Here is a 57671-nt window from a genome sequence, read left to right as displayed (position 1 = left end):
CTGGTTGGCCGCCTGGTTGAGCGCCGGGCCGACCGTCGCCGCGTCACCACTGGCCGGGACTTGCGCCTCGAACCGCCGGGTTTCCACCCGCGCTCCGCCGCCGGTGGTGAGCGCGCCGTCGAAGCGAACGATCACCGCCTGCGCCGCCGCGTCATAGCCAAACTGGAACAATTGCCCGGATACCACCACGCCAGGGTCGAGGGTCGCCTGCTTGGGGTCGAGTACGACTCGCCCAGTGGTCCGCCGAACGGTCTCCGCGAGCAGATCCTGGAACAGGCGGTCGGGCGTATCGACCCATTGCAGATCCTTGACATAGGCGACCTCGGTCGCGCTGACCCGCGCCGGAACGCGGATCGTGCGAATTTCCTTGGCGACGATCGGCAGCGCGATGGTTACCGCCTCGCCAGCGCTGGAGGAGCGGCTGGAGTCGCTTGGCATCGGCGCTTCGGCGGTCAGCGTCAGCAAGGTTGCCGGCGCCTTGCCGCCGCCCATCAGGCCGCCCAGGCAGGCGTTCAGCGCCGCCGCCAAGGCGATTGGCAAGGCAAGTCGCAGCGGCAGCTTCATCAGCGTTTCCTTGGCTTGTAGTCGGGCAGTTTCTGGGGTCCGAGCGATCCGCCGATCCCGCTTTGCTCGAGCCGCTCGGTGAAGCCGCGCAGCGACGTCGTCAGCTCGCGGAGGTCGCGGACCATGCGATTGGCTTCAGGCAGCGTCGACTTGGTCAAATTCTGCACGCCGGGCCGGGCGTCGGTGACCATCGCGTCGAGGTTTTCGGCGGCATGCTGGACCGCGGCGATCGCCTTGCGCATATCCTCGGCGGCGGGTTTGCCTTGCTCGTTGACCAGGCGATTGGTGCTGTCGGCGAGCAGGCCGACATTGTGGGCGGCGATGCCGGCTTCCCGCGCCGCCGTGCGGGCATCCTTCATCGCGTCGGCAAGGTCGGGTGCGCGCTCGGCCAGGACCTTGGTCGTCTTGTCGATATTCTCGAGAATGTCGGCGATCGAATTCTGGTTCTTGTCGCTGAGCATTTCGGTCAGCCGCTCGGTCAGCCGCTGGATGCGGTCGATCAGCTCCGGTGCGCTATTTAGCAACGCACCAAGTCCACCCGAGCTCGACGGGACGACCGGGCAGCCCTGCGGTCCCGGCGTATTGATCGGGCGGCCGCCCTTGACCGCGCCGGTCAGCTGGATTTCGCTTACCCCGGTGAAGCCGACGCCCTTGATTTCGGCCGTCGTGCCTTGCAGCACCGGCGTTTCGTCATCGACGTTGATCCGCACCCAGACGAATTCGGGGCGGTCGGGAAGCAGCGAGATTTTCTCAATCTGGCCCACTGGAACGCCGGAGAAGGTCACGGCGGAGCCTTTGTTCAAGCCGCTTACCGCTTGGGCAAAATAGATGTCGAAACAGCGAGTCTTGTTGTTCGACAGCCCGGCCAGCCAGACGGCGAACAGCAAAAGCCCCGCGAGCATCGCGAGGACCACTGCACCTACGAGGACATGATTGGATCGCGTTTCCATCAGGCTTCGACTGGTTCCTTGTGGCTGATTGCCGCGGAGCGGCCGCGTGGCCCGTTAAAATATTCTTGAATCCAAGGGTGGTCCAAAGCCATTAGTTCCGGAATCGTCCCAACTGCTATTACTTTCTTGTCGGCCAGCACCGCAACCCGGTCGCAGATCGTATAGAGTGTGTCGAGATCGTGGGTGATCAAAAACACGGTCAGGTCGAGGCGTTGCTGCAGCGAATGGATCAGCTCGTCGAACGCGGCGGCGGCGATCGGGTCGAGCCCGGCGGTCGGCTCGTCGAGGAACAACAGCTCCGGATCCAGCGCCAGCGCTCGCGCCAGTCCGGCGCGCTTGCGCATCCCGCCCGACAGCTCGGACGGATATTTTGGCCCGGCGTCGGGCTCGAGCCCGCTCATTGCGATCTTGAACGACGCGATTTCGTCGAGCAGCGGGGGCTTGAGGAAAGGGAAATATTCGCGAATCGGGACTTCGACATTCTCGGCGACGCTGAGGGTCGAGAACAGGGCGCCGTTCTGGAACAAGATGCCCCAGCGGCGGCGGATGTTCTTCGCTTCGTCTTCGCTGCGGTCGATCATATTCTCGCCGAGGACGGTGATTTTCCCGGCGTCGGGCCGCTGGAGGCCGATGATCGATCGCATCAGCACCGATTTGCCGGTACCCGAGCCACCGACCACACCGAGAATCTCGCCGCGAAAAACGTCGAGATCGACCCCATCATGAATGACCTGATCGCCGAAGCTGTTGTGCAGCCCGCGCACGGAGATGATCGGCTTGCCCGTCATTTCCACCCGATCGAACTGAAAAACACCGCGAACACCGCGTCGAGCACGATTACCAGGAAGATCGACTGGACCACGGCGGTGGTCGTGCGCATCCCGACTTCTTCGCTATTGCCTTGCACCAGCATGCCCTGGAAGCAGCCGGCCAGCGCGATGATGAAGCCGAACACCGGCGCCTTGATGATGCCGATGTAGAAATCGGTCATCGGAATCACTTCCTGCAGCCGCTGGATATAGGTCAGCGGCGGGATATCGAGCACCAGCCAGACGAAGATGCCGCCGCCCAAAAGCGACATGATCATGGCGAAAAAGGCCAGCAGCGGCATCATCACGACGCTGGCGATCAGGCGCGGAATGACCAACGCTTCGATCGGCGACACGCCAATAGTCCGCATGGCGACGATTTCCTCGGTAATCTTCATCGTCCCGATCTGCGCGGCGAACGCCGAGCCCGACCGACCGGCGACCATGATCGCGGTCATCAGCGTGGCCAGCTCGCGCACCGAAATGCGGCCGATGAGGTTGATGGTGTAGACCTCGGCGCCGAACTGGGCGAGCTGGACCGCGCCTTGCTGGCCGATGACCACGCCGATGAGGAAGGTCATCAGGCCGATGATCCCCAGCGCGCGCACGCCGACGACATCGAACCGCTGGATGATGGCGTTGACGCGAAAGCGCTTCGGTCGCCGGATGAGGTTGGCGAACGCCATCACGGTCGCGCCAAGAAAACCGAGCAGGCCGACCAGCGTCTGCCCGATTTCGGACATCCACGTCCCCAGCTCGTCGAGCATGGGGAAGAAACCGCGTTCTTCCTCGGGGTGGACCTGGACTGGCTTGTCGGCCTCCGCGACTTGCTCGAGCAGGCTCATTTCGCTCGCGCTGGCGCCGACGATCCTGGCCTTGCGATCACGGATCGCGCGGTGGATGATCCACGCCCCGACCGTGTCCATCCGCTCGATTTTGGACAAGTCGATGGTTAGCGGGTCGGATAGCGCGTCGATTTCGCGGGCAGTGGTGGCGGCGCGGGTGATCGTCAGCGCGCCGGCGACGCGATAGGTGTCGCCTGCGCCGTCCCTCGTTTGCCGAGACTCCGCGGGGATTTCTTCCTGACCGGCCATTGGCGCAATTTAGTGCGCGAAATCCCAAGCTTGGGCAAGTCCGGGGCCGAGGTTAGGGCCGGCCAATGGCGTGGCTTCCCTGCCGCCGATCTCCCCTTTATGCGCGTTGGCCTATGCCGACCGAGCCGCCAATGCTGTTTGTCCCCGTCGGGTCCAACTCCGCGCGATTGTTCGGGATGGGCGCCCAAGCACGCGCGTGCCGGCTGGCATCGAACGCCGGGTTTGACTGTGCGGACTTGGTCGAGTCCGGTCGGGCTATGCTGATCGCCAGCCTCGATTACGCGTGGGACCCGGCGTGGCTGAACGCGATGGCAGCGCGGCCGGCGAGCGTGCTGATCCTCGCTGGAAAGCCCGTGCTTGCCCACGTCCCGGTCGGTGGCCCGGCGCCTGCCATGATTGCCGAGGCGATGGTGCGAGGCGACCTGGCGGCTCTGGACCGGCTCGAACCCATCGCCGCTGAAACCTTCGAACTTAGTTATGCCGCATTGCGCAAGCGCGAACGGCCGTTCGTGATGGTGCTCGACGCCGCCAATCCCGAAGTCGTCGAACAGGCTGCTTATGATGCGGCGTACCAGGGCGTGACCGATGCGCTGACCCTATACCTGTGGCGCAATCCCGCGTTCCATTTGACTCGTTGGGCGGCCGAAGCCGGCCTGTCCCCGAACATGGTCACGGCCGTGGGCGCCATGCTTTGCTTGCTCGCTTTCTGGCTGTTCTGGGGCGGGCATTACTGGCTCGGCGTGGCGTCGGGCTTCGCTTTCATGTTGCTCGATACGATCGCCGGGAAGCTCGCGCGCTGCACCGGCACGTCGTCGAAATGGGGCAATGTGTTCGACCACGGCATCGACCTCATTCACCCGCCCTTCTGGTGGTGGGCGTGGATTCACGGGCTCGCCACCTACGGCCGGCCGTTGGAGCCGATCTACGCGACCATGCTGCTGTGGGCGATTGTCGGCGGCTACGTCGCCCAACGTCTGATCGAAGGCATTTTCATGCGCCGTTTCGGCGGCATGCACATCCATGTGTGGGAGCGGATCGACAGCCGCTTCCGGCTGATCACCGCGCGGCGTAACCCCAACATGGCAATTCTCGTTGCCGCTATGCTGTTCGGCCGCCCCGACGTCGGTATCAAGCTCGTCGGCCTGTGGACGATTGTCTCGGTGATCTTTCACGCGGTCCGGCTGGCGCAAGCGAGCGTCAAGGCGGAGCGGGGCGAACCAATCGTCTCTTGGCTGGCATGAGCGGCTGGACGGCCGTCCTGCTCGCCGGTTCGCGGCCCGGCACGGATGCCTTCGCGCAATCCTACGGCACCGATTTGAAAGCCCTGATCCCGGTTTCGGGCGAACCAATGGTGCGCCGCCCGGTCATGGCCTTGCTGGCGGACGAGCGGTTCACCGCGATCCGCGTACTCACCCAGCAGCCCGAGCGCATCGCCGCCGTACTGCCGGCCAATCCGCGGCTGACGGTCGAGCTTTCGGGCGACACGATCGCGGCGACGCTCGACGCCATCTGCAATGATCCCGCGACTGTCTGGCCCTTGCTGGTCACCACCGCCGACCACGCCCTGCTCGACCAGGGCATGATCGAAGATTTCTGCGACCGCACGGGGCAAGCCGACATCGCCATTGCTGTCGTCGAGCGCACCGCCTTGCTCAAGCGGTTGCCGGCCACGCGGCGGACCTGGATCCGCTTTCGGGGCGGGGCCTACAGCGGCGCCAACTTGTTTATGCTCAAGTCCTCAAAGGTCGCCCCGGCGATCGCGCTGTGGCGTGGTGTCGAACAGGATCGCAAGATAGGGTGGCGGCTGCTGATGGCGATGGGTCCGACGCTGTTCCTCGGCGCAGCCTTGCGCCTGCTGACGCTTGACCAGGTGCTGCAGCGCATCGGGCGCAAGCTCGACCTCGACGTCCGCGCCATTGCAATGACGGACCCGCTCGCCGCGGTCGACGTTGACAAGCCCGACGACCACCGCCTGGTCGAAGCGATATTGGCAGGCAGCGCATGAGCGATCTGGCGATCTACGACCTCGACCGCACCGTTACGCGCATCGGCACCTACACGCCGTTCCTGATCCATAGCGCGTTGCGACGCGCACCGTGGCGGCTATTGCTCCTGCCGATCACGGCGGCGTCGATGCTCGGCTATGCGGCCAAGCTGATCGACCGTGGCAAGCTCAAGGAAATCAACCACTGGCTCCTGCTCGGGCGGTCGATCCACCCCAAGGATTTGAAGCCGCTGGTCGACAGCTTCGCCGACGCCACCCTCGCCCGCAACATTCGCCCCGGCGCGCTGAAAGCGATCGCCCGCGACAAGAAGGAAGGCCGGCGGCTGGTCCTCGCCACGGCATCGTACCGGCTCTACGCCGACGCGATCGCTAAGCGTTTGGGCTTCGATGACGTCATTGGAACGGGCTCCGTAATTGGCCTCGACGAGCGCCTGCGGTCGCGGATCGAAGGCGAGAATGCATACGGCGAGGCGAAATTGCGGATGATCGCCGCCTGGGTCGAGAAATCGGGTCTCAAAGGCAAGCACGGCCACGTCCGCTTCTATTCCGACCACGCCTCGGACGCGCCGACCTTTGAGTGGGCGGACGAACCTGTGGCGGTCAATCCCCATGGCCCGCTGCAGCGCCTCGCCAAATCCCGCGGCTGGGCGATCGAAGACTGGGGCTAAACAGCCCTTAGCGCATTCTCGAAATCGGCGATCAGATCGTCGGCGTCCTCGACGCCGATCGAGATGCGCACCAGATTGTCGGTGATGCCGAGCGCCTGCTTGCGCTCATCGGGCACGGATAAATGGGTCATCGCGGCGGGCGCGCTGGCCAGCGTCTCGGTGCCGCCGAGGCTGACCGCCAGATTGGCGATGACGAGGGCGTCGAGGAACGCGAATGCCTCTTTCTCGCCGCCCTTAAGGTAGAGAGAAAACGTCGATCCGGCGCCGGTGCAGTGGCGGTTGTAAATGTCCGCCTGGCGCGAACCTTCCTCGAGAAAGCCCAGATAGACGACGCTATCGACCTTGGGATGATCGCGCAAGAACGCGCAGATTTTCGCCGCGCTTTCCCCCGCGCGGTCCATGCGCAGCTCGAGCGTCTCCAGGCTCCGGAGCAGCATCCAGGCGGTGTTGGGATCGCAGATCGTGCCGATGGTGTTGCGCATCATCCGCACCTGGTCGATCAGCTTTTGCTTACCGACCAGGCCGCCGGCGACGAGGTCGCTGTGCCCGCCGGCATATTTGGTCAGGCTGTAGATGCTAAGGTCGGCGCCTTGGGCGAGCGGCTTGGCCCACAACGGCCCGAGGAACGTATTGTCGATAGCGATTGGCGGCAGGTCATTGGCGCCGAACGCAGCGTTGCGGGAGGCCGCGACGGCTTCGACATCGACCAGGACGTTGGTCGGGTTGGCCGGGCTTTCCAGATAGATCAGCGATACCCGCCCTTTGGCCTTGGCGGCGGCGATGACCGCATCGATCTCCTCGCGCGTCGCGCCAGCCGGGAAGTCCAGCCACGACACCCCGAACCGGCCGAGGATCTTGGCGATCAGTGTTTCGGTCGCCGCATAAAGCGGCCCCGAATGCACCACGACGTCGCCCGGTTGGACGAACGTCAGCAGCAGCGTCGCAATCGCCGACATCCCGCTCGAAAACGCCAGCGCATCGTCGGCGTCTTCCCAGATCGCCAGCCGGTCCTCGAGGATTTCCTGGTTGGGCCCGTTGAAGCGCGAATAAACCAGGCCCTCGGGGCCGCCGGCACGCTTGCCAGTGACGCCTTCGAAGAAGCGTTTTCCGGCGGCCGCATTTTCGAACACGAAGGTCGACGTCAGGAACACCGGCGGCTTCAACGAGCCTTCGCTCAAGGCCGGGTCGAAACCGTATCCCATCATCAGCGTCGAGGCGCTCAATTTGTGATTGCCGATGCTGGTCGGGGTGGGCTTGGGCGTCCGTCGCGTGGTCGCGCCGCTGGTGTCGTCTTTGGTGGGCAAGGTTTGTCTCCTGTACGAGATACCCCTTAGACCCAGTCCCACCGGCGCGGCTAGGACGGGCTTGGAGCGCGGTCAACTATTGCGGCACGGCGATGCTGCTCAGCTGCCGGCCATAGTCGGCTTCGCCGCGGTGGGTTGAGCGACGGTAGCTGTAGAAGCGGTCGGCATCGACGTAGGTATCGAGACTAAGTGTTTCGACGCTGGTGATACCGGCCGCCGTCAGTCGGGAGGCGACATAAGCCTCGAGGTCGAAGTGCGGCCTGTCTGCCGGGCCGCTGGCGAAGAATTTCTCATTGGCGGAATCCACCTCAAGAAATCGCGCGCGGAACGACTCATCCACTTCATAGGACGCTTGCCTGATGCACGGACCGACTGCGGCGGCGATCCGCTGGCGTTTTGCGCCCAGCTTTTCCATCGCCACGATCGCCGAATCGGTCACACCGGCGAGCGCGCCGCGCCATCCGGCATGGGCCGCGCCCACCACGCCGGCTTGCGCATCGGCCAGCAGCACCGGCGCGCAATCGGCGGTCAGGATGCCAAGCAACAGGCCCGGCCGATCGGTGACCATGGCGTCGGCACGGGGCCGTTGGTCCTGCGTCCACAATTGCTCGACCTCGACGACCTCGGCCGAATGAATTTGGTGCACGGTCGCCAACCTTGCACCAAGCAGCACGGCGGCAACCGCCCGCTTGCGGTTCTCGGCGATTGCTGCGCGGTTATCATCGCTGCCGTAACCGACGTTGAGGCCCGCCAGATCGCCCGTCGACACGCCGCCGCGACGGCCGAGGAAGCCGTGCGGAAAGCCGCCCAGATTGGCTGCCTGGATCACCTCGACGGTCATTCGTCAAAACCCGCGGGTGACGGCCAATTTGCCGAGTGGATCGCCATCACTTTGAACAATTCGCCCATCGCATCGGCGTCGCACAGGCGCGCCCGTTCCGACGCAATTTCCTGCCCCCGTTCCGGATGGGCTTCAGCAAGGGCGGCGGCGCGGGCGCCGATCCCAAGTCGTTCGAGCCATTTGCCTTGGCACACGACCCGGGTCACCTTGATGCTGCCGATGGATGCCGCCTTGGCCAGCGCCTCGAAATCGACATGCGCGGTGAGGTCCTGTTCGCCCGGGTTGGCCAGCACGTCGGAGTAGCGATGGCTGCGGACCGCCTGGAGTGTCTCGCCGAGGCCCGTCTTCACATGGCCGTAATCGATGATCAGGGCAACACCGCCGCGGACATCGAGTTGCGCGCCGATTTCCCAGGCGACGGCGTCCCGAGCCGGCGAATCTTCGCGGATTGCGCCATTTACGTCGAATTCCAGCCGATCGCCTTCAAACAGGATTCGGCGCTCTTTTGCGCCAACCCACTGCCGGATTGACAGCGCGTCGAAGAATTCGTTGGCGACCAGCAGCAGCGGCTGGCCCGCGGGGATGGTGACCAGGCTGTCATGCCAATCGGCTTGGGGATGCCGCCGCCGTTGGGCGTCGCGCAATAGCGGACTAGTTTCGACAAAGTGCACGGCGCCCGCGAATCCGGCATGTCGCAGCACCCGAAGCGCATCGGCGGCGAGTGTGCCGCGACCGGGGCCTAGCTCGACGTAGGCCGCGTTCGGCGGCGCGCCCGCCCGCAACCAGCAATCAGCCAGCACGCCGCCGACGATTTCGCCGAACATCTGGCTGATCTCCGGCGCCGTGGTGAAATCACCCGCCGCGCCCAGCGGATCGCGAGTCGCATAATAAAGCGCGTTGCACAGGCCCATATACTGCTCGACGCTGATCAGGCCCTGGTCGCGAATCATCGCCACCAAACTGTCGCGAAAGGCGCTCAGGCGACGCTCGCCGTGCCCACCGTCGGCTCGACCCGCACCCGCCGCTTGGCCGCCGTCAGCATCAGGAAAAGGCCGCCGAAGATCATCGGCAGCGACAGCCACTGTCCCATGTGCAGGCCGGTCGCCGCGGCAAAACCGACGAGCTGCGAATCTGGCTCGCGCACATATTCGAGGCCGAAGCGGAAACAGCCGTAAAGGAAGATGAAAGCGCCAACGAGCTTGCCCGGCTGATAACGCGCGTCGGTCTTCCAGAACATCCACCACAGGATGGCGAACAGGACGATGCCTTCAAGCCCGGCTTCGTACAGCTGGCTGGGATGGCGCGGCGGGCCCAATATCGAGTCGCCGGTAATCGCCACTTCGGGGAAGCGGACCGCCCATGAGACGTTGGTCGGCGCCCCCCACAGCTCGTGGTTTACGAAGTTCGCCAGGCGGCCGAAAAACAGGCCGAACGGGACGCAGCAAGCGACATAGTCGTGCAGCCTCAGCCACGGCAATTTCTCCTTGCGGGCCAAGTAGATAATGCCAAGCGAGGTACCGATCACGCCGCCATGGAATGACATGCCACCGTCCCACAGCTTTAAGATGTCGATCGGATGCTGGAGGTAATATGCGAGGTTATAGAACAGGACATAGCCGATGCGACCACCCAGGATGATACCCAGCGCGGCGTAGAACACGAGGTCATCGCCATGGCGGCGGGCCATTGGCGCGCCCGGCTGCTTGAGGAGTTTCAACAAATACCAATAGCCGATGAAAATGCCGGCGAGGTAGGCGAGGCTGTACCATCGCAACTCGAAGAAGCCGAGGTTGAGGGCAACCGGCGACAGGTGAAGGTCGGTCCAGGCGATGGCCTGGTCGGAACTGGCAGCTTGCAAGGACTTCCCCCTTGAGGTTCAGCGCCTCATAAGATGCACTGCCGCAAAGGGCAAAGGAGCGCTTGTAAGCCAATGCCAAGCGAACTCGATAGCAAGTTCGATGCAATGCTGGGCAGCATCATCGGCCCCGGCGGGCGGCTGGTAATCGAGTACGATGCCAAAGGTCGGGCGATCGCCGGCAACTTCCCGGGAACCGTGCCCGGGCTGCTGCGGACTTTCTGCGCGCTATATCCTGATCGGGAAGCCGTGATCGCGGGTGACGAGCGGCTGACCTTCGCCGATCTCGACCATTGGTCGGATGCAGTCGCAATGGGTTTGGCGGCGCGCGGAATCGTCAAAGGCGACCGAATCGGCATCGCTATGCGCAACTGCCCGAGCTGGATCGTCGCCTACATGGCGATCATGAAAGCCGGCGGAGTCGCGGTGCTGCTTAACGGCTGGTGGCAAACCCACGAGCTCGATCATGCGATGCGCCTGGTCGAGCCGAGGATGGTCATCGCCGACGGACCGCGCGCCAAGCGAATCGAGAGTGTCTGCGGCGCGTGCGAAATTCAGTGCCTTGAGGTCCAGCTGCCGCTGGCCGAAGCGCTTGAGCCCTTGCTGCCGGTCCCAGGCGTGGAACCGGTGCTTCCGGGCGTCGCCCCGGAAGACGATGCGACAATTCTCTTCACCTCCGGTTCGACCGGCGACTCGAAGGGCGCATTGTCGACCCACCGGGCGGTGACCAGTGCCACTTACACTTACGCCAGCGGCCTGATGACCCTGCTCGGCTTGCTGACCGACGAGGGGCGGCCGCCGCCGGTCCCGCGGACCCTGCTCAGCGTGCCCTTGTTCCACGTCACCGGCGAAGTGCCGGTGATGCTCAACAGTTTCGTTGTCGGGCGCTGTATGGTGGTGATGCCCAAGTGGGACGCGGTCGAAGCGCTGCGGCTGATCGAGCAAGAGAAGATTACCTACTTCGTCGGTGTGCCGACTATGAGCCTCGAGCTGATGAACCACCCCGACCGCCACAAATATGATTTGTCGTCGATGACCGACATCACCGCCGGGGGTGCGCCGCGGCCCGTTTCGCACGTCGAGCGGCTGCAGGATGAGTTTCCGCACGCCCGCCCGGCGCTCGGTTATGGCCTCACCGAAACCAATGCCGTCGGCTGCAGTAATTTCTGGGGCGGCTATGCGGCCAAGCCCGCGTCGACTGGCCGGCCGCAGAAACCGATGGTGGAGGTCGCCATTCTTGGCGCTAATGACATCCATCTGCCGGCGGGGGAACGCGGCGAGGTTGCGATCCGCGCCGCCGCCAACATCAAGGGCTATTGGCGCAATCCCGCTGCGACCGAAGCGCTGTTCACCGCTGACGGCTACGTGCGTACCGGCGACATCGGCTATCTCGATGAGGACGAATATCTGTTCATCGTCGACCGAAAAAAAGACATCATTATCCGCGGCGGCGAAAACATCTCCGCGGCCGAGGTCGAAGCCGCGTGCTACGCCTGCCCCGATGTTGCCGAAGCCTCGGTATTCGGCATTGCCGACGATCGGCTGGGTGAAGTCCCCCTGGCCATCATCCACGTCAAGGCGGGCAGTGCGCTCGACGAGCCTGGCTTGCGCGCGTTTCTCGCAACGCGGCTGGCCGCGTTCAAAGTGCCGGGGCGGATGATTTTTTCGGCCGAACCGCTGCCGCGCCTCGGCACCGGCAAGATCGATCGGGTCGCGCTGAAGGCCCAGTACGCCCGTTGAGAGAAGCACTGGCAAGCATCGACCGGCGGACGCTGCTGATTGGCGGCGGCATCGGCATTGGCCTGGTTGTTGCGTTTGCCGCCTGGCCCCGGCACCTCGCCAGCGACCTGGCGACGCGGAACGGTGAGCAGGCGTTCGGCGCGTTCCTCAAGATCGGCCACGACGGGCGGGTGACGGTCGCCGTGCCGCAGGTCGAAACCGGGCAGGGGATTTGGACCGCGATGCCCCAAATCGTCGCCGATGAACTGGGCGCGGCGTGGGAAACGGTCGCGGTCGAGCCCGCGCCGCTTGGTTCGGAGTACGCCAATTCGCTTGCTGGCGAGGAGGGCTGGCTTGACGGCATCGGCCGCCTGCGCCGCTGGAAAATTTCGGACGCCATGCGGATCACTGCCGGGTCGACCTCGGTCCGCGCATTCGAACGGCCACTCCGCCTTGCTGGCGCCACGGCTCGCGCCATGCTCATTGCCGCCGCCGCCGAACGCTGGGACGTTCCAGTCGACGAATGCGATACCGCCGACGGCTTCGTGCTGACAAAGGCGCGGACCTTCACTTTCGCCGAACTCGCCGAAGAAGCCGCTGGCCAAAGCCCGCCGTCAGACCCGCCCCTGCGGACCTCGCCCAAAAATCGCCTCATCGGTCAGCCATTGCCGCGCCTCGATTTGCCGGCGAAAAGTGACGGCAGCTTTCGCTTCGCCGCCGACGTGCGCTTGCCCGACATGCTGTTCGCGTCGGCCCGCATCGCCCCGCCCGGCGGTCGCCTCACCGGCTTTGGGCGTCAAAACTCGGCGAATTTTATCATTCGAAACCAGTGGCTTGCGGTCGCAGCCGACAGCTGGTGGGCCGCCGAACGCGCCCTCCATGCATCGAACCCCCATTTTTCCGCTCCGGAATCGCCATCCCGGGATGGCATTCTTGCCATGCACCAGCAGCTCCTTGAATCGGGCGACGGCAGCAATTGGTTCAGCCGCGGCGATTACGATTCGGCGGTCGAAGGTTCGCGTCCTTTGTCCGCCACCTATTGGGTCGCTCCAGCGCAGCATCTCGGGCTCGAGCCATTGACCGCCACCGCGCGTTTCAGCGGCGACCATCTCGAAGTTTGGGGCCCCTCCCAGGCACCCGACTTCGCCCGCGCCGCGGCCATCAAAGCTGCCGGTCAGGACGCGTCGGAAGTGACGCTGTATCCGATGCCGGTCGGCGATTCCGCTGGTCGCGCCATGGAAGCCGACGCCGTCGCTATGGCGGTTGATCTCGCCCGCGACCTCAAGCGGCCGGTTCAGCTCAGCCTGTCGCCCAGCAGCTCCCAGAACCACGATCGCGTGGCGCCGGCCGCGCTAGCCAGAATGACCGCACTTCCCGGTGCGGGGGGCATTACCGCCGCGTGGAAAATGCGCGTCGCCATCAGCGATGGACTCGGATCGGCATTCCGACGGTTCGCCAGCGAGGCCGCGACGACTGCCCTTGGCCGCACCGCGCTCGACGGCGCCATCCCGCCCTACGCGATTCCCGACGTCAGCATCGATGCCGTGCCGGTCAAGTCGCCCTTCCCAACCGGCTATCTGCGCGGCCACCCGCAGCGCGCGATGACGTTTTTCACCGAGAGCTTCATCGATGAGCTAGCCCACGCGGCGGGTCTCGAACCTTTGGCGTTCCGGATGACGTTGCTGGGCGGCAATCCCCGGCTGGCGCGCTGCATCCAGGCCGCGGCATCTGCGGGCGACTGGGACGGCGGCGCGCGTGGCAGCACGCTCGGGCTCGCCGCTTGCTCGGCCTTCGGGTCGCACATCGGCCTGATGGCCAATGCGACCATCGGCGCCGATCAGGCTGTCGAGGTGCATCGGCTGGTCGCCGCGGTCGATTGCGGACGGATCGTCAACCCGCAGCTGGTCCGACAGCAGATTGAGGGTGGGCTGATCTGGGCGCTCGGCCTGGCCAACGTCCGCGAGCCCGATTGGGCGGCTGGGATGCCCCGCTCGCGGCCCCTGGGCGCAATCGGCTTGCCGCGGATCGCCCGCACGCCCGAGATTCACGTGCAGCTAATTCCCAGCCGCGCTGCGCCCGGCGGCGTCAGCGGCCTTGGCGTCGCGTTACTCGCACCGGCAGTCGCCAACGCGATTTTCGCCGCGACCGGCAAAAGGTTGCGCAACCTGCCGTTCGACCCGACATCTGTCGGGTGACTGCGCCGACCGATCATCCGCCAATCCAGCCGCCGCGAATCGGCGTGCTGTTGATCAATCTTGGCACGCCCGACGCGCCAGAGCCGGGCGCGGTGCGGCGTTATCTTGCCGAATTCCTGACCGATCCGCGAGTGATCGAAATACCGCCGTGGTTGTGGCGGCCGATTCTTCACGGCATCGTGTTGCGGACGCGCCCGGCCAAGTCGGCACACGCCTATCGCCAAGTGTGGACCGAAGAGGGCTCGCCGTTAGCGGCGATCACTCGCCGACAGGCGCAGGCGCTACAGCAGCTGCTTGGCGACGTCGTCGTCGTCGATCATGCGATGCGCTACGGCAATCCCGGCATCGCTGGCGCTATTGAACGAATGACCGCCGCCGGTTGCAGCCGCATTCTCGCCGTACCACTCTATCCGCAATATTGCGCGGCGACGACCGCCAGCGCCAACGACGCGTTGTTCGCCGCGGTGGCGTCGATGCGCCGGCAACCGGCGCTGCGCACGCTACCGCCTTATCATGACGACCCGCACTACATTGACGCGCTGCGCGAAAGTCTGACCCGGCAATTGGCGACGCTGGATTTTGGGCCGCAGCGGCTGTTGCTGAGCTTTCACGGCATGCCGCAACGGACGCTTGAGCTTGGTGATCCCTATCACTGTCATTGTCAGAAGACCGCGCGGCTGCTGGGCGACGCGCTTGGCCGTCCGGTCGACGTTGCTTTTCAGTCGCGTTTTGGCCGCGCCAAGTGGCTCCAGCCAGCGACCGACGCGACGCTCGCCGCTTACCCGAGCCAGGGCGTCCAGCGAATCGCCATCGCCGCGCCCGGATTTTCAGCCGATTGCCTCGAAACGCTGGAAGAGCTCGGCATCCGCGGCCGCGACTCATTCCTCGCCGCCGGCGGCACGCATTTCGCGCGGCTCGATTGCCTCAACGATTCACCGACGGGCATGACCATGCTGGAGCAACTGGTCACCCGCGAACTTGAAGGATGGCGCTCACCGACCTAAGCGCGTCGGCTTCAGCATTGGGAGAAGATTCATGGCTCGAGTGGCAATCGTCACCGGCGGCACGCGCGGCATTGGCGAAGCGATCAGCGTCGCGCTCAAGGATATGGGCATGCAGGTCGCCGCCAATTATGCCGGCAATGAGGAACGTGCGAAGGCTTTCACTGAGCGCACTGGTATTCCCGCTTATAAATGGGACGTCGCCGACCACGCCGCCTGCCAGGCGGGCGTAGCCAAGGTCGAAAGCGAGCTCGGGCCGGTCGACGTGCTGGTCAACAACGCCGGCATTACCCGCGATTCGACGATGAAGCGGATGGACCACGACAAGTGGCAGCAGGTCATCGATACCAATCTCGGCGGCTGCTTCAACATGGCCAAAGCGGTGTTCGAAGGGATGCAGACGCGCGGCTACGGGCGGGTCGTCAACATCGGCTCGATCAACGGCCAGGCCGGCCAGTACGGCCAAGTCAATTATGCCGCCGCCAAGTCGGGCATCCACGGATTCACCAAAGCGCTGGCGCAGGAAGGTGCGCGCTCGGGCGTGACCGTCAACGCGATCGCGCCCGGCTACATCGACACCGACATGGTCGCTGCAGTTCCAGAGGATGTGCTGGCCAAGATCGTCGCCGGCATCCCGGTTAAGCGACTCGGCCAAGCAAGCGAAATCGCTCGTGGCGTCGCGTTTCTGGTCGCCGAAGAAGGTGGCTTCATCACCGGGTCGACGCTGTCGATTAACGGCGGGCAGCACATGTATTGAGATGGAGGCGGTCGGTTACGGATCTCCGGTCAAACGCTCGGTATTGATCGCCGGTCATCCGACTTCGATCAGTCTCGAGCCGATTTTCTGGCGCGCATTGGAAGAAGCAGCCCGGGAGCGCAGCCGGCCGGTTAATGCGCTCGTCGCGGAGATCGATGCCGCGCGGATCGCGGCGCAATCGCCGCCAAATCTGACTTCGGCGATCCGCCAGTGGTTATTTGCCCGCGCGCTCGGCGGCTGACAAAATCGCCTGGGCGAATTCCGCACCGGCCTCCGGCGCGTAATCCAGGAACAGCGCGGGCTCGATCAACTCCAACTCCATGATCAGGAGCTCGCCATCGGCACCGACGACAATGTCGACGCGGGCATAGGTTGACGCGGCGGGGGCAGCCGCCAGGGCGGCCCGCGCGAGCGCTTCCGAGCCCGGCGGCGGATCGCAGCGCTGGATGATGCCGCCATATTCGGGTTGGACCCGGAATTCGCCGCTTTTGGGGACCTTGCTCAGCGCGTGGCTCAACACACCGTCGAACAGGATCAGCGAATATTCGCCCTGGTCGAGGATCCCGGCCACCCATGGCTGGACCATCATCGGCCAGCCCCGCACAAGCTCAGGCAATTCGTCGCCGGCTTGCAGCCGGAACGTGCCGTAAGCGCTGGCTGAAACCGGCGGTTTGACGACCAATTCATTGCATCCGAACCGCGCCCTGGCCGCCTCGAGCGCCTGCTCATCAAGACTGTCCACAGCGAGCGTTGGGACGGTGGGAATGCCTTTCTCGCCAAGCTCGGCAAGATAGACCTTGTCGCTGTTCCAATTGAGGAGCGGCACGGGGTTGGCCACGGGCAGGCGCTCCCGCTCCAGCCGATCGAGGAACGCGCGCCATTCGGCATAACGCTTATGATAACCCCAGGCGACGAGCGGCAGGATGAGATCGAATTGGGTGAGGTCTTTTGGGTCGGTCCATGGCACCGGCTCGACTGCGATGCCCGCTTCGATTAGCGCGGCCGCCTGGGGGTCATAAGCCCACCGCCACTCAACCGGATAATCCGGATCGGGAACCAGGAAAGCGACCCTCACCTTGTCAGCGTGCCAGCAGGATCCGTGCCTGGTTGGCGATTTGCGCCAGCATTGGGGCGCTGACATGCCCTTCGGCGCGGGCCCGGGTGAGCAATTGGCGGAATTGCGCAATCCTCGCGCCTTGGCTGGCGACCCATTGCTCGACAGCAACATCAGGCTGGCTCGAGCGACGGTGAGCGAGGAAGTCGATGCGGAGTTGCTCGAAATCACGCGCCAGCCCGGCCGTGAGCAGCCGCTCCCACTGATTGCTCGGCACGAAGCGCGCGACTTGCTGTTGGGCCCAGTCGAGGCCCAGGGCTTCGCCGAGCTTGGTGTAGGCGCTGGTCAGCTTCAATTCGTCGACCTTGCGGCGCGCGGCCAGCGCGGCGATCCCGAACACGCCGTCCAGCTCGAACAGGCGGACCAGGCCGCGGACGATTTGCTCGCTGGCGCCAAGGTCAATCAGCCGGTCTCGCCGTGTCGCCGCTTCATTGCGCACCTCGATTCGGATCAGCTTGGTGGCGGCGGTGGCGATCTTGCGGACACCGGGTTCGAGCAGCTTGCACAGCGCGCTAACCCGCGTTTCTCCGCCGGTCGAACGAAGGATGTCCGACAAGTGCGACCGGATGCTGCTCGCAGCGATCGAGAACAGCTCGATGCGCACGACTTCCGGCAGCGGCTCTTGGTCGATCTCGGCCCATAATTTGTCGAGGTCGAGCAGTCGCTCGGCGACCAGGAAGGCCGAGATTACCTGACCCAGTGACGCGCCTTCTTCCTCGGTCAGGTCTAGCGCGATGCTCGGCCCGAGTCGATTGACGAAGCGGTTGGCGGCCTTGGTGCCGAGAATTTCATGGCGCAGGCGATGCGCCCTGATCGCTTCGGCGTGCGGCTTGCGCATCGGCTTGGGGAAAGCGTCGAACAATTGCGGCTCGAGCAATTTGTCGTCGGCCAGGTGCAGCAAGTCCGCCGCATCCTCGAGTGCAATCTTGGACAGCGACAGCAAGACCGCGAGCTCGGGCCGAGTCAGTCCGCGGCCTTCCTGAATGCGGCGCAACAATTCTTCGCTGCTGGCGAGGCCTTCGACCTTGCGGTCAAGCCGTCCTGCGGTCTCGAGCAATTCGATCGTGCGCACGTATCCCGGCACGGCGATGGCCCCGCCGCTTTCGGCGATCGAAAGAGCGAGGCTCTGTAGGCGGTTATCCTCGAGAACGATTTCCGAGACCTCGTCGGTCATTCGCGCGAGCAGCGCGTTGCGCTTGGACTCGGACAATCGCCCATGCAGCATCTCGCGATTGAGCGGGATCTTGATGTTGACCTCATTATCCGAACAATCGACGCCGGCGCTATTGTCGATGAAATCGGTGTTGATGCGCCCGCCCTGATCGGCAAACTCAATCCGCCCGGCTTGCGTAATGGCCAGGTTGGCGCCCTCGCCAATCACCTTGGCGCGTAAATCGGCCGCGTCCGCCCGGAGCGCATCATTGGCCGGGTCGCCAACGTCGATGCTCGATTGGTTCGACGCTTTGACATAAGTGCCGATGCCTCCGAACCAGATCAGGTCGACTGGCGCCTTCAATATCGCGTTGATGAGCGTCGCCGGGTCGACATTGACGGCGTCGATGCCGAGCGCCTGGCGCTCCTGCTTCGACAAATGGATCGACTTTTGGGTGCGCGGGTAAATGCTGCCGCCAGGCGAAATCAGCGATCGGTCATAATCGTCCCAGCTCGATCGTGGCAGTTCGAACAGCCGCTTGCGCTCGGCCCAACTCTTTTGCGGATCGGGATTGGGATCGATGAAGATGTGGCGATGGTCGAAGGCCGCGATCAGCTTGATCGACGTCGACATCAGCATGCCGTTGCCGAACACGTCGCCCGACATGTCGCCGCAGCCGACGACCTTTATGGGGTCAGTTTGCACGTCGGTGCCAAGTTCGAGGAAGTGGCGCTGAACGGAAATCCACGCGCCGTGGGCGGTGATGCCCATTGCCTTATGGTCGTAGCCATTGGATCCGCCGCTGGCGAAGGCGTCGCCGAGCCAATATCCACGCTCGAGCGCGATCGCGTTGGCGATGTCGGAGAAGGTCGCAGTGCCCTTGTCGGCGGCAACCACGAAATAGGGGTCGTCGCCGTCGTGAATGACAACGTCACGGGGATGGACCGGCTTGTCGTTGACCAGATTGTCGGTGATCGACAGCAGGGAGCGAATGAAAATGCGATAGCTTTCGGTGCCTTCCGCCAGCCAGGCGTCGCGCCGCACGGTCGGCGGCAACTGTTTGGGATAGAAACCACCCTTGGCGCCGGTCGGAACAATTACCGCATTCTTGACCATCTGCGCCTTCATCAGGCCGAGAACTTCGGTGCGGAAATCATCGCGGCGGTCGGACCAGCGAATGCCGCCGCGAGCGACTGGGCCGCCGCGCAAATGAATGCCCTCGACGCGCGGCGAATAGACCCAGATCTCGCGCCACGGCACTGGGGCCGGAAGCCCCGGCACCAGCGACGAATCGATCTTGAAGGCGACCGCTTCCTGGGCCGCTTCGGAAAAGGCGTTGGTGCGGACCATCGCTTCAACCAGCGCCCGCAGTCGGCGGAGAATGCGGTCGTCGTCGATCGAGCGCACTCGCGACAACGCCTCGTCAAACTTGTCGCGCTGTTTCTTGATCTGCGATTCGCGCCGGGAACCGGCCGCCGGGTCATGCGCGGCAATGAACAATTGAATCAGCGCCGCAGTCGCTTTCGGCGCCCGGCGCAGCGCGTCGACCACCGTCACCAGGCCAAAGGCGCTGCCGGTTTGACGGAGGTAGCGGAACCACGCCCGCAGCCACAGAACCGGCTTGGCGGCGAGGCCGACAAACAATGCCAATTGGTTGAACTCATCATCTTCGGCGCTGCCGCTGAGGACGCAGGCAATCGCGTTCTCGATCTCGCCGACGCGGGCCATGACATCGTCCAGATTGGCTTCGCTGCCGATCTCGAGGCGGAAATCATGGACAAAGCCAAGCGATCCGCCGCCGAATGTCGTGGGCATCTCCTCAAGCACACGGAAGCCGAAATTTTCGAGCACCGGTACCGCATCGGACAGCGGGATAAGGGCGTCCTTGCGATAGGTTTTGAGGTGCAGCTGACCCGGTGGATCCAGTTCCGCGCGCCAGATGCGGACGGATCGAGCATTGTCGTCCTCGAGCTCGCTCAATCGCAAAATATCGGCGGCGCCCTCCTCGGGGCTGGTGCGCGCCCGATAGCTATCCGGAATCGCGTTCAGGTAAATGAGGGTGAGGCGCGTCGCCCGGGCCGGGCCGACGGCCGCGATCAACTCTGCCTCGACCGCCGGGGCCCAGCCGCGGACCATCTCGACCAACGCTGCATCGAGCCCTTCGGCATCGGGCAGGGCGACATCTTCCTCGATATATTGGGTGTAGCGGATAAGCGCGAGGTCGCCGTCACCGAGCTCGACCGACCAGCTGCTCACCGCCGAGCCGACCTCCATCTCCAACATCATCGCGATCGCCGTGCGACGCGATGTGGTCAGCTCCTCGCGCGGCAGCCAGACGAACGAGAACAAATGACCCTTGAGGATACTCCGCACTTGCAACAGGCCAGGTCGCGGCCGATCGGCGAGCGACATCGCCATCATCACCAGCTCGCGCACTGAATCCAGGCTGAGATTGATCAACAGGTCGCGGGGCAGCGAGCCGACCGCGTGGCGCAACGCCTTGCCCGAATGGCCTCTGGGATCGAACCCGAAATCCTTGTCGAGCTGCTCGAGTCGATTCCGCAGCACTGGAACTTCCTCGGCCGCGAGGGTCAGGGCCTGACTAGTCCACAATCCGGCATAGACACCGATGCCGACGATTTTGCCGTCCGCTTTGCCGTCGGCGCGCAACGGCACCACCACCAAGTCGAGCGGCACGCGGCGGTGGACGGTCGACTTGCGCTCCGCCTTGGCCAGCAGCGGCACGTCGCCGCCGCGTTCGAAATAGCGCATCGCCCCGAGGCAGCCGGCATCATCGGTCGGCGGTCCCGGAATGCTGAAGATGCCGAGCGTTTCCGACGGCGGCTCGTGCGGTTTTTCGATATGATAACCGAGCAAGGTCATGGCGCCGCCGGCAAACCAATTGAGCAAGGCTGCGCCTTCGCCCGCTGGGACTTGCGCGGCGTCGGCACACATATTCGCCTGGAGTTCGCGCCAATCCGCCACCGCGGCGCGGACGTCGGCCAGTACCGCGCGCAATTCCTTGGAGAGTTCCTGGCGTCCGCGCGCGTCGGCGCGGTCGAGCTCGATGTACATCATCGATTCGCGCCGAGACGTGTCGCCGCAGAGTAACTCGACTTCGCTCAGCAGCCCATTGCTATCGCGCGTGACGCACATCACCGGGTGCAGCAGGCGATGGATGGTCAGCTGGCGGCCGGCGATGGCGTTGGCAATCGAATCAACCAAAAACGGCATGTCATCATTGACGATGCCGATGCGCATCCGCCGCCGGCCAGCTTCGCCGCCGGTCGATTCGATGGCCAGCGCGATCTCGCCCTTGCGGCGGCGCACGGCGACTCCGGCCAGGAACTCGGCGGCATCGCGTTCGCCTTCGCGGGTAAAACCCTTGGTCTCGCCGGGCAGCGCGTGGCCGGTCAACGCTTTGCGCAATGCCTCAACCAGCGGCTTGGCGAGGCGCGAATGGACCGTCATTTTTCGAACTTGCTCCGCCGTCAGCCGCGATGGCCGCGGGCTATAGACGCCCGGTTAGCAGGGGGACAAGGTTAGTTGAGTGAGTTTGTCATGAGCTGGCGCGGCGAATGGCCCGCTCAACCAGCGCTTTGTCGACAATCTGCGCGACCGGCTCGTGCGTCCCATCGGCGCCCCGGCGGGTAAGGACGAGGCAGAACTCCTCGCTTCCCGGCAAGGATTGCAGGGAGAGCGGCTGGGCGGCGCGGAGGCGATCTTTGGCGGCTTCGCCGGTGTCGGATTTTGACTCGGGGCGGCGAGACTGGCGCTCGGCAGCGACCAGGGCCTTGAGACCGCCGTCCCGGCTCTCGACCAGCGCTTCAAAGCCGCCGAGCGCGATCCCTTCCCGCTGCGCAAAAGACAGAGCGGAGGCAAATTCGGTCAACCGGGTTTTGTCATAGTCGATGCCGAACACCAGCTTGACGATCGGGGTCATCGGCGCGCGAGCCTGGGCTTTGACGCCTGAGTCTTCGAGCAGCTCAGCATAATCGTCTGGGTCGCGCCTGGCGGCGATGGCGAAATCATAAGCCTGGCCAAGGGCACGATAGAGCGCGGCGCGGCTGCGATGGTCAGCTGATTTAACGACTTCGGCGGTCGCCCGTGCGGCGCTCAGCCAGTCGGCCAGTCCGGCGTCCTCGGCAAGACTGATTGCGGGGATGTCGCCGGCAACATCGTCATCGGCGTCCGACAACGGGCCGTCGTCCCAAACCGGGTGCGGTTCGTCACGCTGGATCGGCATTGCAACATAATTGTCGAGCTCTAGCGGCGGCTCGTCGAACTCGGGCTCGCTGGACCCAATGGCCGGAACGATGACCGCGGCGGGCTGGCCCTCGGCGGCCTTCCAGTTGATCACGCCGTAAATGAAATCGATCGTGTCGCCGTCCGATGAGAAGGGCATCAAGATACCGCGATAGCAAATGGCCTGGCCGCGCTGATTGACGAATTCGGCCTCGAAACCGACCGGCGCGCGATTGGCGATAATCTGGAGGTAATGGTCGGTCAGTCGCGACAACAGGGACCGGCTGGGAATGTCGGCGATGCTCTCGACGGCATCGTCGAGGCCGCACTCTTCGCGAATGGCCTCGCCAATATAGGACGTCGCCGGGTTGTCGCGGCCGCCGGTGAAGTCGAGCAATACGCTGTTGGAGGCGAAATCGGTGACATTGTGGGGCTCGAGGTCTTCGACCGATGGGTAATCGCGCCCATCGAGCAGCGAGACCCAGTAGTTATAGGCGCGGACGTGCATCCGTCGCTCATCGGAGCCAATCGCTGCCGCTATGTCTTCCGCCGTCGCGGCGTCGGTCACCGCAGGCAGGTCGAAGTCACTCAGATGATCGCGAAATCCGTCCATTTTGCGAGGTCCCACTTCTCCAGTCCTGACGAGGAATGCCGGACAAGCTTTACGAAAGCGTTAAGCATAACCATTCAACCGCGGACCGGGAGCAGTCCTTGCCGCGCTGCCGACCTGCTGTTAGGGGTGCGCGCCTCCGGGAAATGCCGCTTTAGCTCAGCTGGTAGAGCACATCATTCGTAATTGGCAGGTCATCGTCGAAATGCGAATAATGCCAAAGGGCTGGCGGGGCGAAGGGGAAGTTAGTAGGGCATTAGTAGGGTCAATTGCCGCTTTAGCTCAGCTGGTAGAGCATCGCATTCGTAATGCGGGGGTCGTGGGTTCGAGTCCCCCAAGCGGCACCACTTCTGCCATTTTAACAGATTTGCGGAGTGTCTGCTTTTGGTGGAAAGCGGGCATTGGCGAGTCCGCCGCAAGGCATTTCTGGCCGTGAGCAAGCAGGCCGCTTTTAGTCACGAATTGAGATGATCGGCCTCCCGATACGCCACCCCCGGACGCCTACGCCGCGGCAGCTGAAATCGCCTTTGTGGCCCGGCCGCGCTCGCTGGTTTGCTGCTGGTCCTTGTGGAGGTTGAGGAGGGACTGCATCAGCTCCTCGTCGGCGCTCGACATTACGCCCAGCACCTCGGCTTCGTCGCAGCCGTCCGCGGTCAGATAGGCGTGACCCATGTTCGAATCGATATAGATCGACTGACCCTCGCTCAGCGTGACCGGATCGTAGAATTCGGTCGCGACGATGATCTTGCCTTTGAGGACATAGACATATTCCTCGCCGGCATGATGCGCGAGCTCGCCGAACTGCTCGACGCTTTTGGCGCGGATCTTGGTGATTACCGGCACCATGCGTTTGCGCCGCAATTCGGTGCACAGATAATAATAATCGTAGTTCGGAGTTTCGACCCGCACCGCCTGGTCGATGTCGCCGAGACTGCGCCGCGCGGTGACCTTCGGCACTGTTTCGGACGGCTCGGCGAACAGGTCCGACATGCGCATGCCGAGCCGCTGGCTCAACTGGTAGAGCTTGTCATAGGTCAGGGTTAGGCGGTCGTGCTCGACCTTTGACAGCGTCGAGACCGGGATCCCGCTCTTGGCGCTCATCTGCTTAAGCGTCAGGCCCTCCCGATCGCGCAGACGGCGAAGCAAAGTGCCGAGGGTCGGCGTGGACGTGGACATGAGCTTCGAATCCTCCTCGGCATTGACGAATTCTCCAATCAGGATATCAGCGTCCCAATCAGGATGTCTTCGGGCAGACCATATCGGCCCAGGCAATTTCGAGCAATCCTCGAACGGGGGAGAAGATCATGAAGTGGTTTGCGGGGCTCACAATCGGAATCGCCGGCTTGATCGGCACCATCGGCTTCGCCCAGGACCGGGCGAGTCTCACTTCCGCCCTGGTGCCGCAAGCCGCGCCCGCGGCCGCGCCGGCGACTCCAGCCGGCCTTGCCCAGGCTTCGGCCGCACCGTCGCTGTCGAAGCAGGATGTCGATGCCTGGCTGGACGGCTACATGCCCTACGCGCTGAGCAGCGGCGATATTCCCGGCGCGGTCGTGGTGGTCGTCAAGGACGGCCAGATCGTGACCGCGCGCGGCTTTGGCTATGCTGATGTCGACAAGCGAACGCCGGTCGATCCGGACCGGACCCTGTTCCGGCCGGGCTCGGTTTCGAAGCTCGCTATCTGGACTGCGGTGATGCAGCAGGTCGAGCAGGGCAAGATCGGCCTCGACAAGGACGTCAACGGCTACCTCGATTTCAAGATTCCGCCCTTCCACGGCCAGCCGGTGACCATGCGCCAGTTGATGACCCACACCGCCGGGTTCGAAGAAACCGCCAAGGGCATCATATTCTATGACCACAAACATCTGCTTCCGCTGGGCGACTATCTGAAGCGCGAGACACCCAGGCGGATCTACGCTCCGGGCACCACTCCGGCCTATTCGAACTGGGGCACGGCGCTTGCCGGCTACATCGTCCAGCGGACCTCGGGCGAGGATTTGAACGACTATCTCGACCATCACATCTTCGCCCCGCTGGGGATGCGCAATTCGACCTTCCGCCAGCCGCTTCCGGCCAACCTCAAGGGCCAGATGGCGCTCGGATACGACAAGCCCGGGCAGCCGTCGCTCGGTTTTGAAATCATCGGGCCCTGGCCGGCCGGTTCGGAAGCCGCGTCCGGCACCGACATGGGCCGGTTCATGATCGCCCATCTTCAGAACGGGCGCGGATTGCTGCAGCCGGCAACCGCCGCGCTGATGCACAACAGTCCGACCTCGGCGGTCAATCCGATGTCCTTGATTCCGCCGCTCAACCGAATGGAGCTCGGCTTCTTTGAAACCAACGTCAACGGGCGCGAGATCATCGGGCACCTCGGCGATACCGAGGCTTTCCACACCTCACTTCACTTATTCATGAAAGACGGTGTCGGCTTCTACGTTTCGTTCAACAGCCCCGGAAAAGCGGGCGCTGCGGGAACCTTGCGCAAGGCGGTATTCATGGACTTCGCCGACCGCTATTTCCCCAACATCGCGCCAGCCGATGGCCGCGTCGATGCCAAGACCAGCGCCGCACACGCCCAGCAGCTGGCCGGCGTGTGGCAGGCCAGCAGGCGTTGGGAAACGCATTATTTCTCGATCCTCAACTTGCTTGGCCAGTTTAAGGTCGGCGTCGACAAGCATGGCGGGCTGGTTGTCCCAAGCCTGGTTGGGCCGAACGGGCGGCCCCAGGAGTGGGTCGAAATCGCCCCCTTCGTGTGGCGCGACCGCACCGGGCATGACCGGCTCGCGGCAAAGGTCGCGGATGGCAAGGTGGTGCGCTGGGCGACCGACTTTTTCTCGCCGTTCGAAGTGTTCGACCCGGTTCCCGCAGGCAAGTCGAGTGCCTGGATTCTGCCCGTCGGCGGCGCCAGCGCACTGGTCCTGCTGCTGACCGTATTGGCATGGCCGATCGGGTGGTGGAACCGCCGCCGCTACAAAGCCGAGTTCGCGTTGACCGGCCTCGCGCTCAACGCCTATCGCGCGACCCGCATCACGAGTCTGGCGGCCCTTGCCATCCTCGTCGGTTGGGGCGTCGCCTTCACTCTGGCGTTGACCAGCGCCGCCTACCTGACCGGATCACTCGACTCGCTCTTGTGGTTCCTCCAGATCGCCGGGCTGGTGGTTTTTCTTGCCCTGGTTGCGGCCACGATGTGGAATGCGCGGCTGGCGTTTCAAAAGGGCAATCGCTGGAACCGCAAGCTGTGGGCCGCCGTCATGGTTCTGGCCGCGCTGATCCTGACCTACGTCGCGTGGACCTTCGGCCTGTTCGCAATGACCGTGGATTATTGATGCCGCGCGTGTTGATGCAGGTCGCGACGGAGACGTTGCGGCTTGCAAAGCCGTTTCGGATCGCCGGTCGCGTGTTCGAATGCTCCGACGTTGTCGTGGTGACGCTGTGCGACGGCGACCTGCGCGGGCTGGGCGAAGGCGGCGGGGTATTCTTCCTCGGCGACGATGTCCCGCACATGCTCGCGGCGCTCGAGGCTGCGCGCATTCCCATCGAAGCCGGCGCGGGGCGCGATGAGCTGCGATCGATCATGCCGCCCGGCGGCGCGCGCAACGCGGTCGATTGCGCGTTGTGGGACCTCGAGGCGGCGCGGGCCGGTATGCCGGTGTGGCAACTCGCCGGCGTGGCCGAACCCCGGCCATTGCGCACCACCTTTACGCTGGGGGCCGACACTCCGGCGATCATGGCCCAGGGCGCGCGCGACTATCGCGAGGCGCGTTCGATCAAGATCAAGCTCACTGGCGACCTCGCGCTCGATCGGGAGCGAGTGATCGCAATTCGCCAGGCGCGGCCCGACGCGTGGTTCGGCGTCGATGGCAATGAGGGCTTCACCATGGACGATCTCGAGCCCCTCGTCGCGACGCTCGTCGCGCAGCGGGTGTCGCTGCTCGAGCAACCGCTGGCGCGTGGTCGCGAGGCGGATCTCCAAGGTCATCGCTGGGCGATCGCGATCGCCGGTGACGAAAGCATCGTATCGCTCGACGATCTCGCCGGCGCGGTCGGGCGGTTTGACGTGGTCAACATCAAGCTCGACAAGTGCGGCGGGCTGACCGAAGGCCTGATGATGGCATCTGAGGCCCGCCGGCTCGGCCTCGGCGTGATGGTCGGCAACATGGTTGGAACAAGCCTCGCAATGGCTCCGGGATTCATCCTTGGCCAGGGCTGCGACCTGGTCGATCTCGACGGGCCGACTTTCCTCCTCAAGGACCGCCAACCTTCGGTCGAGTATCGCGATGGAACCGTGTTCGCCGGCCCGTCGGTATGGGGATCGGGGGAGCTAGTCGCGGCATGACCGCCGAACGGACCTGGTTCGGACAGCCGCGCGGCCTGACCGTCCTGTTCCTCACCAACATGTGGGAGCAATTCTCCTACTACGGCATGCGCGCGCTGCTGGTTTACTACATGACTAAGCAACTGCTGATCAGCCAGGGCACGTCGTCGGTCATCTACGGCACCTATACCGCCTGCGCGTATTTCACGCCGATCCTGGGCGGCATCATCGCCGACCGCTACCTCGGCAAGCGGCGCGCGATCATCATCGGCGCCAGCGTTATGGCGGCGGGTCATTTCATGATGGCATTCGAGCCTTTGCTCTACCTTGCGCTGGCCACCATCGCGCTTGGCAATGGCTTGTTCCTGCCGAGCCTGCCGAGCCAGATCAACGACCTCTACCATCGAGACGATCCGCGCCGCGCGTGGGCGTACAATGTCTACTATGTCGGCATCAACATCGGCGGGTTCCTCGCGCCGCTGGTGTGCGGCACGCTCGGCGAGTTGTACGGCTGGCACTACGGCTTCGGAGCCGCCGGGATCGGGATGTTGCTGGGGCTGGTCATCTACCTCGCCGGCCAGCGCCATTTACCGCCCGAACCTCCGCGCGACCGGACGACGGCCGCCGGCCAGGCCAAGGGTCGGATGGCTCGCGAGACCGTGTTGGCTCTGCTCGCCGTCGCTTTGTCGGTGACCGTCTTTCGCGGGGCTTACGAGCAGGTCGGCAACACCGTCGCCTTGTGGGCGGACGCCGGCGTCGACCGCCGCGCCGGCGGCTTCATCATCCCGATGACCTGGTTCATCTCGCTCAACCCGCTGTTCGTGATTTTGATGACCCCGCCGCTGCTCGCCTACTGGGGCCGCCGCGCCGCCGGCGGGCGCGAGCCGGCGCTGGCCAGGAAGATGGCGTTCGGAGCGCTGATCGTCGCGCTGGCCTATCTGATGCTCGCCGCCGCCGCGGTGCTCGGGGGCGGCCAACCGACCGGCTGGACATGGCTGTTCGCGTTCTTCGTACTGTTCACGTTCGGCGAGCTGTTCATCCTGCCGACCGGACTGGGACTGTTCGCCCGGCTTGCGCCACCCGGCATGGGCGCCACCACGGTTGCCGCATGGTACCTCGCGATCTTCGCCGGCAGCCTCTCCGCGGGACTGGTCGGGACGCTGTGGAGCGACATGAGCCACGGTGCCTTTTTCGGGTTGCTGGCGGCAATCTCCGCTGTCGCCGCGGTGCTGCTGTTCACCCTCGATCCGATGGTCCGCTCGGTGGTCCGGCGAAGGGATGCTGAAAGTCTTTGACAATTCTCTGTTTGGGCTAATAGTATCCTATTCAGGACAACAGTCGAAGCCGTGGGGAATTACCGGCCGAGACGTTGTCGGGGGAGATACAGATGACAATCAACCGAACCGCCTTGATGGTCTCCAGCGCGCTTGCCGCTCTGGTCGTTTCCGCGCCGGCGAATGCCGCCGCCGCACAGGATCAATCGCTCAATTCCGCGGCGCCGACCGACCCTGCCGCGGCGTCCGCGCCCGCACCAGCCGCTGCCGACGATCCGGCGGAAATCGTCGTCACTGCTCAGAAACGAACCCAGTTGCTGATCGACGTGCCCCAATCGATCACCGTCGTCAGCGGCGCCAAGTTGGAAGAGCAGCACGCCAACGGTTTTGCCGATTATCTTAAGCTCGTCCCCGGCCTCCAACTCGATCAAAGCACGCCCGGGGAAGGCCGCCTGATTTTGCGCGGCGTCAACACCGGCGGCGTCGCATCGACGGTCGGCGTCTACATGGACGAAACCCCGTTCGGATCGAGCAGTGGCCTAGTCAATGGCGCCATCATGGCGGGCGATTTTGACACGTTCGACCTCGACCGCATCGAAGTGCTGCGCGGGCCGCAGGGCACAATCTATGGCGCGAGTTCGCTGAGCGGCGTGCTCAAATTCGTCACCAAGGCACCCTCGACCACGGGCGTTGTGGTGCGCGGCCGGGCGGGTGTTGAAACCGTCGATGGCGGCGACACAGGCTATTTCGGCAACTTGGTCGTCAACGCGCCGCTCGGCCAGACGGTCGCGCTCAGGGCGTCGGGTTATTACCGCAAGGACGGCGGGTTCATTGATTCAATTGGAACCGGCGGCTCCGACACTGAAAAGAACATCAACGATTCGAAACTTTACGGCGGTCGCGCCGCGCTGCTGTTTCAACCGAGCGATGCCGTTTCCATTCGTCTGACCGCACTCGCCCAGAATATCCGGACCGACGCTCCCTCGATCGTCGAAAGCGACCCGGTCACGCTCAATCGCCTTTACGGCGGCCTCACCCAATCGCAGTTCATTCCGCAATTTACCGACATCAATTACCGGGTCTACAACGGCACCGGAATCTTCGATCTTGGCTTTGCCAATCTCACCAGTTCCACCAGCTACAGCACGCAAAAGCAGCGCATCAGGATCGACCTGACCAACTCACTCAGCCCGCTGATTGCCTTTTTCTTCGGGACGCCGAACGAGCTTCTGGAAAGCCAGCACACCGATTCAACCAAGTTCACGCAGGAAGTGCGACTGTCGAGAGAATCTGACCGACTCGATTGGTTGCTCGGCGGATATTACACCCATGAAAAGGGGCTGATCCTCCAGGATTTCTTGGCGGTCGTTCCGGGCACTCTGACGCCGATCGTCGGGTTGCCAACGCTGGCTCACGCCCAGCTTTCGTCCGTCTATCGCGAGATTGCGGGGTTCGCTGACGTCACAGTTCATTTGACCAACCGATTCGATGTCGATCTGGGTGGACGTTACAGCCATAACAAACAGTCGGCGCATCAGGTGAGCGACGGCGCGCTGGCTGGGGGCTTCAACGACCTGCCGGTCAACAGATCGAGCGAGAATGTGTTCACTTTCTCGGCGGCGCCGCGCTTCGAACTGAATGATCATGCATCGGTCTACGCCCGTGTAGCCAAAGGCTTCCGGCCGGGCGGCCCCAACGTCCTGCCGCCGGGCGCGCCTGCCGCGCTGGCAAGTTACCGCTCGGACTCGGTCATCAGCTACGAGGCTGGGGTCAAAGTACAAAGCGCCGACAACCACTTGAGTTTCGACGCGGCGGCATTCCACATTGACTGGAAGAATATTCAGCTGTTCGCCATCGTGTCGGGCTTCGGAATCAACGCCAACGGCGGCGGGGCCAAGAGCGACGGCTTCGAATTCACCGCGACCGCGCGCCCCGTTCGCGGGCTCGATCTGTCACTCAACGGCGCCTACACCAACGCACGGCTGACCACGGACACGCAAATAGGTGGCCTTGCTGGCGACAAACTGCCGTTCACACCAAAGTTCAGCTTGGGTCTCAACGGCGATTACATCTGGCCGCTTAGCGGATCAGTCACCGGTCATGTTGGGGCGTCGCTCCGCCACTTGTCGGGCCAGTCAGGGGGATTCGACGCCGGTTACCGGGCCACCTTCGGGCATCAACGCCGGATCCGCGCCTATAACGTCGTCGACCTCGGCGCCGGCGTCGATTTCGGCAAGATTTCGCTCGATGCCTATGTCAAGAATCTCGGCAATAGCGCCGGGCGCACGTCGACCACCGGCACCGTCGTATTCGGCGCGTTCCCCATCTATCCCAATGGCGCCATCGGCACGGGCGTCATCCGACCGCGGACCATAGGCTTGAGCCTGACCGCCGGACTGTGAGCCGGTGGTCCTAACTAGGGCGGACTTGCTCGAACCGGAGGCGCGCGATGCTCGACCCGGAGAGCTGCCGTCGCCTTATCTCCTGTTTCTCGGGGACACCGTCGAACCGGGCTATGCGAAGACCGCATTTGGATTGCGCGACTGGGCGCGCGAGCGGTGCGTCGGCGAGGCGACGCTGCCCGGCGCGACCGTCACTACCGGGCTCGATCGGCTGACGCCGGCCGAGGCGCATGCACGCGGCGCCCGATCCATGGTGATCGGCGTCGCCAACCGCGGGGGCATCATTCCAGAATCGTGGACCGCGAGCTTGGTGGAAGCGCTCGAGGCCGGTCTCGACATCGTCGCCGGCATGCATTCAAGGCTGGCTGACATTCCGGCTCTGCAAGCGCTGGCCAACCGACTTGGACGCCGGCTGATCGACATTCGCACGCCGCCGACGATCATTCCCACCGGGACCGGGGCCCGCCGCTCAGGCAAGCGCGTGCTGACCGTCGGGACCGATTGCGCGCTCGGCAAGAAGTACACCGCGCTGGTGCTCGCCCGGGGGCTGCAGAGCCGCGGCATCGACGCGCAGTTTCGTGCGAGCGGCCAGACTGGCATTATGATCGCCGGCGAAGGGATTCCGATCGATGCAGTGGTGTCCGATTTCCTGGCGGGAGCTGCCGAGATGCTCAGCCCCGCCGCGGCGCCCGACCATGTGGACGTGATAGAGGGCCAGGGCTCGCTGTTCCATCCATCCTATGCCGGGGTGTCGCTGGGGCTGCTGCATGGCAGCCAGCCCGACCTTTTTGTGGTCTGTCATGATCCGACGCGGGCCGGCATCCTGGGCTATCCCGGGCGCCCGCTGCCGTCGATCGAAGAGGTAATCGCCGCGACCATCGAGCTGGGACGGGTGACCAATCCGAGGATCCGCTGCGCCGGAATCAGCTTGAACACGTCCGGGCTGACCGACGACCAGGCACAAGCCGAGCTCGACGCCACCGAGGCCCGTACCGGCCTGCCGACGGCTGACCCGATGCGTGGCGGCCCTGCGCTCGAGCGCTTGCTTGACGCGTGCGCGCAATGACTGCGGACCCGCCTGAGGTTCGCGGATCGACCTGGTTCCAGCGCTTTCTGCTGCCTGGTTTCGCGTTCAAGGCGGTGGTCATCGGCGGCGGCTACGCTACCGGCCGCGAGATCGCCGAATATTTCCTGCCGAGCGGCCCGTGGGGCGGCCTTGCCGCGATGTTTCTGTCAACTATCCTGTTCAGCCTGATCTGCGCCCTCACGTTCCTGTTCGCGCGAGCGGTTGGGGCGCAGGACTATCGAACATTCTTCAAGCAGCTGCTCGGCCCCGCCTGGTTCGCGTTTGAGGCCGCCTATCTGCTGTTCATCATCCTCATCCTGGCGGTTTACGGCGCGGCCGCGGGAGCGATTGCGGGCGCGATCTTTGGAGTCGCCGAAGTGTGGGGCACGATCGCGCTGGCGGCCGCGATCGTCGCCATTGTCACTTACGGCAATGCGTCGGTCGAGCGCATGTTCGTCTACGTATCCTACCTGCTGTACGCAGTGTATTTCCTGTTCATCGTGCTCGCACTGACCCAGTTCGGCCCGCGGATCGCTTCGGGCTTCACGCAGCCCGGCGGGAGCGCCAGCTGGCTGGCGGGCGGAACCGTCTATGCCGGTTACAATATCATCGGCGCGGTCGTCGTTCTGCCAGTTGTCCGCCACCTGACCAGCAACCGCGATGCGATTGTCGCGGGGGTGCTCGCCGGCCCGCTGGCGATGCTCCCGGCGGCGCTATTCTTTACCGCGATGGTCGCCTTTTACCCAGCGATTGCGGGGCAGACTCTGCCGTCCGATTTCCTACTCCAACAGCTCGACATCCCGCTGTTCCATTTGCTGTTCCAACTGATGATTTTTTCCGCTTTGCTCGAAAGCGGCGCTAGCTCGGTTCATGCGATCAATGAACGCATCGCGCGCGCGCTTCTCAACAACCGCGGGATCGCGCTCGGCAATCGCGCTCGCCTGACGATCGCGCTGGTGCTGCTGATCGGCTGCATGTTCGTCGCCGACCGCTTCGGCCTCGTCGCGCTGATTGCCACCGGATATCGCGCCTTGGCCTACGTCCTCATCGCCGTCTATGTCATCCCACTCCTGACGCTCGGGCTGTGGCGGCTGACCCACGACGGACCACAGCAGGAGCTCGCCGCATGAAAAGTCTGGCTGCCTTCGCTTTCCTCGCCTTGGCTTCGCCCGCGCTGGCTTCACCGCCCGCCGGATTCGAGCAACGAGTCGAGCAATTGCGCACCAATTATGGCGCGCCGGGCGTGTCGATCGCGATTGTCGAAGACGGCCGGCCGACGCTCGCTCGGGGCTGGGGAGTGCGGGAGATCGGCAAGCCCGATCCTGTCGGGCCGGACACCATCTTTGGCACCGGTTCGACCGGCAAGGCCTTCACCGTGGCCGCGCTCGCAATCTTGGTCGATGAAGGCAAGCTCAAGTGGGATGACAAGGTCATCGACCACATGCCCGATTTCCGCCTCTGGGATCCGTGGGTGACGCGCGAGATGACGGTGCGCGACCTGCTTGTCCACCGCAGCGGCCTCGGGCTCGGCGCGGGCGATCTGATGTTCGTTCCAAACAGCGATCTGTCGCGCAAGGAAACGGTTCGGCGGCTGCGCTTCATCAAGCCGGCAACCAGTTTTCGCAGCGCTTATGCCTATGACAATGTGCTCTACATGGTGGCCGGCCAGCTGATCGAGGAGGTCAGCGGCGAGACCTGGGAGCATTTCATGCATGCCCATGTCTTCGCTCCTCTGGGCATGACCCATTCAACCAATTCCGACGCAGAGTTTCAGTCGACAGCCGACCGCGCGCATCCGCACGGCCGGTTCGATGGCGCGATTGTCGGGCTTGGCCGTCAGCAGCCTTATGATGGCAATGCCACGCTGGCCGGGAACGCCGCGCCGGCCGGCGGGCTCGCGATCAGCGCCAACGACATGACTCATTGGCTGCTGACGCAATTGGGCCACGGCCAAATCGCGGGAAGCAACACGCGACTTTTTTCAGCCACGCAGTCGAACCAGATGTGGAGTCCGGTAATAATCCAGCCGATTGACCCGCGTCCGCCTGAATTCGCCGCCACCCAGCCCAATTTCTATACTTATGCGCTCGGCTGGGACGTTCAGGATTATCGCGGCACCAAGATCCTCTGGCACGGCGGCGCGGTGTTCGGCTCGCTGACCGCGGTAGCGCTCATCCCCGACAAGAATGTCGGCTTCTCGATCGCGGTCAACAGTGAAGAAGGCGAGATCGTCCGAGGCTTGATGTATGAGCTGCTCGACCATTATCTCGGACTACCCGCTGGCGGCTGGCCAGAGAAATATCATGCCTACAAGCAGGCGAGGCTCGCCGAAGCCGCCAAACTGGTCGGGTCTCAACAGGCGAAGCCGGCGCGGGTCGGGCCGTCGTTACCGCTCAACCGCTACAGCGGCGATTATGTCGACCCCTGGTACGGCACCATCAAGGTCCGCCGCTCGGGGTCGAACCTGTCGATAGAGTTCCCGCATTCGACCGGCATGGACAGCGTGCTGATCCACCACCAGTACGACACGTTCCGAACGCAACCGGCGCTGCGCTGGATCGAACCAGCCTATGTCACGTTCTCGATCGATGCCGACGGCAAGGTCGACCGAGTGCGGATGAAGCCGGTCTCGCCGCTCGCCGACTTCAGCTTCGATTATCAGGATCTCGATTTCACGCCAGTCGCGGTGGCTGGCGGCAAGGAGTAGGATGATGCGCAATTGGCTTTCGCTCGCAGCGGCCGTCTCGACCTTGGCTATCAGCGCCTGCTCGTCGGCCCCGGCGCTCGCCCCAGTCGTCGCCGCAGCGCCGGTCCCCGCGGTTGCCGCCACTCCGGCCTACGACCTGCTGATTCGCGGCGGGACGATCTACGACGGCAGCGGTGGCGCGCCTTATGTTGGCGATGTCGCGGTTCGCGGCGACCGCATCGTCTATGCCGGCCCGACCCAGCCGGCCACGGCCGCGCGAACCGTCGATGCGCGCGGTCTCGCGGTTGCGCCAGGCTTCATCAACATGCTGAGCTGGTCGAACGAATCGCTGCTGGTCGACCCGCGCGGGCAGAGTGAACTGCGCCAAGGCGTGACTCTTGAGGTGATGGGCGAAGGTTGGTCGATGGGCCCGCTCAACGACGCAATGAAGGCGCTTTCGGTCAAGCAACAGGGCGACATCAAATATCCTATCGAATGGACCACGCTTGGCGACTATCTCAAGTTCGTCGAGCGCAAGGGCACGTCGCTCAACATCGCCTCGTTCGTCGGCGCGACCACGGTGCGCCAGCATGAGCTTGGCGAGCGCGACATCGATCCCAATTCGGCGCAGCTCGACCGCATGCGCGCGCTTGTCCGCCAGGCGATGGAGGAGGGCGCGATGGGCGTCGGCAGTTCGCTGATCTATCCGCCCGCAACTTTCGCCGAAACCGACGAGCTGGTCGCCCTGGTCACCGAGGCGGGCAAGTGCGGCGGCATGTATATCAGCCACATGCGCTCCGAGGGCGACCGCCTGGTCGAGAGTGTTGACGAGTTGATCGACATTTCCCGTCGTTCGGGTGCACCGGCCGAAATCTACCATCTGAAACAGGCCGGGCGCGCCAATTGGGGCAAGCTTGATCAGGTGATCGCGCACGTCGAGGCGGCGCGCGCGGCGGGCCTACACATCACAGCCGACATGTACACCTACACCGCCGGCGGGACGGGCGTCGCGGCATCGATGCCGCCATGGGTCCAGGACGGCGGCACGGCGGCGATGCTGAAGCGGCTCAAGAATCCCGCCATCGTTGCGCGGATCAAGCGCGAGATGGGGAAGCCCGGCACCAATTGGGAAAATCTTTATTTTCACGCCGGGCCCGACGGCATTCGCCTCGCCAGCTTGGCTGAGCCGACGCTCAAGCCGCTGATCGGCAAGACCATCGGCGAGATCGCAAAGCTCCGCCAAGTGAGCCCGGAGCAAGCCGTTATCGACATCACGCTGGCCGATGAAGGCCGCGCCGGCGCGATCTATTTCCTGATGAGCGAGGACAATGTTCGGCGTGAGACCGCGATCCCGTGGGTCAGCTTTGGCTCGGACGCCGAGGCCTCTGCCCGCGAGGGCGTGTTCCTGAAATCGAGTACGCACCCACGCGCCTACGGCAATTTCGCGCGCTTCCTCGGCAAATATGCGCGCGACGAGAAGACGGTACCTCTGCCTGAGGCGATCCGCCGGTTGAGCGCACTGCCAGCCGCGAACCTCGGCCTTAGCGACCGCGGCAAGCTTGCCCCCGGCATGGCGGCCGACGTCGTGCTGTTCGATCCCGCGACCATCGCCGACCACGCGACCTTTGACCAACCGATGCAGTATGCGACCGGCGTGCGCGACGTGTTCGTCAACGGTGTCCAGGTGCTTGACGGCGGCGAGCCGACCGGCGCGACTCCGGGCCGCTTTGTCAAAGGCCCGGGCTGGACTGGCTGGCCCGATGGAGGAGCCTGCCGCAACGGCGGCAAGCGCCCGGCGGTAAGCCCGTGATCGGCGCCGCGCTGCTGTGGCTCGCGGGCGTTTCGGCGTCCGTCCATACACCGGCGATTGAAGCTCATCTGGCGCCGCTGGTCGAAGACTGGACTCGCGCCGGCCGCGAGGCGACATATCGCGACCACTGCGTTTGGTACGACCGCCGCGCGTTCGTCGTGTGCAGCCTGACGGACAGCGCCAGCGGACTACGCGTCGAAGCGATCGTCGGTTACTCCGAACAGGCTCAGCGCTATACCTATGAGAGCTTCGCGAACGACGGGACCAGCCATGTGCAATATGGCTATCCACTTGGCGCCAACGGCATCGTATTCACCGACGAGCGCGTCGTCGACGGCAAGCCGGTGCGGCTGACAACATCGATGATCCCGCAGGCTGACGGACGCCTCCGGCTGATGCAGGATCGTTCAGTGATGGGCGGACCGTGGGAGAAAGCGGGTGAAGTCTATTATGTCCAGCGCCGATAGACTTTCCAGAGGGTATAGGCGCTTTATGTTTGGCCATTGACTCTGGCACGGCCATTTTACCGACGGATCGCGGTCAGCACCGTTGAGGAAATGTCTGCTTTGGGTGGAAACCGGAGATTCGGACTTGGTTGCAATTCTGGCTGAAGCTGGCCGGAAGCAGAGCGTCTGCTTTTGAGCTTATAAACCTCGATTTGAACCATTCGCACAGTTCGATTTCGCTACCTACGGCAGTTTCTAAGCCTGGAGCCTGGGGTGACACCCATCCGCACCCACCCAGTACGGCCGCGCGCGGGCGAGCGAAACCTGCTCCGGTCGAGCTCGCCCAGCGAAGTGTCGCGGAACCATCGCTGCTGCCCGCCCCTAGATGATTGCGCGCTGGCGGTAATCGTCGAGTTGCTCGCCCTCCAGGCCGAGCAAAGTCCGGTAAATCTCTTCGCTGTCCTGGCCGACCGCTTGCGGCGCGATCGATCGGATCGCGCCGGGCGACTTCGACAGGCGCGGGAAGACGTTCTGCATTTTCAGTCCCGCCCAGCGTGGATGGGGCACGTCGACGATCGCCTCGCGCGAGGCGAAATGCGGATCGTCGAGCATCTCCGCCGGAGTGTAGACCCGACCCGCAGGAATGCCGTGGCGGATCATCAGCACTTCGACCTCCGACATCGTCTGGCCGCGGGTCCAGTCGTCGATCATCGCATCGAGCAGGCCCTGGTTCTGGCCGCGCGCGACATGGTCCACGAAGCGCCGATCGCTCGCCAGCTCGGGCTGCCCCATCGCCTCGCACAGCCGGGCGAACACCGTGTCCTGGTTGGCGCCGATCAAATAATCGCCATCCTTGCAGGCATAGGCGTTGGATGGCGCGATGCCGGGCAGGATCGATCCCGACCGGCGGCGGACATAGTTGGCAACGCTGTAATCGGGGACCAGGCTTTCCATCACCTGCAGCACCGCTTCGTACAGCGCGCTGTCGACGATCTGCCCCTCGCCGGTGCGGTCTCGGTGGTGGAGCGCGGCGAGCGCGCCCATGCAGCCATAGGTCGCGGCCAAGCTGTCGCCGATCGACACGCCCATCCGGCTCGGCGGGCGGTCGGGGTCGCCGACGATCGCGCGCCAGCCGCCCATTGCCTCGCCAATCCCGCCAAACCCGGCACGATCCGAATAGGGCCCGTGCTGGCCATAGCCTGATACGCGAACGATAATCAGGCCGGGGTTGTCGGCGTGTAGCACCTCGGGCGACAGGCCCCATCTTTCGAGCGTGCCGGGCCGGAAATTTTCGATCAATATGTCGGCCTTGGCGATCAGCCGCCGCGCCAGTTCCTGCCCCTCGGCTTCGCGCAAATTGGCGGTCACCGACTTCTTGTTGCGCGCCACCACTTCCCACCACAGCGCATGTTCGCCGCGGCCCCAGTCGCGCATCGGGTCGCCTTTTCCGGGCGGTTCGATTTTGATCACCTCGGCGCCCATGTCGCCGAGCAACTGTCCACAGAAGGGGCCGGCGATCAGCTGGCCCATCTCGACCACACGGATGTCCTTCAGCGGACCCCGGTTGGTGCCGTCCATCAGGCGGCAACCCAGACCGGCGGGCGCGGCGGCTCTAGCCCGGTCTCGTCGCGGCAGCGCGCGCGCAATTCGTCGATCGATCCGCCGCGATCGAACAGCGCATTGTCCTTGCCCGCGCCCCTCAATTCCGCCCGCAATCGCTCGGTCGCGGCTTCGTCGAGATGACCGTCGGCGTCAGCAACCACGCCATAGGCCTTGGCCCCTTCGGCGCTGACCAGACCCTGGCGGATTTCGCGCGCGACCAACGCCGGGTCGCGTTCGAGCGGGTCGCCCCATCCGCCGCCGCCCCAGGTGATGAAGTGCAGCATGTCGCCCTCTTCGACCGCCAGGCTGTCGAGCTTGTTAGCAACAACCGTTTTCGTCCCGTCGGCCTTCTCATGGATCTTGCGCGCCCGTTCGCCGGGCCGGCCGCCGTTGACGCCCCACGGGTAGGTGAACCAGCGGTCGTCGTGGATCGACACCGACCCGGCGGCGAGGAAGCGGTAGGTCATCAAGATGCCGTTGCCGCCACGGAACTTGCCCGCGCCGCCTGAGTCCGCGATCGCCTCATACCGCTCGATCCGGAGCGGGAAATAGCGTTCGAGGAATTCGTTTGGCACGTTCGTGAAGCCCGGCCACAGGCTGTGCCCGTCGGGGCCGTCGCCAAACGGTTTTCCCGGAATACCGCCGAAGCCGATCTGGAAAAGCTGGAACCAGTCGCCACGCTTGCCCGGCCGTCCGTCGCGGCCCGAATACATCAGGTGCGGCGATGAACTGAACCCCGCCGCGCACAGGAATTCGGGCGTCCGTTGGCCGAGCAGCCCGCCGAGGACATCGAAAATCCGCCCCAGTGCATGGGTCCGGCCCGACAAAGCGGCGGGGTAGCGCGGCTTCAACAATGACCCCTCCGGAATCCGCACGTCAATCAGGTCGTAGAAACCGTCGTTGAACATGATCTGCGGGTCGAAGACCATGATCATGTAGATGCCGAAGAACATCTTGAACATGTTCTCATTCAAGTAGAAATTTATCGACGCGGCCGATTGCGGATCGGTGCCGTCAAAATCCAGAATCACCTTCGACTCCTCGCGCCACATGGTGCAGGCGATCTTGTAGGGGCCGAACCCAACGCCGTCGTCGCACACATAATCCTCAAAGCTGACCGGTTCGGTGCCGATCGAATTCTCGATCAGCGTCTTCATTGCGCGGTGATTGCGCTCGAGCAGCAGGCGCGTCGCAGAGACGTAAACATCCTCGCCGAACCGCGCACATATTTCATCGACCCGCCGCGCCGCGACCCGGCACGAGGCGATCAGCGCGTTCAAATCCGCCGCGCACCAGTCGGGCTTGCGCGTCTGGTGCATCACCAGCTTGATCAGATCCTCATTGTAGACGCCCTTCGCCCAGATCTTGACCGGAGGGATGCGTACCCCTTCCTCGAATATGGCGCGCGCGTCGATCGGCATCGATCCGGCAACTTTGCCCCCGATATCGCTCTGATGCCCGAACATCGCGGTCCAGGCGACCAGCCGCCCGTCGCGATAGACCGGCAGCAGCACCAGCCAGTCGTTCGAATGGCTGACCGCGCCTTCGCAGCTGTAGGGGTCGGACAGGAAGATCATGTCGCCCTCCTCGATCGTCCCGTCGAAGCCCTTCAGGAAGCCATCGATGAAGCTGCCAAACTGGCCGACGATCATCTTGCCGTCGGGGTCGGCTATCAGCGGGAAGGCGTCGCCCTGCTCGCGGATGCCGGGCGACATGGCGGTGCGGACCAGCGTCGCGTCCATCTCGATCCGAGCGTTGCGCAGCGCATTCTCGATGATGTCGAGTGTCACCGGGTCGATCGCCGCTTTGGCGAAGGGCGTATCGTTCTGCTGGATGATCTGGGCAGGCATCAACGTCCCTCCGGGTTGATCAGGATATTGCCGACCGCATCGACCAGCGCGCGGTGGCCCGACAGTACCAGCGTGGTCGCATCCATCTCGGTGATCACCGCCGGCCCGCGTATCGTGTCGCCGGCGCGCAGCCTGGCGCGGTCGTAGATCACCGCGTCCTGCTCGCGCCCGTCCATCCACACCTTGTGATCGTAGAGCCTGGCCGCGACAGGATCGCCGCCGCCGCCCTCGATCCGCTCGGCGCTGACATTGGCCGCCTTGCCCAGCGCAACAGCTCGAATGTTGACGATTTCCTGCGGCACCTTGAGGTTGAAGGTGAACAATCGCTTGTGCTCTGTATCGAACCGCTCGACCAACTCGGCGATGGTCGTGCCGGTCGGGCAATCGAGCGGCACTTCGAACGCTTGCCCCGCATAGCGGACGTCGATCTCGACGCGATGTTCCTGGTCGGCGACCGGCACGCCCTCGGTCGCCAGCTCGGCGCCGACATGCGCCAGTATTTCCTCAATCACCGCGCCAACCTCGGCGTCGTCGGTGTGGGTCACCATCTTGTTGTAGCTGCGCTGCGCATCGACCCGCAGCCGCGTGGTCGCATCGCCATAGGCGCACAGCACGCCAGGCGAGGGCGGGATGATCACCGGCCAGCTGCCCATCAGCACGCCCATCGCGTTGCCGTGCAGGGGACCCGCCCCGCCGAACGCCATCAGGGCGAATTCGCGCGGGTCGTACCCCTGTTGGACCGAAACCAGACGCAGCGCACCATACATCGTCTCGTTGACGATCGACACGATCCCGGCCGCCGCTTCCATCAGCGAAATGCCGAGCGCGTCGGCGATCGTCTGGACGGCGCGCCGCGACGCCTCGCGGTCGAGCTTGAACGTCCCGCCGAGCAAATTTTCAGGCAGATAGCCGAGCACAACATTGGCGTCGGTCACGGTCGGCAAGTTGCCGCCGCGGCCATAGGCGGCCGGCCCCGGTACCGCGCCCGCCGACTGCGGCCCGACGCGAAGCGCCTTGGTCAGTTCGGGCACGCTGGCGATTGACCCGCCGCCCGCGCCAACCGTCCTCACGTCGAGCGAGGAAGCGCGCACGGTCAGATGCCCGACACTGGTTTCGCGACGCAGGCGTGCTCGATGATCCTCGATCAGCGCGACGTCGGTCGACGTGCCGCCCATGTCGAGCGTCAGCACGTTGGGATGACCCGAATTCTTGGCGATCCACACCGCGCCAGCGACTCCGCCGGCCGGTCCCGACATCAGCAGGTTGACCGGCGCGGTGCGGCTCTTGTCCGCGCTCATCAGCCCGCCATCGGATCGTAGCAGGTTGAGTTTCGCCTCACTTCCCCAGCCGCGCAGTTCGCGCTCTAGGTTGCCGACATATTTGGACACGGTCGGGCGCACCGCCGAATTGGCGACGGTGGTCAACGCCCGCTCATATTCCTGCATTTCGGGAAGGATGTCGGCCGAGATGCTGACGGGCACGTTGGGCATTTCCTCAGCGACGATCTCCGCCACACGCCGCTCGTGCACGTCGTTCAAATAGCTGTTGATCAGGCAAACGGTGACCGCCTCGACCTTTTCTTCCTTGAGACGCCGGATGTTGGCGCGCAGCGCCGCCTCGTCGATCTGGCGCACCACCGCACCATCCGCGCCGATCCGTTCGGGCACTTCGATTGTCGCCTCCAGCGGCGCCATCGGTTCGGGCTTGGGCCACACGATCCAGGCAGCAAGCCCGCCTGGCACCAGGCTTCGCGCGATCTGCAATATGTGGCGATAGCCTTCGGTGACGATCAGGCCGACGCGCGCGATCTTGAGTTCGAGCACGGCGTTGGTTGCGACCGTCGTGCCGTGGAGGAACAGCGTCAGCTCGTTCGGCGTGATCCCCGCCCGTTCGCACAAGGCGCGCGCACCATTGATCACCGCTTCCGACGGGTCATGTGGGGTCGATGGGACTTTGTCGCGGACCGTGCGCCCGCTCTTCTCGTCGATGATCAAAAGGTCGGTGAAAGTGCCTCCGACATCGACTCCCAGGCGATAACTCATGCATGCTCCCGTGATTGGGATGGAATGAAATCGCCGGCCAGGCCGACGCGGCTGGGCAAGGCCTTGCCCATGGTGTTGGCCAGCCAGCGGTTAGCGGCGAGCGCGGCGTCAAGATCGATCCCGCACTCGATCCCGCTGCGCCCGAACAGATAGGCCAGTTCCTCGGTCGCGACATTGCCCTTGGCGTTGGGCGCGAATGGGCAGCCGCCTAGGCCGCCCAGCGCGCTGTCGAAAATGCGGCAGCCGGCTTCATAGGCCGCCCAGGCATTGGCCGGCCCCATGCCGCGCGTGTCGTGGAGGTGGACCCGTATCGGCAGGTCGCCGAGCCGTTCTCGGGCTCGTTTGACCATCGACGTGACTTGGGCAGGAACCCCGACCCCGATCGTGTCGGCGAAGGCGATCTCGTCCGCGCCTGCCGCGGCGAGCGTTTCGGCGATATCGAGCACGCGGACTTCGGGCACCGGCCCTTCAAACGGGCAGCCGAAGCTACCCGAGATGGTCACCTGGACCGATAGGCCAGCCGTCTTGGCCAGCGCGATCATCGCGGTGTTGGCGGCCAATCCTTGGAGAACCGTCTGGCCCTGGTTGGCGATGCCGAAGCTATCTGTGGCGACCATCACGCAGCCGATTTGGTCGAGCCCGCGCCGGCTTGCCTTACTCCCCGCGATCGCCCGCTCGACTCCGCGCTCGTTGAGGCACAAGCCGATATATTCAACCCCCGGCGCCTCGGGTAGCCCGGCTACCACTGCCTCGGCGTCAGCCATTTTGGGCACTCTGCGCGAATTCACGAAGCTCGCCACCTCGATTCGCTTGGCCCCGATCGAGACCAATCGCTCAATCAGCGTCAGCTTGTCGCCGGTCGACAGCTCGGCCGGTTCGTTCTGAAGCCCGTCGCGCGGACTCACCTCGACGATCTGGACGCGCCTCTCGCTCATGGCATTTTGTATACAAAGCGCGTTGGCGCTTGTATAGCGTCCCGCCTTTGCCCATTCGGAACAAGACGATGAGCGACGACGGCGAGATTGCCCGCGATTATGCCGACGCCGGGTTCGGCGGCAGCCTGCCGTGGGGCGAGAAACCGGCGCTGTTGCTGGTCGATTTCGCGCGCTGCTATTTCGATGAAGCCTCGCCGCTGCGCGCGCCGGTCGAGGCGGCTCGAGCGAACGCCGCGAAGCTCGCCGATGCCGCCCGTCATCGCGGCATTCCTGTCGTGTTTACGCGCGTCGAATATCCGCTCGATCGGGAGATTGAACCGGCGCGGCTGTTCCGCAAGAAAATCACCGGGCTTGCCGCCTGGGAAGTCGGTAATCCGATGGGCGCGTTCACGCCGGAATTGATGCCCCGCGACGGCGAGCTGATCATCACCAAGCAATTTCCGAGCGGCTTCTTCGGCACCGATCTCGCCGACCGCCTGCATGCGCTCGGTATCGACACGGTACTGGTAAGCGGGCTCACCACTTCGGGCTGTGTGCGCGCCACTGCGACCGATGCCCTGTGCCACGGATTCGCGCCGCTGGTGGTCGGCGACGCGTGCGGCGACCGCGACCCCAAAATTCACGAATCGAACCTGTTCGACCTCGGCGCCAAATATGCCGACATCGTCACGACCGATCGGGCGCTGGCCTATATTTCCTCTCTGTCGCCGTCTCTCTGAGTGTTTGAAAAGGCGTGAAAGGCGCGGCGGATGTGGCTGGTCATGACCGCGTGCGCCCATTCGGGATCGCCAGCCACGAACGCCTGCAGCAATTCGCGATGTTCGTTGGCCGACTGGGCTAGCTGGTCGCGGCGGTAATGAAGCGCGGTGCGGCGCACGATCGGCTGTTCGACCAGGGTCGATAGCGTCGCCGCCAGCCGCGGCGAGTCGGCGGTTGCGATGATCATCGCGTGAAAGTCGCGGTTCCTGTCGAGGAATTGGTGGACATCGGGCTGGGCCAGACCGACCGCACGCTCGATCGCCGCATTGCACGCGCGCATCTCGTAAAGCATGTCGCCCGTCATCCGCTCCGCCGCGCGCCGCGCCGCATGCGCTTCCAGCATCGCCCGCAACGCGAACATTTCCTCGACATCGGCGCGGCTCCAGTCGGCGACGAATGTGCGCTGGCTTTCCGACCGCACGACATAAAGCTCCGCCTCCAGCCGGCGTAATGCGTCGCGTACCGGAGTCCGCGACACGCCGCAGATTTCGGCGAGCTGCTCCTCCTTCAGCGCCGATCCCGGCGGTGCGTCTCCCGACAGGATCAGGCTACGGATTTCGGAATAAGCGTGGTCGGTGGCCCGGGTCATCTGCGGTCCATCATAAGCAAACTCGGGACAAAAGACAGTGCTTGACGCGACTGTTTTGTATACAATAACATGGCCAGGGGGGAGGGTTGATGCCCGACGAGCGCCGAATCAAGGTCATCGTACCGATCGCAATGGATGCAGCCGGGGGCGCCACCCACGCTCAGCGGCTGCCTGCCGATTTGGTCGCGCCCTGGTCTAGGCCTGAGTTTTCCGCCGTCACCTGTGGAGCGGCGCTGACCGGCCGTGACTGCAGCGTCAATGGCCTTCGCAACACCAATTTCTGGCGGATTTGCGATAGGCGGGTCCAGGAAGCTTATGTCTACATAAGCGGGGCGAACGTCCTCGCCTGAAAGGGCGGGCCGTACACAAGAACAGGAGAATGACGATGACGACCACTCGCGTGACTCTCGCCGCCGGATGCGCGCTGGGCGCGTTTTTGACGACGCCCGCCCTGGCGCAGGCCGCCGACCCGGTGACCGAGCCCGCGGCAACGACGGTCGGCCAGCCCGACAATGCATCGAGCGACATCGTCGTCACTGCGCGGCGGCAGAACGAGCGGCTGCTCGACGTGCCCGCATCGGTCACCGTGCTCACCGCCAAGACGCTGGAAGTGACCGGCATCAAGACCGCCGATCAGTTCGTCCAGCTGACACCCGGTGTGACGATCGTCACCGGAACGGCAGAGGCTGGCGACACGCAGATCAACATTCGCGGCATCAACGGCGCGCGCGACGCCGAAAGCTCGGTCGCGCTGGTGGTTGACGGAATCTTGAAAACCAACACCGCGCAGTTGAACCAGGACCAGGGCACGCTGCGCCAGATCGAAGTGCTCAAAGGACCGCAAGGCGCGCTCTATGGCCGCAACGCTGCTGCGGGCGCGATCGTCATTTCGACGCTGGCTCCGGGACATCGGCTGCAAGGCGGGGCAAGGGGAAGCTATGGATCGCACAACACGTTTGAAGGCTCGGCCTATCTGGCCGGACCAGTGTCAGATAGCGCCGGGTTCGTGATTTCGACCAATTACCGCAAAACCGACGGCTTCTACCGCAACATCTTCCTCGATTCGAAGACCGTCGACGACCAGAAGAATTTCGGCATCGACGGGAGGTTCGTCGCCGATCTGGGTCCCGCCACCAAGATCGACCTGAAGGCACGCTATGCCAAACTCAGCGGCGCATCGATCAACTTCAACTCATCCTTCCATCTGCCTGCCTTCGGGGCGTTTAATCCGGCGTTTAACGAGCAGGTCGATGATCATCCGTTCCGCTATTATTCCAACATTCGGCCAACTAACGATCAGCGCACGATCGAGGCGTCGGCCAAGGTAGAGCATGACTTCGGCGCGGTGAAGTTGATCGGCTGGACGCTCTATTCCGATATCAAGCAGGACCTTGTCGCCGACGGCACCTCGGCGGATTTCGCGCGCTATATTGCGCCCGCGCTCGGCGCCCCGCCCAACGCCGTCAATCTCGCGGTGATGAACCAGTGCTTCGCGACCACCGCGGCGTTGACCGGCTTTCCGGTCAATCAGCCCGACTTCATCGGCGCGACTCCCGTTCCGTTCCTGTTTGACCCGGTCACGGGCTCGACCTTTGGCGCTTATTCGCCGACCACCTGCGACGGCACCCAGTACCAGGTACGCAACCAGAAGGATTTCAGCGGCGAAGTGCGGCTGGTGTCGAACTCTCCGGGGCCGCTCAGCTGGCAGATGGGCGCATACTATCTCCACATCGACCGGCTGGTCGGGGTCAGCCTGGGCGCCGATCTGGGCCAGGGCGTGATCAAGAACCTCTACAACCCGCCAAACAGCACCAATCCGACGTCGCAGCTGTTCGCCGACAAGTTCAAGACCAACGTCTACGCCGCCTTCGCCTCGGCCGACTACGCCTTTTCCGACCAGTTGAAGGCCAGCCTGGCGCTGCGCTATGACATCGAGGATCGCGCGGTATCGAACCGAGTGCCGGTGGCTACCGACCCGATCACCGGCGGCCCGATCAATCCCGGCCAGGCGTTTGGCCCGATTCAGGACGGGTCCAAGTCGTTTAAGATGCTCGAGCCCAAGCTGGCGCTGAGCTACAAGCCGCAGCCTAACATGAACATCTACGCCGACTGGGGCGTGGGCTTCAAATCGGGCGGATTCAACAACCAGGGGTCAGCGGCGATCGTCAACGCCAACTTTAACGATGGTGTAACCCCCGGCACGATCGATGCCGACGTCGTCATTTCCGACCAATATCGCAAGGAACGGTCGAGCGCGTTCGAAGTGGGGACCAAGGGGTCACTGCTCGGCGGCCACGTGACTTACGATCTTGCTGGCTATTACACCCGCATCCGCGACATGCAGTTCTTTGAATTTTTCGTCGGCGGATTTGGGCTGCTCCGCGTGGTATCGAACATCGACCGAGTCGACGTGAAAGGAGTCGAACTCAACCTTAACGCGCGCATCGTCGAGGGCTGGTCGGTCTTCGGCGCCGTCAATTTCACCGACAGCAAGATCAAGAAGAACAGCTCGCGGCCCGACACGGTGGGCAACAAGTCGCCCTATACCGCCGATTACACACTCAACCTGGGGACGCAGGTTGAAGTGCCGGTGAGCGCGACGATGAAACTGTTTGCGCGCGCTGACTATCGACTAACTGGGCCCACTTGGTTCTCGACCGTGCAGGACCAGATAGGCCCGACGCTCTTCACCGGGCTGATCCCGATTTCCGCGGTCAGCTTCCTTCCGGCCGAATTCGGCAATGCCGACTTCGGGGCGGCTCGGCGCGACGCCTTCGGCGTGGTCAATCTCCGCGCCGGGGTCGAGGGGGCCAACTGGAAGGTGACCGGCTTTGCCCGCAATCTGTTCGACGAGAAATATCTCAATGAAGTGATACCGGCGATCGAGTTCGGGGGGTCGTTCATCTCACCCGGCGAGCGACGGATCATCGGCGCCGAGCTCGCGGTGAAATTCTAGGTGGCGCCCCACTCGCTGAACAACGGGATCGGCGGAACATCCGGGTGAACAGCTTCATAGGCGTCGATCGCAGGGGCTAGCCGCAACGTCCGGCCGATCTCGTCGAGGCCTTCGAGCAAGGCGCCGCGTAGCCCGGCATCGATGGCAAAATCGCGGATGCGGCCACAGCCGTCACGCAGCTGCTGCGCTTCCAGATCGATCGCGAACCGCGCCTCGTTGGGCCGCGCCGCCTGCGCCATAAGCTCATCGACGGTCGCCGAAGGCAAGGTCAGCGGCAATATCCCGTTCTTGATGCAGTTATTGTGGAAAATCTCGGCGAAACTTGGCGCGATGACGGCGCGGATGCCAAAATCGAGCAGCGCCCACGGCGCATGTTCTCGGCTCGACCCGCAGCCGAAATTCTCGCGTGCGACCAGAATCCGGGCGTCGCGCCACGGGACCTGGTTGAGCACGAAATCGGGCTTTTCCTTGCCTTCCGCATCGTAGCGCATCGGCGCCAGCAGACCCGCTCCCAGGCCGTCGCGACTGACGCCGGACAGATAGGCGGCGGGGATGATCCGGTCGGTGTCGAGATTGGCGACGGGAAGCGCGGCGGCAATGCCTTCGAGGCGAATGAATGGCGTCATCCCCGGCCCGTGCGGACATCAACAAGCCGCCCGGCCAGGGCGGCGGCGGCGGCCATCGGTGGCGACAAAAGATGGGTGCGGCTGCCGGGACCTTGCCGGCCCTCGAAATTGCGATTGGACGTAGACGCGCAACGTTGACCGGGGCTAAGCCGGTCCTCGTTGAGCCCGATACACATTGAACAGCCGGCGTCACGCCACTCGAACCCCGCCTCGAGGAAGATGCGGTCGAGCCCCTCGACCTCGGCGGCGGCTTTTACCGTTCCGGAGCCCGGCACGACCAGCGCGCGAACACCCGCCGCGACATGCCCGCCACGAATGACCGCGGCGGCGGCACGCAGATCCTCCAGCCGGCCGTTGGTGCAGCTGCCGATAAACACTTGGTCGATCTCGATGCCGGCCAGCGGCACATCTTCTTGCAGCCCCATATAATCGAGCATCGACCGCGCTTGGTCGCGCCGCGCGGGATCACCAATCTCCGCCAACCGCGGCGTTCGCCCGGCGATGGTCGTCACAGCTTCGGGGCTTGTACCCCAACTGACCATCGGGGCGACGTCGGAGGCGTCGATTTCGACAGTGCGGTCAAAGGTAGCGCCCTGATCGGAGGCGAGCGCCACCCAGCGTGCGCATTCCTGCTCGAACAGCGGCCCGCGCGGCGCCAGCGGTCGATTCCGCAACCAGTCGAAGGTCGTCGCGTCGGGCGCAATCAAACCGGCGCGCGCTCCCGCCTCGATCGACATGTTGCAGACGGTCATCCGCCCCGCCATGTCGAGCGCGCGGATCGCCTCGCCGCCATATTCGATGACATGATTGGTCGCCCCCGCCGTGCCGACCCGCGAAATGATTGCAAGGATCAGGTCCTTAGGCGTGACCCCGAAGCCAAGCGCGCCACGCACCTTGATCAGCATGGTTTTCGCACGCTGCTGGACCAGGGTCTGGGTCGCCAGGACATGTTCGACTTCGGACGTGCCGATGCCGAATGCCAGCGCCCCGAACGCGCCGTGGGTGGCGGTGTGGCTGTCGCCGCACACGATGGTCATGCCGGGCTGCGTCACGCCGAGGTCGGGGCCAATGACATGGACGATACCCTGCATGGCGCTGGTCAGCGGAATATAGGGAATCGAGAATGCAGCGGCGTTGTCCTCCAGCATTCCGACCTGCGCGCGACTGGCCGGATCGGTGATCCCCGCGATCCCTTCGGCGCGGCGGCGGGTTGGAACGTTGTGATCGGCAACCGCCAGTGTCAGGTCGGGACGCCGCACCCCGCGCTTGCTCGCACGAAGGCCGTTGAACGCCTGCGGGCTGGTCAGTTCGTGGACAAGGTGGCGATCAACATAGAGCAGCCAGTCGTCGCCCGCGACCGGTGCCACCGCATGCGCATCCCAGATCTTGCGGTAGAGCGTCCGAGGCTGGATGTCTGAAAGGGGCGGCATTCTACCTGCGGAGTTAGCAGGCCCTACCGGTACAGGCCAGAATTACAACCGCGCCGGCGTGTCGCGATCAGCCGATTCTCCGAACCAACTCTTTGAACCCTGAGGTGCCACGCAGCGCGTCGAACAAAGGACGATTATGATTTTGACGGCACTGGATCTTGCAGCGCGACAGACTGTCCCAAGCTTTCAAGGGCCTGTCCGTTAAGGCCGGCATCGCCATAAACCTGGGCTAATCCGCCGCCTCGGCCAATCCTGAACGAACAACCGCTTTCGGGAATCATTCAGTCGACCGGCTGCGTCCGAAATGGGCGCAGAGCTGCCAGGAGCCCAATGTCCGCTATGGGTCGAATGCGGACATTGACCCATCCCGAAAAGATTGGTGGCTTTTCGTGGAGGACCGCACTTAATAGGGCAGTAGTAGGGCGCCTGCTTCAAAGTCGTGCGGGCGGCCTCGAACTCCCGCTTACGGCAAGCGTCGGAGATCAAGAGTGAATTCAGGTTTGTTTAATGTCCTTAAAAGTAGTTCAATATCAAAGGCTTAAAATTCGTAATGATGGGGTCAGGTGTTCGAGTCACCTAAGCGGCACCAGCCCTTCCACAAGGACATTGGCGGAATCCCTTCGCAAAGCGGGTAAACCCTTTACCCGCAGTTGGGTAAGGTTTGGGTGATTTTAACTCAGTGGTCGGCCGATGACGGTGAGCGTCAGTTTGCGCATGGCCTGGCCTCAAAACGCGGATACGCCGTTCGCCTCGTAAATGTTGCGGGCAGTCGACCGCCGGTCTTTCAAGCCGGAATGGCGTCGTGCTGCGGGAGCATTACGGTGATCCCAAGCGCGTGAACGGTCGAGATAGGTGGCGGGTTCAGACCCGAGATCCGGACCAACGAAACCAAATCTATTGACTAGGCGCAGGTGGGGGAAGGTGGGGGATGAACCGGCGAAGAACGCTGCCCTCGCCTCCCTGGGGGAAAGGTTGCTCGGCTTCTGCCCCCATCCCCCACTTGCCGAGACTAGCGGGGCGGGCGAGCCAAGGCCGGCCGTGACTGGCTACCGAGACGAGCATCCGGAGTTCGCGGACGTGGCCCGGTCGCATGGCGCGCGGAGGGCCGATCTGACGACCCAGCGCGAGCGATTTCAAGCTTCAGCCTTAATGTCCGCTTTCGACCCATTCCGGACATTCGGGCCGCAAAGGCTGGCTCAACGAAAACGCATTGTTGGGTGAACATTCGTCCCGGGGCATCGACTGTGTTATCCGTTGCGTCTCGCAGAGGGGCAGCAGCTATGCGGTCTTCCGTTTTGTCCGGCACTGGGCCTCAGCGTGAATTAAACAGCCAGAGCATTGAACCCACCGCCGCCGCGGTTAGTCTGACCAAATGACCGCGGAGCACGTTTTTCACCGTTCCACCATGGCTTGCCCCCCGGTCGCGATAAGCGGTGAAGGCATATTCGTGATCGACGCCGAAGGCCGACGGTACATCGATGCCTGCGGCGGAGCAGCCGTATCCTGCCTTGGTCACAGCCACCCTAACGTCGTCGCTGCGATCGCCGAGCAGGCTGCGCGCCTGGAATATGTTCACACCGGTTTCTTCACGACCGAAGCTGCCGAAGAGCTGGCTGACGTAATTGCCGAAATGTCGCCAGGCTCTCTCAGCCGCGTCTGGTTTACAAGTAGCGGTTCCGAGGCAATCGAGGCCGCCTTGAAGCTTGCGCGCCAGTACCATCTCGAGCGCGGCGATACTGGTCGTAACCGCGTGATCGCACGACGTCAGAGCTACCACGGCAATACGCTCGGCGCGCTCGCGGTGGGAGGAAGCGCATGGCGGCGCGAGCCTTACCAGCCTCTCCTGATCGACGTCGCTCTCGTCGATCCCTGCTTCGAATATCGCTTCGCCGAGCCCGGAGAGAGCCCGGAAGACTATGGCCGCAGGGCGGCGGATGCGGTCGATCAGGAGATCCTCCGTCTCGGTCCAGATAGCGTCATCGCCTTCGTCGCGGAGACAGTCGTTGGCGCCACGGCTGGCGCCGTTCCGCCCGTCGGCGATTATCTCAAGCAGGTCCGCTCGATCTGCGACCGCCACGGCGTCCTGCTGATCCTCGATGAGGTCATGTCCGGTGCGGGCAGGACCGGCTCTTTTCTCGCGTGCGATCAGGATGGCGTCGTTCCTGATATCGTGACGCTCGGAAAGGGTTTGGGTGGTGGCTACCAGCCGATCGGTGCATTAATTTGCACTGACGAGGTCTATGATACGGTCGCTCGCGGTTCGGGAGCGCTCAAACATGGGCAGACATACAACGCGCATCCGGTCGGCTGTGCCGCCGCGCTCGCCGTTCAGCGCGTTATCCGGCAAGGGTCGCTCATGGAGCGCGTGCAGATTGCGGGAACACGATTGATGGCGCTGCTTTGCGACCGGTTTGGCGACCATCCCAATGTCGGAGACATTCGTGGCCGTGGGCTTCTTCAGGCCATCGAGCTCGTGGCTGATCGTTCGACCAAGTCTCCGTTCTCTCCAGAGCTCGCGTTGCATCAGCGCGCGAAAGCCGATGCATTCGAGCGCGGCCTGCTGATCTATCCCGGCGGCGGCACGATCGACGGCCGGCTTGGGGACCATATCCTGCTCGCGCCCCCGTACAACGTCACCGACGATGAGCTCGACATGATCGTCAGCCTGCTCGGTGAAACCTTTGACGCGATCCTGCCGACATGACCCGCGACCCGCGCTACGACATCCTGTTTGAGCCGGTGCGCATCGGTCCCGTGACGGCGCGCAACCGCTTTTACCAGGTGCCTCACTGCACCGGGATGGGTTGGACACAACCGGAGGCGCTCGCCCGGCTGCGCGGCATCAAGGCCGAAGGCGGTTGGGCGGTTGTGGCCACGGAAGAGACGGAAATCCATCCGACAGCTGATTGCGAGCCATTCCACGAAGGCCGGCTATGGGATGATCGCGATATCCCGGCCATGGCTCTCATGGCGGACGCAGTGCACGAGCATGGCGCGCTCGCCGCGATCGAGATCATGCATCATGGTGGATCAGTGGCGAACTGGGGAACGCGTCTTGCGCCGATGGCTCCGTCCCATCGCCCGATCATATACAATTACCCGGTGCAGGCGCGCGCGATGGACAAGCAGGACATCCGCGATCTTCGTAAATGGCATCGCGACGCCGCGATCCGCTCGAAGAAGGCGGGCTTCGACATCGTTTACGTCTATGCAACTCACGACCTTTCGATCGCGCAGCAATTCCTCCAGCGTCGCAAGAACGACCGAATCGACGAATATGGCGGAAACTTGGAAAATCGTGCCCGCCTTCTGCGCGAGCTGATCGAAGATACCAAGGAGGCGGTGGGTGACCGCTGCGCCGTAGCGGTCCGCTTCGCCGCCGACGAGCTGATCGGTGAGGCCGGATTGACCCACGATGGGGAATCGCGCGACGTCATCGAGATGCTCGCCGAACTGCCTGACCTGTGGGACATCAACATTTCCAACTGGCCGAACGACAGTCAGACTTCGCGCTTCGCCAAGGAAGGGTTCCAGGAGGAATATACCAGCTTTGTGAAGCAGCTGACGAGCAAGCCGGTCGTTGGCGTCGGGCGCTTCACTTCGCCGGACACGATGGTCTCGCAGATCAGGCGCGGCGTCCTGGACTTTATCGGCGCCGCACGGCCCTCGATCGCCGATCCGTTTCTTCCGAAGAAGATCGAAGAGGGGCGGATCGACGAAATCCGCGAATGCATCGGTTGCAACATGTGCGTGTCGAGCGATTACACGTCGACCAACCTGCGCTGCACGCAGAATCCGACGATGGGCGAGGAATGGCGTCGCGGCTGGCACCCCGAGATCATTCAGCCGAAGAAAACGGATGCGTCGGTGCTTGTGGTGGGTGCGGGGCCGGCGGGGCTGGAGGCGGCACTTTCGGCCGCGCGTCGAGGCTATGAGGTTCATCTCGCCGAGGCCGGAACCGAACTCGGCGGACGCGTCTGCCGCGAAAGCAGCCTTCCCGGCCTTGCGGAATGGGCGCGCGTGCGCGACTGGCGAGTCACCCAGCTCAACCGGATGCCGAACGTTTCCGTCTATTTCGACAGTCAGATCCAGGCCGAGCACGTGCTGGAGTTCGGCGCACGACACGTGACGATCGCCACGGGCGCTTCATGGCGCCGCGACGGCGTCGGTCGCGATTCCGGCTTTCCAGTTTCCGGGTTCGACGCTCTTGCCGTCTACACGCCGGACGATCTCATGTCGGGGCGTGTCCCAACCCAGGGGCCCGTGATCATCTGGGACGACGACCATTATTACATGGGCGGAGTCCTCGCCGAGCTCTGCCGTGCCGCCGGGCTCGACGTCACAATCGTAACCCCGGCCGCAATGGTTTCAGCATGGACGGTCAACACGCTTGAAGCCCTGCCGATCGCGAAGCGGATCGCCCGGCTCGGGATTGAGGTGATCACGTACACAAGCGTCGTCGGATTCGCCGACGGCCGGGTGCGGCTCGTAAGCGGTTTGACCGGCGCCGAGACTGAAATGTCGGCGGCCGCGCTGGTGACCGTCACCGCAAGACTGCCAGTCGATGCGCTCTATTCGGAGCTGGAACACGTGCGTGATCGCTGGGAAAGCGCGGGCATCGCCTCGGTAACGCGGATCGGCGACTGCTGGGCGCCGAGCACCATTCAGCAGGCGGTTTACACCGGCCACAAATGGGCGCGCGAGCTCGATGAGGCGCCAGAAACGCTCATCCCCCGCGAGTTGCCAATGATCGAATCCGGCCGAGTGAAGCCGACACTATGAGGAATGCTGCCCCGCTCCTCGTCTTGGCGTTGGTCGCAACCCAGGTCAGTGCGCGTGCGCGCGACCTCGGCATTCCGTTCGAAGGAGTGCCCGGCCGCCTCAACTCCATCACGGATGTTGGGGGTGTCGAAATCGGCCAGAGAACGCTGATTGAGGGTGAAGGCGCGTTGAAGGTCGGGGTCGGCCCAGTGCGGACGGGGGTCACGGTTATCTTCCCCAGGGGCCATGCCGACCCACGGCCGGTCTACGGCGGGTTCTTCGATCTCAACGGCAACGGCGAAATGACCGGCAGGAGCTATCTCGAGGATTTCGGAATTGTGCAGGGCCCAATAGGCATCAGCGATACGAACGCGATCGGCCAGGTTTATGCGGGCATCCAGCAATGGACGTCGAAGCATTTTGGCGCCGCAACCTGGCCGGTCGTAGCCGAGACCTGGAGCGGCTATCTGAACGACATCGAGGGCTTTCACATCACAGGCGAGACGGCCGTAGCGGCGCTCGATAATGCAAAGACTGGTCCAGTCGAGGAAGGCAGTGTCGGTGGCGGAACCGGCATGGTCTGCTTCGGCTTCAAGGGCGGCATCGGCACGGCGTCGCGCGTCGTCTCGATCGAAGGAAAGAGCTATACGGTCGGCGTGATAGTCCAGTGCAACACGGGTGATCGCAAGGTGCTTCGCATAGCCGGTGCGCCGGTCGGGCAGGCACTCGCGAAACGCTGGCTGCCCTGCTTCGACCCGAAGGTCGCGGCAAGCGCTGGTCGGTTGAAGCCTTGCACGGCCGACGGCTCCCGAGGCGAAACTCCGCCGGATCAGGGATCGATCATAATCGTTGTCGGAACGGACGCGCCACTGATGCCAGAGCAACTCAATCGCGTTGCCCGCCGCGCAGCCATGGGCCTTGCGCGCCTCGGGTCCTATTCTGGCAACTCATCGGGCGACCTGATGCTGAGCTTCTCGACCGCGCCGGGCGAAGTGAACCATGAGGATCAGGACAGACCGAGCCCGATCACTCCGATCGCCAACGCCAGGATCGACCCTATTTTCGAGGCGGCCACGCAAGCGACGGAGGAGGCGATTGTCAACGCACTTGTCGCGGCGCGGACCATGAACGGCGCGAACGGCGCCCGTTTCTTCGGGATTCCGCATGACGAGCTTCGCGCGATCCTGAAGCGCTACAATCGCCTCGAGAGTATTACGAAATGAACGATCTGCCGCGCGTCACTTACTCGAATACGGGCGAGGACTTTTCCGGTGTCCACGCGCATCTCGACACTGTGATTCCGGACGCCGAAGCGCGTCTTCTGGGAAAAAGTCGCCCGGCCTTCATTGGCGGTCGCGATAGGACCGAAGGCCATGTCGTCGTCGCCCGAAGCCCAATCGACCTTGACATCGTACTCGGCGAGTTTCCGCAAGCGAACGCGGCACTGGTTGACGAAGCCGTGATGACCGCCCGAGCGGCCTTTCCGGCTTGGCGCGACATGGGTTGGGCGCGTCGTGTGGATATCCTTCGCCGTGGCGCCGACATCCTCGAAGAGCGCAAGTGGGATGTTTCCGTCGCCTGCCTCGTCGAAGTCGGTAAGTCTCGCTTCGAGGCGGTTGGCGAAGTCGAGGAAGCGATCGACCTCGTGCGCCACTATTGCACGGAGATAGAGCGCACCGACGGCTTCAGCGAGGAGCGTCCTGGCGCCTCGTCCGCCGAACGGTGCGGTGTCCTGATGCGTCCCTATGGCGTCTTTGGAGTAAGTGCGCCGTTCAACTTCCCGGTCGCGCTATCGATCGGAATGATGTCGGCGGCGCTGGTTGCCGGGAACACCGCCGTCTTCAAGCCGAGCGATGCGGCAGGACTGACCGGGCGACTCGTTGTCGAGGCGCTTATCGAGGGAGGGGTGCCGCCTGGCGTGCTCAACCTTGTGCAAGGCGGACGCGAGACCGGCGAGGCACTGGTCGGAAATCCGCACGTTGACGGTTTCGCCTTCACGGGGTCGAACGCGGTCGGCATGACGATCCTCCGGAACGGAGCATCGTCGCAGGCGATGCGCCCTGTTCTCGCCGAAATGGGCGGCAAGAACTCGGCCTTCGTGACCCCGGGCGCGGACTTGTCCGTCGCAGCGTCCGGTGTCGCGCGCTCGGCTTTCGGACTTTCCGGGCAGAAATGCAGCGCCCTCTCGAAGGTCTATGTTGCCCGAGACATTATGAACGACTTTCTGGGTGTCCTTGCCGATACAACAAACAAGCTCCTGGTCGGCGATCCCCGGCGGCGAGACGTGTTCATCGGGCCGGTCATCAACCGGGCCGCCTTGGACCGCTTCACTCAGGCGGCTGCAGAGGCCGCAACCGCCGGGTCTATCTTGCTCGGCGGCCAACAGCTTGCCGGAGAGATCTTCGACCGTGGCCCTTATGTCGAAGCGACCATCGTCGCGGGGTTACCCGCCGAGCATCGAATCAACCGCGACGAGCTGTTCCTGCCGTTCCTGAGTGTCTTACCGTTCGATCATCTGGCGGACGCGATCACCGACGCGAACCTGAGCGCCTACGGCCTGACTTCGGGCATCTACACGCAAGACAAAGCCGAGCTCGATCGCTTCCTGGATACCATCGAAGCTGGCGTGCTCTATGCCAACCGCGCCAGCGGCGCGACGACCGGCGCGTGGCCCGGCTTCCAGACCTTCTGCGGTTGGAAGGGTTCGGGAACCACCGGCAAGGGCGGCCTCGGCAGCTGGTACGTACCGCAGTTCATGCGCGAGCAGAGCCACACGATCTTCGGCTCGCCGTGAACAAACTCTACGACTCGCCCCGGGCGGCACTCGACGGCCTCCTGCACGACGGGATGACAATCATGTCCGGCGGCTTTGGCCTGGTCGGAAATCCCGAAAGCCTGATCCCGGAGATCAAGGCGTCCGGAATGAAGGACCTCACAGTCATTTCAAACAATGCGGGTGCCGATGACTTTGGCCTGTGGCACCTGCTCGAGAGCCGCCAAATCCGCAAGATGATCTCCTCGTATGTTGGTGAGAACAAGCTGTTCGAGCAGCAGTATCTCTCCGGCGAGTTGGAACTGGAGTTGAACCCCCAAGGCACTTTGGCCGAGCGGATCCGGGCCGGCGGGGCGGGGATCCCCGCTTTTTACACGCGGACCGGCGTCGGGACGGTCGTTGCGGAGGGGAAGCCGCACGAGGAATTTGCGGGTCAGCTCTATGTTCGGGAGACATGGCTGCGTGCCG

At 64.0% G+C, this 57671-nt stretch carries 44 protein-coding genes and 1 tRNA gene (1 of these 45 running past the window's edge); 26 read left to right on the top strand and 19 right to left on the bottom strand.

Features of this window, described 5'->3' with window-relative positions; translation table 11 throughout:
• The 4 genes in view from RMO25_RS09965 to RMO25_RS09950 are tightly spaced (each overlapping or abutting the next) and all read right to left on the bottom strand, a layout consistent with a single transcriptional unit that may run on beyond the window.
• Positions 1 to 564 carry the 5' portion of an ABC-type transport auxiliary lipoprotein family protein gene (locus tag RMO25_RS09965; RefSeq protein WP_309662452.1) on the bottom strand. 36 nt of this gene lie to the left of the window's left edge, so only the first 564 of its 600 coding nucleotides appear in the window; its start codon is at positions 562 to 564; its stop codon lies off the left edge, out of view.
• On the bottom strand, positions 564 to 1514 hold the full coding sequence (locus RMO25_RS09960; protein ID WP_309662451.1) for an MlaD family protein: 951 nt from the start codon (positions 1512 to 1514) through the stop codon (positions 564 to 566). Before RMO25_RS09960 ends, RMO25_RS09965 begins: the two co-directional genes overlap by 1 nt.
• Positions 1514 to 2302 carry an ABC transporter ATP-binding protein gene (locus tag RMO25_RS09955; RefSeq protein WP_309662466.1) on the bottom strand — a complete coding sequence of 263 codons (789 nt, stop codon included), beginning with the start codon at positions 2300 to 2302 and terminating at the stop codon, positions 1514 to 1516. Before RMO25_RS09955 ends, RMO25_RS09960 begins: the two co-directional genes overlap by 1 nt.
• Complete coding sequence (locus RMO25_RS09950; protein WP_309662450.1) at positions 2299 to 3417, bottom strand: ABC transporter permease; 1119 nt, start codon at positions 3415 to 3417, stop codon at positions 2299 to 2301. The genes RMO25_RS09955 and RMO25_RS09950 overlap by 4 nt, the downstream gene beginning before the upstream one ends.
• Positions 3418 to 3674: 257 nt before the next feature.
• On the opposite strand from RMO25_RS09950, the gene RMO25_RS09945 reads away from it, so the two are divergent.
• The 3 genes from RMO25_RS09945 to RMO25_RS09935 are packed head-to-tail and all read left to right on the top strand — an operon-like array spanning position 3675 to position 6090.
• On the top strand, positions 3675 to 4658 hold the full coding sequence (locus RMO25_RS09945) for a CDP-alcohol phosphatidyltransferase family protein (RefSeq protein WP_309662449.1): 984 nt from the start codon (positions 3675 to 3677) through the stop codon (positions 4656 to 4658).
• The gene (locus tag RMO25_RS09940) at positions 4655 to 5422 is read left to right on the top strand and encodes an NTP transferase domain-containing protein (RefSeq protein WP_309662448.1); all 768 of its coding nucleotides are present in this window, start codon (positions 4655 to 4657) and stop codon (positions 5420 to 5422) included. The genes RMO25_RS09945 and RMO25_RS09940 overlap by 4 nt, the downstream gene beginning before the upstream one ends.
• Complete coding sequence (locus tag RMO25_RS09935; protein WP_309662447.1) at positions 5419 to 6090, top strand: HAD-IB family hydrolase; 672 nt, start codon at positions 5419 to 5421, stop codon at positions 6088 to 6090. The genes RMO25_RS09940 and RMO25_RS09935 overlap by 4 nt, the downstream gene beginning before the upstream one ends.
• Here the strand turns inward: RMO25_RS09935 and RMO25_RS09930 are convergent.
• The 4 genes from RMO25_RS09930 to lgt all read right to left on the bottom strand — a co-directional run bounded on the left by RMO25_RS09930 (position 6087) and on the right by lgt (position 10093).
• Positions 6087 to 7394 (bottom strand): cystathionine gamma-synthase family protein, encoded by a 1308-nt coding sequence (locus RMO25_RS09930; protein ID WP_309662446.1) that lies wholly within the window; start codon positions 7392 to 7394, stop codon positions 6087 to 6089. The two genes, RMO25_RS09935 and RMO25_RS09930, sit on opposite strands and share 4 nt — an antisense overlap.
• Before the next feature lie 76 nt (positions 7395 to 7470).
• Positions 7471 to 8235 carry a peptidoglycan editing factor PgeF gene (gene pgeF / locus RMO25_RS09925; protein WP_309662445.1) on the bottom strand — a complete coding sequence of 255 codons (765 nt, stop codon included), beginning with the start codon at positions 8233 to 8235 and terminating at the stop codon, positions 7471 to 7473.
• On the bottom strand, positions 8232 to 9185 hold the full coding sequence (locus tag RMO25_RS09920) for an SAM-dependent methyltransferase (protein ID WP_309662444.1): 954 nt from the start codon (positions 9183 to 9185) through the stop codon (positions 8232 to 8234). The genes pgeF and RMO25_RS09920 overlap by 4 nt, the downstream gene beginning before the upstream one ends.
• A 26-nt stretch (positions 9186 to 9211) precedes the next feature.
• Positions 9212 to 10093 carry a prolipoprotein diacylglyceryl transferase gene (gene lgt / locus RMO25_RS09915; RefSeq protein WP_309662443.1) on the bottom strand — a complete coding sequence of 294 codons (882 nt, stop codon included), beginning with the start codon at positions 10091 to 10093 and terminating at the stop codon, positions 9212 to 9214.
• 72 nt (positions 10094 to 10165) lie between these two features.
• On the opposite strand from lgt, the gene RMO25_RS09910 reads away from it, so the two are divergent.
• Genes RMO25_RS09910 through RMO25_RS09890 form a run of 5 tightly spaced genes read left to right on the top strand, consistent with a single transcriptional unit; the run spans position 10166 to position 16003 of the window.
• The gene (locus RMO25_RS09910; RefSeq protein WP_309662442.1) at positions 10166 to 11830 is read left to right on the top strand and encodes a class I adenylate-forming enzyme family protein; all 1665 of its coding nucleotides are present in this window, start codon (positions 10166 to 10168) and stop codon (positions 11828 to 11830) included.
• On the top strand, positions 11827 to 14004 hold the full coding sequence (locus tag RMO25_RS09905; protein WP_309662441.1) for a molybdopterin cofactor-binding domain-containing protein: 2178 nt from the start codon (positions 11827 to 11829) through the stop codon (positions 14002 to 14004). The genes RMO25_RS09910 and RMO25_RS09905 overlap by 4 nt, the downstream gene beginning before the upstream one ends.
• Positions 14001 to 15008, top strand: coding sequence for a ferrochelatase (gene hemH, locus RMO25_RS09900; RefSeq protein ID WP_309662440.1), 1008 nt, complete (start codon positions 14001 to 14003; stop codon positions 15006 to 15008). Before RMO25_RS09905 ends, hemH begins: the two co-directional genes overlap by 4 nt.
• Positions 15009 to 15039: 31 nt before the next feature.
• Positions 15040 to 15762: an acetoacetyl-CoA reductase gene (phbB, locus tag RMO25_RS09895; protein ID WP_309662439.1), complete on the top strand. Its 723-nt coding sequence runs from the start codon at positions 15040 to 15042 to the stop codon at positions 15760 to 15762.
• Between the two features lies 1 nt (position 15763).
• Positions 15764 to 16003: a ribbon-helix-helix domain-containing protein gene (locus RMO25_RS09890; protein WP_309662438.1), complete on the top strand. Its 240-nt coding sequence runs from the start codon at positions 15764 to 15766 to the stop codon at positions 16001 to 16003.
• Here the strand turns inward: RMO25_RS09890 and RMO25_RS09885 are convergent.
• The 3 genes from RMO25_RS09885 to RMO25_RS09875 form a co-directional block, all read right to left on the bottom strand.
• Positions 15977 to 16837, bottom strand: a complete 861-nt coding sequence (locus RMO25_RS09885; protein WP_309662437.1) for a hypothetical protein — start codon at positions 16835 to 16837, stop codon at positions 15977 to 15979. The two genes, RMO25_RS09890 and RMO25_RS09885, sit on opposite strands and share 27 nt — an antisense overlap.
• Positions 16838 to 16841: 4 nt before the next feature.
• Entirely contained in the window at positions 16842 to 21500 is a 4659-nt protein-coding gene (locus RMO25_RS09880) for an NAD-glutamate dehydrogenase domain-containing protein (RefSeq protein ID WP_309662436.1), read from the bottom strand.
• 88 nt (positions 21501 to 21588) lie between these two features.
• Positions 21589 to 22887, bottom strand: a complete 1299-nt coding sequence (locus RMO25_RS09875; RefSeq protein ID WP_309662435.1) for a hypothetical protein — start codon at positions 22885 to 22887, stop codon at positions 21589 to 21591.
• Positions 22888 to 23155: 268 nt separating this feature from the next.
• On the opposite strand from RMO25_RS09875, the gene RMO25_RS09870 reads away from it, so the two are divergent.
• A tRNA-Thr gene (locus RMO25_RS09870) sits at positions 23156 to 23231 on the top strand.
• Between the two features lie 154 nt (positions 23232 to 23385).
• Here RMO25_RS09870 and RMO25_RS09865 read toward each other — a convergent pair.
• Positions 23386 to 24060 carry an XRE family transcriptional regulator gene (locus tag RMO25_RS09865; protein ID WP_309662434.1) on the bottom strand — a complete coding sequence of 225 codons (675 nt, stop codon included), beginning with the start codon at positions 24058 to 24060 and terminating at the stop codon, positions 23386 to 23388.
• A 128-nt stretch (positions 24061 to 24188) separates the two neighbouring features.
• Here RMO25_RS09865 and RMO25_RS09860 point away from each other — a divergent pair, with 128 nt between their 5' ends.
• The 9 genes from RMO25_RS09860 to RMO25_RS09820 all read left to right on the top strand — a co-directional run bounded on the left by RMO25_RS09860 (position 24189) and on the right by RMO25_RS09820 (position 36901).
• Entirely contained in the window at positions 24189 to 26207 is a 2019-nt protein-coding gene (locus RMO25_RS09860) for a serine hydrolase domain-containing protein (RefSeq protein ID WP_309662433.1), read from the top strand.
• A complete protein-coding gene (locus tag RMO25_RS09855) occupies positions 26207 to 27217 on the top strand; it encodes a dipeptide epimerase (RefSeq protein ID WP_309662432.1) in 1011 nt (336 codons plus the stop codon). Before RMO25_RS09860 ends, RMO25_RS09855 begins: the two co-directional genes overlap by 1 nt.
• Positions 27214 to 28491 carry a peptide MFS transporter gene (locus RMO25_RS09850; RefSeq protein WP_309662431.1) on the top strand — a complete coding sequence of 426 codons (1278 nt, stop codon included), beginning with the start codon at positions 27214 to 27216 and terminating at the stop codon, positions 28489 to 28491. The genes RMO25_RS09855 and RMO25_RS09850 overlap by 4 nt, the downstream gene beginning before the upstream one ends.
• Before the next feature lie 92 nt (positions 28492 to 28583).
• Positions 28584 to 30872: a TonB-dependent receptor gene (locus RMO25_RS09845; protein ID WP_309662430.1), complete on the top strand. Its 2289-nt coding sequence runs from the start codon at positions 28584 to 28586 to the stop codon at positions 30870 to 30872.
• Positions 30873 to 30897: 25 nt separating this feature from the next.
• Positions 30898 to 31938, top strand: coding sequence for a DUF1611 domain-containing protein (locus RMO25_RS09840; RefSeq protein ID WP_309662429.1), 1041 nt, complete (start codon positions 30898 to 30900; stop codon positions 31936 to 31938).
• Complete coding sequence (locus tag RMO25_RS09835) at positions 31935 to 33068, top strand: hypothetical protein (RefSeq protein ID WP_309662428.1); 1134 nt, start codon at positions 31935 to 31937, stop codon at positions 33066 to 33068. The genes RMO25_RS09840 and RMO25_RS09835 overlap by 4 nt, the downstream gene beginning before the upstream one ends.
• Complete coding sequence (locus RMO25_RS09830) at positions 33065 to 34645, top strand: serine hydrolase (protein ID WP_309662427.1); 1581 nt, start codon at positions 33065 to 33067, stop codon at positions 34643 to 34645. Before RMO25_RS09835 ends, RMO25_RS09830 begins: the two co-directional genes overlap by 4 nt.
• A gap of 1 nt (position 34646) precedes the next feature.
• A complete protein-coding gene (locus RMO25_RS09825; protein WP_309662426.1) occupies positions 34647 to 36434 on the top strand; it encodes a D-aminoacylase in 1788 nt (595 codons plus the stop codon).
• Positions 36431 to 36901: a hypothetical protein gene (locus tag RMO25_RS09820; RefSeq protein WP_309662425.1), complete on the top strand. Its 471-nt coding sequence runs from the start codon at positions 36431 to 36433 to the stop codon at positions 36899 to 36901. The genes RMO25_RS09825 and RMO25_RS09820 overlap by 4 nt, the downstream gene beginning before the upstream one ends.
• Before the next feature lie 360 nt (positions 36902 to 37261).
• On the opposite strand, the gene RMO25_RS09815 is transcribed toward RMO25_RS09820, so the two are convergent.
• The 4 genes from RMO25_RS09815 to RMO25_RS09800 are packed head-to-tail and all read right to left on the bottom strand — an operon-like array spanning position 37262 to position 43309.
• Positions 37262 to 38458, bottom strand: coding sequence for a CoA transferase (locus tag RMO25_RS09815; protein ID WP_309662424.1), 1197 nt, complete (start codon positions 38456 to 38458; stop codon positions 37262 to 37264).
• The gene (locus RMO25_RS09810) at positions 38458 to 40332 is read right to left on the bottom strand and encodes a hydantoinase B/oxoprolinase family protein (RefSeq protein ID WP_309662423.1); all 1875 of its coding nucleotides are present in this window, start codon (positions 40330 to 40332) and stop codon (positions 38458 to 38460) included. Before RMO25_RS09810 ends, RMO25_RS09815 begins: the two co-directional genes overlap by 1 nt.
• A complete protein-coding gene (locus RMO25_RS09805) occupies positions 40332 to 42374 on the bottom strand; it encodes a hydantoinase/oxoprolinase family protein (RefSeq protein WP_309662422.1) in 2043 nt (680 codons plus the stop codon). Before RMO25_RS09805 ends, RMO25_RS09810 begins: the two co-directional genes overlap by 1 nt.
• Positions 42371 to 43309 (bottom strand): hydroxymethylglutaryl-CoA lyase, encoded by a 939-nt coding sequence (locus tag RMO25_RS09800; protein ID WP_309662421.1) that lies wholly within the window; start codon positions 43307 to 43309, stop codon positions 42371 to 42373. The genes RMO25_RS09805 and RMO25_RS09800 overlap by 4 nt, the downstream gene beginning before the upstream one ends.
• A 68-nt stretch (positions 43310 to 43377) precedes the next feature.
• On the opposite strand from RMO25_RS09800, the gene RMO25_RS09795 reads away from it, so the two are divergent.
• Positions 43378 to 44028, top strand: coding sequence for an isochorismatase family protein (locus RMO25_RS09795; RefSeq protein ID WP_309662420.1), 651 nt, complete (start codon positions 43378 to 43380; stop codon positions 44026 to 44028).
• Here RMO25_RS09795 and RMO25_RS09790 read toward each other — a convergent pair.
• Entirely contained in the window at positions 43998 to 44657 is a 660-nt protein-coding gene (locus RMO25_RS09790) for a GntR family transcriptional regulator (RefSeq protein ID WP_309662419.1), read from the bottom strand. The two genes, RMO25_RS09795 and RMO25_RS09790, sit on opposite strands and share 31 nt — an antisense overlap.
• A gap of 89 nt (positions 44658 to 44746) precedes the next feature.
• On the opposite strand from RMO25_RS09790, the gene RMO25_RS09785 reads away from it, so the two are divergent.
• Complete coding sequence (locus RMO25_RS09785; protein WP_309662418.1) at positions 44747 to 45007, top strand: hypothetical protein; 261 nt, start codon at positions 44747 to 44749, stop codon at positions 45005 to 45007.
• Positions 45008 to 45042: 35 nt separating this feature from the next.
• Positions 45043 to 47613, top strand: a complete 2571-nt coding sequence (locus RMO25_RS09780; RefSeq protein ID WP_309662417.1) for a TonB-dependent receptor domain-containing protein — start codon at positions 45043 to 45045, stop codon at positions 47611 to 47613.
• Here RMO25_RS09780 and leuD read toward each other — a convergent pair.
• Positions 47610 to 48239, bottom strand: a complete 630-nt coding sequence (gene leuD, locus RMO25_RS09775; RefSeq protein ID WP_309662416.1) for a 3-isopropylmalate dehydratase small subunit — start codon at positions 48237 to 48239, stop codon at positions 47610 to 47612. The genes RMO25_RS09780 and leuD overlap by 4 nt on opposite strands.
• Complete coding sequence (leuC, locus tag RMO25_RS09770) at positions 48236 to 49669, bottom strand: 3-isopropylmalate dehydratase large subunit (protein WP_309662415.1); 1434 nt, start codon at positions 49667 to 49669, stop codon at positions 48236 to 48238. The genes leuD and leuC overlap by 4 nt, the downstream gene beginning before the upstream one ends.
• A gap of 1372 nt (positions 49670 to 51041) precedes the next feature.
• On the opposite strand from leuC, the gene RMO25_RS09765 reads away from it, so the two are divergent.
• The 5 genes from RMO25_RS09765 to RMO25_RS09745 form a co-directional block, all read left to right on the top strand.
• Positions 51042 to 52373, top strand: coding sequence for an aspartate aminotransferase family protein (locus RMO25_RS09765; protein ID WP_309662414.1), 1332 nt, complete (start codon positions 51042 to 51044; stop codon positions 52371 to 52373).
• A complete protein-coding gene (locus tag RMO25_RS09760; RefSeq protein WP_309662413.1) occupies positions 52370 to 54451 on the top strand; it encodes an FAD-dependent oxidoreductase in 2082 nt (693 codons plus the stop codon). Before RMO25_RS09765 ends, RMO25_RS09760 begins: the two co-directional genes overlap by 4 nt.
• Positions 54448 to 55653 (top strand): P1 family peptidase, encoded by a 1206-nt coding sequence (locus tag RMO25_RS09755; protein WP_309662412.1) that lies wholly within the window; start codon positions 54448 to 54450, stop codon positions 55651 to 55653. Before RMO25_RS09760 ends, RMO25_RS09755 begins: the two co-directional genes overlap by 4 nt.
• Complete coding sequence (locus RMO25_RS09750) at positions 55650 to 57224, top strand: aldehyde dehydrogenase family protein (protein WP_309662411.1); 1575 nt, start codon at positions 55650 to 55652, stop codon at positions 57222 to 57224. Before RMO25_RS09755 ends, RMO25_RS09750 begins: the two co-directional genes overlap by 4 nt.
• Positions 57221 to 57671 (top strand): 3-oxoacid CoA-transferase subunit A (locus tag RMO25_RS09745; RefSeq protein ID WP_309662410.1); only part of this gene is annotated, 451 nt, incomplete at its 3' end. The genes RMO25_RS09750 and RMO25_RS09745, both read left to right, overlap by 4 nt.

Origin of the sequence: Sphingomonas sp. (assembly GCF_031361285.1) — a bacterium.
In the GTDB taxonomy this organism is placed as follows: Bacteria; Pseudomonadota; Alphaproteobacteria; order Sphingomonadales; family Sphingomonadaceae; genus Sphingomicrobium.
The sequence above is the reverse complement of the archived record's forward strand: the minus strand, read 5'-3'. Positions and strand labels throughout refer to the sequence as shown.

Excerpts from the sequence above, each read along its gene's own strand:
- RMO25_RS09960 (WP_309662451.1), bottom strand. The coding sequence starts at position 1,514 with ATGGAAACGCGATCCAATCATGTCCTCGTAGGTGCAGTGGTCCTCGCG.
- RMO25_RS09955 (WP_309662466.1), bottom strand. The coding sequence starts at position 2,302 with ATGACGGGCAAGCCGATCATCTCCGTGCGCGGGCTGCACAACAGCTTC.
- RMO25_RS09950 (WP_309662450.1), bottom strand. The coding sequence starts at position 3,417 with ATGGCCGGTCAGGAAGAAATCCCCGCGGAGTCTCGGCAAACGAGGGAC.
- RMO25_RS09945 (WP_309662449.1), top strand. The coding sequence starts at position 3,675 with ATGCTGATCGCCAGCCTCGATTACGCGTGGGACCCGGCGTGGCTGAAC.
- RMO25_RS09940 (WP_309662448.1), top strand. The coding sequence starts at position 4,655 with ATGAGCGGCTGGACGGCCGTCCTGCTCGCCGGTTCGCGGCCCGGCACG.
- RMO25_RS09935 (WP_309662447.1), top strand. The coding sequence starts at position 5,419 with ATGAGCGATCTGGCGATCTACGACCTCGACCGCACCGTTACGCGCATC.
- pgeF (WP_309662445.1), bottom strand. The coding sequence starts at position 8,235 with ATGACCGTCGAGGTGATCCAGGCAGCCAATCTGGGCGGCTTTCCGCAC.
- RMO25_RS09920 (WP_309662444.1), bottom strand. The coding sequence starts at position 9,185 with ATGATTCGCGACCAGGGCCTGATCAGCGTCGAGCAGTATATGGGCCTG.
- RMO25_RS09910 (WP_309662442.1), top strand. The coding sequence starts at position 10,166 with ATGCCAAGCGAACTCGATAGCAAGTTCGATGCAATGCTGGGCAGCATC.
- phbB (WP_309662439.1), top strand. The coding sequence starts at position 15,040 with ATGGCTCGAGTGGCAATCGTCACCGGCGGCACGCGCGGCATTGGCGAA.
- RMO25_RS09890 (WP_309662438.1), top strand. The coding sequence starts at position 15,764 with ATGGAGGCGGTCGGTTACGGATCTCCGGTCAAACGCTCGGTATTGATC.
- RMO25_RS09880 (WP_309662436.1), bottom strand. The coding sequence starts at position 21,500 with ATGACGGTCCATTCGCGCCTCGCCAAGCCGCTGGTTGAGGCATTGCGC.
- RMO25_RS09875 (WP_309662435.1), bottom strand. The coding sequence starts at position 22,887 with ATGGACGGATTTCGCGATCATCTGAGTGACTTCGACCTGCCTGCGGTG.
- RMO25_RS09865 (WP_309662434.1), bottom strand. The coding sequence starts at position 24,060 with ATGTCCACGTCCACGCCGACCCTCGGCACTTTGCTTCGCCGTCTGCGC.
- RMO25_RS09860 (WP_309662433.1), top strand. The coding sequence starts at position 24,189 with ATGAAGTGGTTTGCGGGGCTCACAATCGGAATCGCCGGCTTGATCGGC.
- RMO25_RS09855 (WP_309662432.1), top strand. The coding sequence starts at position 26,207 with ATGCCGCGCGTGTTGATGCAGGTCGCGACGGAGACGTTGCGGCTTGCA.
- RMO25_RS09850 (WP_309662431.1), top strand. The coding sequence starts at position 27,214 with ATGACCGCCGAACGGACCTGGTTCGGACAGCCGCGCGGCCTGACCGTC.
- RMO25_RS09845 (WP_309662430.1), top strand. The coding sequence starts at position 28,584 with ATGACAATCAACCGAACCGCCTTGATGGTCTCCAGCGCGCTTGCCGCT.
- RMO25_RS09835 (WP_309662428.1), top strand. The coding sequence starts at position 31,935 with ATGACTGCGGACCCGCCTGAGGTTCGCGGATCGACCTGGTTCCAGCGC.
- RMO25_RS09830 (WP_309662427.1), top strand. The coding sequence starts at position 33,065 with ATGAAAAGTCTGGCTGCCTTCGCTTTCCTCGCCTTGGCTTCGCCCGCG.
- RMO25_RS09825 (WP_309662426.1), top strand. The coding sequence starts at position 34,647 with ATGATGCGCAATTGGCTTTCGCTCGCAGCGGCCGTCTCGACCTTGGCT.
- RMO25_RS09815 (WP_309662424.1), bottom strand. The coding sequence starts at position 38,458 with ATGGACGGCACCAACCGGGGTCCGCTGAAGGACATCCGTGTGGTCGAG.
- RMO25_RS09810 (WP_309662423.1), bottom strand. The coding sequence starts at position 40,332 with ATGCCTGCCCAGATCATCCAGCAGAACGATACGCCCTTCGCCAAAGCG.
- RMO25_RS09805 (WP_309662422.1), bottom strand. The coding sequence starts at position 42,374 with ATGAGTTATCGCCTGGGAGTCGATGTCGGAGGCACTTTCACCGACCTT.
- RMO25_RS09800 (WP_309662421.1), bottom strand. The coding sequence starts at position 43,309 with ATGAGCGAGAGGCGCGTCCAGATCGTCGAGGTGAGTCCGCGCGACGGG.
- RMO25_RS09795 (WP_309662420.1), top strand. The coding sequence starts at position 43,378 with ATGAGCGACGACGGCGAGATTGCCCGCGATTATGCCGACGCCGGGTTC.
- RMO25_RS09790 (WP_309662419.1), bottom strand. The coding sequence starts at position 44,657 with ATGACCCGGGCCACCGACCACGCTTATTCCGAAATCCGTAGCCTGATC.
- RMO25_RS09785 (WP_309662418.1), top strand. The coding sequence starts at position 44,747 with ATGCCCGACGAGCGCCGAATCAAGGTCATCGTACCGATCGCAATGGAT.
- RMO25_RS09780 (WP_309662417.1), top strand. The coding sequence starts at position 45,043 with ATGACGACCACTCGCGTGACTCTCGCCGCCGGATGCGCGCTGGGCGCG.
- leuD (WP_309662416.1), bottom strand. The coding sequence starts at position 48,239 with ATGACGCCATTCATTCGCCTCGAAGGCATTGCCGCCGCGCTTCCCGTC.
- leuC (WP_309662415.1), bottom strand. The coding sequence starts at position 49,669 with ATGCCGCCCCTTTCAGACATCCAGCCTCGGACGCTCTACCGCAAGATC.
- RMO25_RS09765 (WP_309662414.1), top strand. The coding sequence starts at position 51,042 with ATGACCGCGGAGCACGTTTTTCACCGTTCCACCATGGCTTGCCCCCCG.
- RMO25_RS09760 (WP_309662413.1), top strand. The coding sequence starts at position 52,370 with ATGACCCGCGACCCGCGCTACGACATCCTGTTTGAGCCGGTGCGCATC.
- RMO25_RS09755 (WP_309662412.1), top strand. The coding sequence starts at position 54,448 with ATGAGGAATGCTGCCCCGCTCCTCGTCTTGGCGTTGGTCGCAACCCAG.
- RMO25_RS09750 (WP_309662411.1), top strand. The coding sequence starts at position 55,650 with ATGAACGATCTGCCGCGCGTCACTTACTCGAATACGGGCGAGGACTTT.